Below are 57,671 nucleotides of genomic sequence, written 5' to 3'. Positions count from 1 at the left end.
GACCTGACGCGCACCCTTACGATGCAGTACCTCTGCGGCGCGACGTGCGCTGGCAAAATCAGTAACGGTTACCCCGCTAAGCTGGCTCGCTTCCGTGCTGTTAGGCGTCAGCAAATCAACCTTTGCCAGCAGCGCATCGCTGATTTTTTGCCACGGCGCCGGGTTGAGAATCACAAAGGTGCCGCTGGCACGCGCGTTATCAACCATGCGTTGAATGGCACTCAGGTTGTTTTCCAGCTGTACCAGCAGAATATCGGCAGCGGCTACAGTAGGCTGGCAGCGCGTGACCTCTGCAGCGGTCACGGTGGTATTGGCGCCCGGATAGACAGAAATCATATTTTCAGCGTCGTCGCCTGCGACGTAAATCAGCGCGTTACCGGTGGGTTTCTCTTTACAGGTAAACAGCGTAATGGCGTCAAAGCCGGTTTTCTCCAGATGACGTCGCGCGAAAAGGCCAAAATCGTCATTTCCCACTTTACCGATGTAGTGCACCCGAGCACCAGCGCGCAGCGCCGCCGTAGCCTGATTGGCGCCTTTACCGCCCGCGCCCATCATGCTGTTGTGCGCTGTCAGCGACTCCCCTGGTAGCGGAAAGCGACGCATCACGGCAACAACATCGAGGTTAAAGGAACCGAAAACACATACTTTTCCTTTCATCCTGCGCTCCTGAACAGGCGTTCGGCGGCGAGACAGGCACCGCGACAGCCCGTGTAGTCGGTTGAGTGGCTGAAAATGATCTTCAGGTTTTCGCGCGTGACCGGTGGCCGAAGATGCTGCTGAATCTGGTTGCGCAGCAACGCCAGCGGAAAATCAGCCATCGCCAGCACACCGCCGCCGAGGATCAGATATTCCGGGTCGAGTATATTCATCTCAGTTGCAATCAGCTGCGCCAGCCGTCGCACAAACGCCTGAAGTTCAGGCTGGTCGCCGTGATGGGTAAACAGCGCAGAAATAGGCGTGTCGGCGGCGTTCAGCGCGGCCCAGTGACTCAGCCAGTGGCCTGAGGTCAGGGTCTCCGCGCAGCCGCGATTACCGCACGGGCAGGGAAGATCATTGCCTGCCACCGGCACATGCCCCAGTTCGCCAGCACCGCCATGCTCGCCATGATAAAACTGCCCATTGAGCCACAGACTGTTGCCCATTCCGGTGCCGGGATAGAGGCCGACGGCGTTATCCGGCAGTTGCTCCAGCTGCAGCAGATCCCACAGCATCAGATGGTTCACATCTTTGTCCATCGCCACGGGCACACCGAGCTCCGCTGCCAGGCGTGCCGCCACAGGCTGGTGGTCCAGCGCCTGGATAAAAGGCAGCGAAATCACCTGCATTCTGTCGCGGCTGAGGATACCCGGCAGGCCCAGCATAATGCCGCTGACCGGCTGCTGTTCCAGCGTATCATCAATAAGCTGAGCCAGTGCCTGCAGCGCGTCCGGCTGCCGGGCCCAGCTGGCGGTGGGCACCTTGCGAAAGCTGCTCCAGACGCCTCCCGCTTCCATGAGCTGCAGCCGGGTACCGGTGCCGCCAATGTCGATACCGAGCCAGCGCGGTTTCATGCAGACACCTGCGCCAGCCCCTGGGCTTCATCAATGCTGTCGCGCATCATCTTCCAGGCGGTGGCTAAATCGTCATGAATGTTAAATAAGCCCGAGGTACCGACAATCAGGACTTCTGCGCCCGCGCCAATAAGCTGGTGATAAGTGCGGGTGTTACAGGAGCCGTCGATTTCGATCAGATAGTGATATCCGTGCTGCTGCTTCAGTGCTTTCAGCTCACGCACCTTTTCAACCATTTCCGGGATAAAAGGCTGGCCGGCGTAGCCCGGATCCACCGTCATCACGGTGATCTTGTCGAGCAAATGGATATAGTGCTGAATATATGAGATTGGGGTAGCTGGATTGAGCACCACGCCCACTTTTTTACCATAACTGCGGATCAGATTAATGACGCGAAACGCGTCGCGGTTGATCGTCTCCGCGTGCGGACAGATATAGTCAGCCCCCGCTTTTGCAACCGCCTCGATAAAATTAGTCGGCTCTTCCACCATCAGATGCACGTCGATCGCCACGCGGGTGAAAGGACGGATCTGCTCAATGAAGAAAGGAGAGAGCGTTATATTTTTAACGTAATGACCATCCATGATATCCACATGAAGAAAGTCAGCGCGCGAGTCGAGAACCTGTAGCTGGTGCTTGATCTCCATCAGGTTCATACACATCAGTGACGGGGAGATTTGAGTACGCATCATACTTCCTTCTTTTCAGACAGAGGATTAAGCACCGCGGCCAGCCTGCTGAGCTTTACTGCACGGTGTTCGTTGAATCGGGTTTTAAATTGTTTAAAGGCGAGGACCACAATCAATACCGCGCCCCACATTGCCAGGCTGACGTGCTGACTGATGTTCATCAGATTGAAACCGGTTGAAAGTACCTGCAGCGCAATCAGTGCCAGCACCACACCGGTGACGCGACCGAATCCGCCGTTGGGATCGGTGCCGCCAAGAATAATCGCCAGTACTGTCAGTAACAGATAAGCATCGCCATAACCCATGCGCGCGGAGTTAAAGCGCGCCATCATAATCAGGCCTGCCAGTACGCAGAGCAGGCTGGAGATCACATAGACCAGCATCACCATGCGATGGGTATTGATGCCGCTGAACCAGGTGGCGTTGATATTGCTGCCGCCCATGTAAATGCATTTTCCCGCGCGGGTTTTACCGAGAAACAGTGCCAGTAGCGCGGCGGCGATCAGGAATACCCAGAGCGGCAGCGGCATACCCAGCAGCGTATCAGCACCCAGCGCCTGTACCACCGGCGGCATGCCGCTGACGGCAGCCCCTTTGGTCAGCCAGATACCGATACCGTTCAGCGTCATCATCGTTGCGAGTGTGACCAGAATCGGGTGCGCGCCGATTCGCGTTACCATCAGACCCGTTACCACGCCGATTACGACGGCGATCAGCATGGCGCCAATGATGGCGATGAACAGCCAGAGCAGTTGCAGCGCCATGCCGGCTCCGGCGGGCAGGGCGCTCATCAGCGTCCAGGCGATAAACAGCGCCGTCAGGTTAGCGGTCGCGATAATGGCAAGGTTCAGGCCGCCGCTGAGGATGGCGATAAACATCGCCAGTGTGAGTAAGCCCAGCTCCGGCAGCTGAAATGCCATACTCATAAAGGTTGAGTCGGTCAGGAAGCGACCCGGCAGCATCACCGTAAAGATGGCCAGCGCCAGCGCGATAAGCAGCATCAGGCCGATGTTGGTGCCGTCCGGGCGCAGTGCAGTCAGTGATTTCATCATCAGTGCCCTCTGTCACACGAAACTGACGTCAGTTTCTTTGCGTTTTTTGTAATGGGTCACGGCGATCGCAATCATGATGACGCCGCCAACCACGATATTCATGAAGTAGTTCGATACTCCCACCAGATTGAGGCCGTTCTTCAGAATGGCGATCAGGAAAACCCCCATCAGTGTGCCGCTGACTGTGCCTTTGCCGCCCATCAGGCTGGCGCCGCCCAGCACGGTCGCCGCCAGGACATCAAGCTCACCGCCAACCAGCGCATTCGGCACCACTTCGCCCATGCGATAGACCTGTACCAGCCCGCCAATCGCCGCCATCGCGCCCAGCCAGCCATAGGCGAAAACGTGGATCAGTCCAACGCGAATACCAATACGACGGGCTGACTCCGCATCCCCTCCGACGGCGTAAAGCTGACGGCCCAGATTGGTTTTGTTCAGCAGCAGGGCCGTTACTGCAGCAATCAGCAGCATCGTGACCAGGGGCAGGCCCACCTGAAAGCTCTCTCCCTGCCAGCTGAACGGCAGCACGTTGCGCAGCGTGATCCACCACTCCGGCAGCGAATAGAGGCTGCGGCCACCGGTTACCCACATCAGCAGTCCGAACAGCAGCGATTGCATGCTGATGGTGATGATGATGGAGACCACCCGCAGCGTGGTAATCAGGAGCGCATTGATTACGCCGAACAGCGTGCCGCACATCACCGCCAGCACAATGCTGAGCAGCGCATTATCGAACTGGAACTGCACAAAGAGTGACGCAAGCAGGTACTGCACCACGGAGGCGACAGCCGCAAAGGAGATATCGATACCGCCGGTGACCAGCACCACAAACAGACCCAGTGCAAAGATGCCGGTGACGGCATAGCTCTCTGCCAGATCCAGCAGATTCTGCATGGTGAGAAACTGATCGCTGGCAACCGAGAAAAACAGAATGAATGCCAGCAGTACCCAGGCGAGCCAGCCCTGACTGGAGTGCGGACGAAAACGGGAAAAGTCAGGCATTGATCACCTCCGCCAGCTGCTGCTGCTCGACGCTATCAGGTTGGTATTCGGCATGGATCGTGCCATCGCGGAAATGCAGGATGCGGTCGCAGTTGTACCAGACCTCTGGCACTTCATCGGAGATCAGAATGATCGACAGGCCCTCTTTCGCCAGCTCATGGATCAACTGGTAAATACTGGCCTTGGCACCCACATCTACCCCAACGGTAGGCGAGTCGAGGATCAGAATTCGCGGCTGGGTCAGCACCCATTTCGCCAGCACAATTTTCTGCTGATTGCCGCCGGAGAGGGTAGAAATGGCGAGGTTCGGATCGGCCACGCGCACGCCAAGCTGCTGGATCCACTGCAGGATCAGCTTGTTCTTGCGGTATTCATCAATCAGGTGAAACCGGTTCTGGAGTTTGTCGAGGATCGGCAGCACCATGTTGTCTGCCACAGACTGCTGCTGCACCAGGCCCAGCGTCAGGCGATCTTCCGACACATAGCCGATACCCGCTTTGATTGCATCTTCATGGCCGCGAAAGCGTACCGGCTTACTGTCGAGCCAGATCTTGCCGCTGTCGGGACGCGTCATCCCGAACAGCGACAGCGCCAGCTCAGTGCGTCCGGAACCCAGCAGGCCGCATAGTCCAAGCACCTCGCCTTCATACAATTTAAAATTGACGTTGTGATACTGGCCGGCGCGGGTTAAATCTTCTATCTCCAGAATGGCGCGGTCATCGTTGCGTGTCGGCGCTTTAAGCTGGTAGTCGAGTTTCAGACCGGTCATCAGCTCCGTCAGGTGATGGGGCGTCATCTCCCGCGCGGGCCAGCAGCCCATTTTGCGCCCGTCACGGATTACCGTAACGCGGTCAGAAATCTCCAGCACTTCATCAAGCCGGTGGCTGACAAACACCACGCAGATATTTTTGTCTTTCAGATAGCGTACGGTTCGCAGCAGCTGATTTACTTCGGTGCGGGTCAGGGAGGCGGTGGGTTCATCCATGATCACCAGCCGCGCATCGGCGACCAGGGCACGGCAGATCGCCACCTGTTGACGCTGCGCGATGGAGAGCGCTGCGACCTTTTCATCCAGATTCAGGTCGAACTTCAACTCATTAATAATGCTGCGCGCGCTTTCCTGCAGCCGCGCGCGGTGGTGCCAGCGCAGCAGGCCGTTGAGGTTATGCTCAAAGGCGATGTTCTCTGCCACGCTCAGGTTGGGAAACAGCGACAGATCCTGATAAATCACCTGGATACCGAAGTCGCGCGCCTGCCGGGTAGTAAGGCGCGGCAGTGGCGCGCCGTCGCCCAGGGTGATGCGGCTGCCGCTGTCCGGGGCGTGCACCCCGGAAATCACTTTGATCAGAGTGCTCTTGCCACAGCCGTTGGTGCCAGCGAGACAGTGCACTTCGCCTGCCAGTAAGGTCAGGGAGATATCGCTCAGCGCGCGGTTACCACCAAATGTTTTCGACAGGTTATCGAGCGCAATCAGTGTCTGTGGAGTGACCTCTTGCATATCAAAGCCCCATTTTTACCAGTTTTGGCAGGTTTTCTTTATCCAGACTCTCTGTGTTGTTACCGAGAATGGTGTGGCTCTTTTCATCCACTTTTACCTTGCCCAGCCCCTCAATCGTCATGCCGTCAGTAATCGGCTCTTTCTTCTGCATCATGTCGGCAATACGCACAAAGACTTCGCCCGCGGTCTCAGGATTCCAGATGTAGCCGCCTTTGATGGCGTTACGCTGAACCAGGGAGGCACCCTGTCCCGGACTGAAAGAGCCAAGGACACAAACCTGATCGATTTTTTTACGGTTCATGACCGCACGTCCGGCACCGATTGGCCCCTGCGAACCAAACGCCAGGATGCCTTTCAGATCGGGATATTTTGACATCAGCTCATTCGTGGTACGGATGGAGTCATCCAGTGATTCACCAACGCCAAATTTGTCGGTGACCAGCTGCATTTTGGGGTAGTGCTCTTTCTGATAAGCGAGTGCGGCGTCAGTCCACTGCTGATGCAGCGGCACCGTCAGGCTGCCCACATACATGGCGTATTTGCCTTCATCGTGCATGCACTTCGCCAGTGCTTTCATATGATTGATGCCATGGGTTGTCGCATCGACCAGTTCAAAATCCCAGTTGGCGCCCTGCTGACCGGGAGACTCATGGGTAATGACTTCGATACCGGCATCGCGTGCCCGTTTCAGCACCGGCTCCAGCACTTTTGGATCGTTGGGGACTACGCCGATGATATCGACTTTCTGCGCAATCAAATCTTCAATGGCACGCACCTGAAGTGCCGGGTCAGCGGCAGTAGGGCCGACCATCCACGCATCAATACCGCGTTTCGCTGCTTCACTTTTAATGCCGGTTTCCATGGCATTGAACCAGGGAATACCGCCAATTTTGACCACAATACCCATACGCAATTTATCAGCAGCTTGCGCGCCCGTGGCGGCAAACAGAGCAAGTAAAGAGCAGGCGATAAGATGTTTTTTCATACAGACTCCGGGTTAATTTTTAATTAGCTGCATGGATTGATAACGCTGTGAACAGACGATGACATTAACGCCATTCCACGCCAGTTCCTGTTCAAGCTCTTTATCTTTTAATTGGTCAGTAATAAGAAAATCGACATCGCGGTAATGACATATCCGGGCGAACGAGGGCCGCAGAAATTTACTGCCATCCATTAAAAGATGTTTTTTTTCGGCGGCCAGCAGCATCTGTTGTTTCAGGTGTGCATTATTCTCATTGCCTTCGCGTAAATATCCGTCGTTACCCAGACTGCTACAGGAAAAAAATATTTTATTAATCTGAAATTCCCGTAGTGGTTGCTCAGCCACCACCCCATGGAAAGCCTCATCACGATCGGAATATTCACCGCCCAGACAGATAGTGCGAATACTGCCGCGAGCGGCAAGCGTCTGTACGATGCGCAGCGAATTGGTTAATACCGTTAATTCAATGTCTGGCAACTGTCGCGCCAGATACCAGCAGGTGGTACTGCTATCCAGTAAAATACAGTCGCCGGGGCTGATAAAGTCGAGCGCGCGTTTGGCAATAATCATTTTTTCATCAACGTGCTCGTTAATTCGCTGCCGAAAAGTTAATTCACTTTGGTTAGCGATTCTGCTATTTCCTTGTGTGCCAGTGTTCTGTTTTTTTATCAGAACGGCGCCGCCATGGCTGCGTTGTAATAAACCGCGCTTTTCAAGCTGGCTTAAATCACGCCGAATTGTTTCCTGTGAAACCTGACACAGAGTGACCAGTTCTGAGACAATTACCCGGCCATTTATATTAATCTCATTAATAATTCTTTGCTGTCTTTCAATCGGCAACATACTTATCCTCCGATGGATATAAAGTACTGGAAGCAGACACGGGAAAATGTGGACTGGGCAGGAGTCCACGTGGGTAAATTGCGCTGGCGTTTATAAGGTGATGAAGTCGAAATATTTCATGAAAAATATTGCGGCTCATTACATTATTTAGTGATTTTGCTCACATAATTAGCCTTATACGGCAGGTAGCAATCACCAAAAGGGTTAATAAACTATATAGACATTGTTGCTATGGCGTGACTGTTTATGACCGTTTGTGTGGGTTTGACCGTTTAAATCCACACCTGACTTTCTCAGCGTTCCTGTTAAGTCACCTGAGGGTGATGGAAAGAGAAAAAATAACAGACTCAGTCCTGGTGATTCAGACGAAAATCAAGCTGTTCCGGCAATGGTTCTTCCGCTGAGCGGTTTCTGCTTTTATGATCACGAGACTGCCGTAATGGAATGCGCAGCCTCGTTCACGCTTTTCATCTTTCAGTTTTGTGACTCTCTGACCGTTGTTTATGGGCACTTTAGTGCGCTCAATCACCGGGCTGCGTACAAATGTAAATGTAGATGTAATTGATAATAGTTATCGTTTGCATTATTATTTGCTCCTCTTCAGGGAAACGCAAAGGAATCGGAAGAAGATGAATTATCCTCAGAAACTAGTAAAAGTGCTTTCTGGCAAGCAGATAGCTGCCGGATTCGCAGGCCTCACGTTCGGTTTGCTCAGTGTAACGGCACAGGCGGTCACCGTCACAGACGTTGCGGGACGCACGGTTACCGTGCCGGATGATGTTCAGCGTGTGGTACTCGGAGAAGGCCGCTTGTTCTTCGCGCTTTCGCTGCTTGAGGGACAGAAACCGTTTGACCGAATCGTCGGCTGGCAGGGCGATTTCCGTAAACTTGACCCGCAAACCTACGCCACCTATCGGGCGAAGTTCCCGCAAATCGACAACATCCCGTTGATCGGCACGACCAGTGCCGACACCATCAGCCCGGAAAAAGTGCTGACGCTGAATCCGCAGCTGGCGATTTTCGGTCTGTCGGGACATGGTCCCGGCAAAGGAAGTGAGCTGGTGAAACAGCTGCAAAACGCCGGTGTGCCCGTGGTGTTTGTGGACTTCCGCACCTCTCCGCTCAAAAACACTCTGCCGAGTATGGAACTGCTGGGGAAAGTACTGAACCGCGAGAAACAGGCGCAGGAGTACATCCGCTTCTATCAGGAGAATATTAAACGCGTCACCGATGTCACCCGCGATATCCCGATGCAGGATAAACCGAAAGTCTTTATCGAACTGCGGGCCTCCACAGCAGATGAATGTTGCCGCTCAGCCGGTAACGGCAACATGGGTGATTTTATCGATCTGGCGGGTGGCGTGAATATCGCCAAACCTCTGCTGCCGGGCGCGCTCGGTCAGGTGAATCTGGAAAAAGTCATTGCCGCGCAGCCGGATGTCTATCTGGTCAGTGGAGGTGCCAGACCACCGAAAGCGGGTGATCCGCAGCCGGTCAGTTTAGTGCTGGGCGCGCAGACCACACCAGAACAGGCAAGCGGCAGCCTGAAGCCGCTGCTGGCGCGTAAAGGCATCAGCACGCTGAAAGCCGTGCAAGAGGGGCGCAGTTTTGGCATCTGGCACAACTATTACAACTCTCCCTATAACGTGCTGGCCGTTCAGTACTTTGCCAAAGCATTTTATCCGCAAAAGTTTGCCGGGCTCGATCCGCAGAAAACACAAAAACAACTTTATAAACAGTTCCTCGCTGTCGAACCGACCGGCACTTACTGGACAAAGTAAAAGGAACTTTGCCCCGGCTGCCGGGGCGTTTTACCTCTCGGAGAGAAGAAATGGTTAAGACTAAATTTACACCTGCCGTTAAAGCGGGGCTGTTTGCACAACTGATTACTGCCACGATGCCGGTGATGGCGGAAGAGGCCAGCGAGGTGAAAGAAAATGAAGATCAGATGGTGGTTACAGCCTCCTCTGTCGAACAAAATCTCAAAGATGCCCCCGCCAGTATCAGCGTAATCACTCGCGAAGATCTGCAGAGAAAACCGGTACAAAACCTCAAAGAGGTGCTGAAAGACGTTCCCGGCGTACAGCTCACCAATGAAAGCGATAACCGACAGGGTGTCAGCATTCGCGGACTGGGCAGCAGCTACACGCTGATCCTGGTCGACGGCAAACGCGTGAATTCCCGCAACGCCGTCTTCCGCCATAACGATTTTGATCTGAGCTGGATCCCGGCAGAATCGATCGAACGTATTGAAGTGGTGCGCGGGCCGATGTCCTCTTTATATGGGTCCGATGCGCTGGGTGGTGTGGTCAACATTATCACCCGTAAAGTCGGCACCCAGTGGCACGGCACGCTGAGCGCAGACACCACCGTTCAGGAACACCGCGATCGCGGTGACAGCGGCAACGGAAATTTCTTTGCCAGCGGCCCGCTGGTTGACGATTTACTGGGCGTGAAAGTTTATGGTGCGCTGGGTAAACGCAATAAAGATCAGGCCAGTTCCGCCAGTGGCAGCACTGGTCAGCCGCGCATTGAAGGTTACACATCGCGCAATGCTAATGTGGAATTCTCACTGACGCCGGATAAAGATCAGGACATCACGTTCGGTTACGGGATGGATCGTCAGGATCGGGATTCCGACACCCTGGATAAAAACCGTATCGAGCGCGAAAACTACTCGCTCGGCCACGCTGGCCGCTGGGGAGTGGCGAATACCGAACTGCGTTTTTACGGTGAAAAAATCGAAAATAAAAACGCCAAAACCATTACCTCGAAAAACAATTCTCTCGACGGCAAAGTCGTGATCCCGCTGGGTGATTACACTCAATTCCTGACGTTCGGCGGTGAATACCGCAACGATAAGCTGGAAGATGCGGTAAACATGAAAAATGGCGGCAGCGTGCAGGCTAATCAGTATGCGCTGTTCCTGGAAGATGAATGGCACATCTTCGAAAACCTGACGCTGACTGGCGGCGTACGCATGGATGACCACGAGAACTACGGCGTCAACTGGAGCCCGCGTGCCTATCTGGTCTACAACGCCACCGATACGGTCACGTTGAAAGGCGGCTGGGCATCCGCTTTCAAAGCGCCTTCTCTGCTTCAGCTGAGCCCGGACTGGCTCAGTGGTTCATGCCGCGGGAGCTGCAATGTGGTGGGCAATAAGGATCTGAAAGCAGAAACCAGCGAAAGCATGGAGTTCGGACTCTATTACGCCGGTCAGAGAGGGTGGCTTGAAGATGTTACCGCCAGCGCGACGGTGTTTCAGAACGACATTGACGACATGATTACGGTTATCCGCACCGCCAACCGCAGTCTGGCGCCATCCTATCCAAACTTTGCCGGATTTGATGCCAGCGGCAATCCGATCTTCCGCTATTACAACGTGAATAAGGCACGGATCCGCGGGCTGGAAACGGAACTCGGTCTGCCGGTCGCCGACAAGCTGAATCTCCGGCTGAATTACACCTACAATGACGCCCGCGATCTGAGTAACGGCGGCAATAAACCGCTCTCCGAACTGCCGTTCCACACGACGAATGCGACGCTTGACTGGAAACCGCTGGAGGACTGGAGCTTCTATCTTTCCGCGAATTACAAAGGCAAGAGCCGCACCGTGACCGATGGCAATGCAACACCAGGCGGATATACCACCTGGAATACCGGCGGGTCATATCAGGTGAACAAAGCGGTGAAAATCCGTGCTGGCGTTCTGAACCTGACCGATAAAGATCTCAACCGCGACGACTACAGCTATAACGAAGATGGCCGCAGATATTTCGCGGCTGTTGATTACAGTTTCTGATCGTCAGCGCCGGCCGGGACATCAGCAGTCCCGGCTGTTTTTGCGCTTTAAGTGGTTACTACGGGTTCCATCAGAGCCTGACATCAGAATCAGTCCGTCCTGACGATGCATTGTAAGAACGCAGAAGATGCCTGTTCAGTTCTGATCTCATTCAGCGATGTCACTCACCGACAATTAATGTGCACGATTATTTTGCGCGTGCATAAAGCGTGCACACCAGGGCTTGAGCACCCACAACGCCAGACCGGCCGTGATAAAGTCGAAGGTAATCGCGCAGCCAAAGACCAGGTGCCAGTTATGGGTGTGCTGATACATCAGCGCCGCCAGCGGGCCACCAAAGATCGAGCCAATCCCCTGAGACATATAGAGCCAGCCATAGTTTGTGGAGGCATTTTCACTGCCAAAAGTATCGGTGAGTGTGGAGGGGAACAGCGAGAAGATTTCACCCCACCCGAAGAACACGACGCCTGAAAGCAGTACGAACAGCACGGGATCTTCACGGCAGGCGAGCCACAACGTCATCGCGACACCTTCCAGTGCGAAGGCAATAAACATGGTATTTTCGCGGCCGTAGCGGTCGGAAATAAAACCAAACAGGGGACGCGTTAAACCGTTTGTGAAACGGTCAATGGTCAGCGCCAGGGGCAGGGCGGCCATACCGAAAACGACTGCTTTGCTGATGCCAAAGTCTTCAGCAAAAATTGCCATCTGCGAAGTGACCATCAGTCCTGAGGTCGACATCATGGTCATCATCATGAACATCAGCCAGAACAGCGGCTGGCGCAGCATTTCTCTGGATTTAAACTGGCGCTGGCCTCGTACGGGTGACGATGTGTTGCTGACCGGCATCATCGCGCTGCTTTCAGGCAGCCTCAGGTTCTGGCTGGCGAGAAGTCCCACAGCGGCGAAGATGAGACCAAATGTCGTCATCGTCTGTTCCAGCCCGTAGCTATTAAGAGAAATGGAAATCGGGAAGGTGGTAAAAATTGCGCCCATGCCATAGCCCGCCGCAACGGTTCCGGCGGCAAAACCGCGTTGCTGTGGAAACCACTTCATCACCAGTCCCACTACGCCGATATACACAATCCCCGTCCCCAGTCCGCCCAGGCAGCCATAGACCAGATAGAGAGCAGTCAGGCTATCGACCCGGGCCGCGATTACCCAGCTGAAGCCCGCCATCAGCGTACCGATGGAGATCAGCAAACGTGGACCAAAGCGCTCAACCAGCCGGCCCTGGAAGGGTGAAAAAAAAGTCTGCAGAATAATCAGCAGCGAGAACGTGACCTGCAGTTCCGCCAGCCCGACGCCGAGTTTGGCAATCATCGGTTTGGTTAACAGCGTCCAGACGTACTGCGGGCTGGAAATAGCTGCCATGCAAATCAGTCCAAGCAGAAGCTGCACCCATTTGCTGTGTTTCGCTATTACCACCGGTTCGCTTATCGAGGTCATTATTATGTCTCCACTTTACGCTCTGCTACACAGCTGAAATCAGTCTGCTCTGTTTACACACTGTTCTGGCATTGCGCAGATCCAAACCGTTGCCTGCTGCTAATGCCAGATTACTGAGACCGATATGTCGGTACATAGGTGTATAAAGAGAATTAAGCAGAAAATGTGCCAATAAAAATAACGATTAATATCAAAAGGTAATGAGATGGCTTAGAGAGTTAGTGTGATGAAGTGCAAAGATTTAGTGCGCTGAGATGGTGCGTGGGAAAGCGCTGGTGGTCAGAAAGGTAGCCGGGGGTTTTGGTTTTTAGGATGATGCGCTGAGAGGGGCTGTCGTAAAGAGCTTTAACCGGTGGCTGAAAGATTGGGTATGGAATGGGTAGATTCTGACTCTAGGAAAAAACTGGAAACACAAATAACCCGAAGGGTTTTCAACTTCGGGACTTTAGGGAGTTTGATGATGGATGGGGTAATCATCAACCAGAAAAATCTACTCCTGAAAGCCTTATTTCTCTGAAGAGATCTGACGAACAGTCATCAGGAATTCATGAGCCGTGGTTTCCCAAAGTTCAGGGGCAAAATCAAACCCATATCGTTTCCTGAATTCCTTTTCGACATTGCCATCATAGGCTGAGATAAAATCGTCAACTTCTTCGACAAGATCGTTGAGCATCCAGTCTGGTGCTGACTTTTTGAACAGCCGCACTATGCCTTCGATTGTATCCTCGCCATCATTGATGATGTCTGCGTCCTGATTGAAATAACCGAAAATCAGTTGGTCAAGAAAGTGGAATTTTTGCATTTTGTACCTATAAATCCGGGAATGCTGTGAGAATGTATTAGGGTTGCCGTTATATTGCTGAAACTCGATAACAAATCTCACATTTTTCATGACTATTAGCTGGCTACCTCCGCGCCGGAAACCATAGCCGATCGCTTTGCCAGATGCATTGCGAATAGTCAGCCTGGCTCCGCCCAACACCGATTTTATTACGTCACGGTTAGCGAAAAGCGCTTTCGATATAGCTTCTTCTGCTGACCGTACCTGTGATCCAGTCACTGCGTCCGGGCGTGGAGGTGAACGGCCAGCGCGTCACAAAGGTGCAGCTGAACAGCGGCACCACGACAATCACCTGGACGCCGCGAAACCGCACAACAAGCCATCCGGTGCTGAGTTTCTGCCAAAGTTCGACAATTGAAAAGAGTGAAAAGAATTTCAGGAATTTTTAGTAATAGGATCTCCAAAAGGAGCTAAAGAAAAACATAACTTATTTTTATAGCTTAAAATAATTCTGTTTATGTATATTTAAATGGATCGTCTTTTAGATAACATGTTTATAATTATAATCGTTAAATAACCATATAAATCAATTTTTAACATGGGGTCTAATTAGTGGTGGCGCTGGAATATAGTTCCAATGGAAATCCTGCGTCAGATTAGATATTCTCAACCCTGGACATAATTTGCTTATAAGGAAGAGTATGGACGCAAAGCAAATTGCTTATGGAATTGTGGATGGTATGTCATCGATTCCTTCGGGCATATATCAGGGGGTTATAAGAACGTAGCAGGGTTGCGGCCTTGCCGGGAGCGATCTTAAGAACCGGAATCGAAGGGAAACAGAACGATTTATGCGGTTGGTTAAGGCCACTAAAGACAGGCATGAACCAATCCGACAACTGGTTACTATTTTGATTTTCGATTTTTATGCAAAGCTCGATAATTAGAGTAAGCAAGCTATTGATGGTAAGCTGGGTTATGGTGCTGGCAGGCTAGGGGGAAGGGTAGGTTCACAATTTATTCTGGCCCAGTTTATAGCTAAAAAAATTTTAACTCGTATTGTTATTGCTGAGACCTTTAAGCGGTTTGTGAGAGTTGGTTCGTCGCTATCGTTGAACCTTCTCATGATTCAAGGGTTAATCGAAGAGGCTTCACTCGCATCAAGACGGATGCAAAGCAGATTCCTAAAGACTTATTCTAAGGTTTCCCGACTGAATTTGGATATGGTCTATTTTCTTGTTGAGAAGCCACTTGAACCCTATCTGATGTACATCAACAGCCATACATTAATGTGTAAAGGTATACAGAATGAACTCTGCAAAATCATTTCTACTAAAATTCGGTAAGTTCATAGGTATACAAACTACTAATGTGGTTGAAGCTTTTTCCACGGGGATCTGCTCCTTCGCAGCATTTTTCTCGTTGTTTATATTTGAAGGCTGGCCATTAAAGATTGTTGGTTTTTTTGGTTTTTTCATACTGGCCTGGTTTATCGCTTATCTAATGGATAAGCTAAAAGGTGAAGCATGATTATTATGTCACATAATCTGTAAGTTATGATATTAAACGCTAAAGCCATGATACTAATCATGGCCTTTTTTATTGCGTACTTTCTCTTATCAAAACCAGCATATCTCAAGGATGTGCTCTATGGAGTAATTGCTGGTGATCCTTTAACCACTATGTGATCTGGCTGTGTGGTGAATACTGGAACGTAACCCTTTAATTTATTTGGCTGGCGAAGTCTGAATGGATTTTTTATCTTTGTGAATTTAAATGAAAATTATTGATTATAAAATTGTTGGTACACCTAAATGTATAACAATTGCTTTTGCTAAATGGTTTTTTATGCAGGGGAGGGCGATGGCTTTGCATCTATCTTCAGATACGCTTTCAGACCTGAAGAGCGTTTTACGCCACGCGGATCCGAAAAGAAAGGGATACGGAGCTTTGGTGAGTCGTTCACTTTAATTGTCCAGACAGACCTGCCAATGAAATTGAACTCAATGATTTCGTGATTGACAGACAGCGCCTCGAAAGAACCTGACGAATATGCATTGCCAACCTGCAAACTTTCAACAATACCCTGACTCAGGCTGATGAGAGTAACAGTAAGAAACTCTTCAAAGATCACATCATCCGTTGTGAAAAGAATATACCTATCATTGTCGACTTTAACGGAGGCTTCGAGTACCTGTCCTTTTATAGTGATACCCGTCGGTTTGTTATCGATTAATACTTCAGAAACGGCCTGCTGAAAATCAGTCGCTTTACTTTTCTCAATAAGCTTTACCGAGAGAGTTTGTTCCATGACTATCTCCATACTGGAAAAATTAAATAATATGAAGTTGGATAAAAATCACAATAAGTCCAGGTAGCAAACAGCATGAAAAACCAAATGCAAAAGTATAGTAAAGCGGTTTGAGAGTATTTATCTTTTTTATATTTTGACTTTCATGTGCAAAATTATAAGCATTATCGCTCCTGTTTAAAAATAAGATTTTTTTGTTTTGTTTTAATCGCATGAAAAAATAGGCCATTAGAGGTGAACCTATATATCCCATATTGCAGTGCAACAAGTAAGGGGGGGGAAGTGTATGCTTTTGTTGGAAGTCTGAGATCAATTCCTTGTAGCGAGACCTGTTAATCAGATACAAAATAACACTTACTACTAAGCAAACTAAAGGAAGCATAATCAAGACCATCAGGACCGATTTCATTTCTCAAATTCCCATGTATTCATAGATAGTATCCATTACAGAATCACTCGCTTTAGCACCTGCATATCATAGCCCGCAGCTATTGAGCCAACAGAAGCGCAGACTACCGCGCCGGTTCCTGCTGTGGCGATCCCTATTGCTGCGCATACACCTACACCTGCGAAAGAACCGGCTGCGCCAGCTCCCACACCCGTTAAGGTCGAAGCACCAAACTTACCATACTCTTTGAATGCGGTTCTTTTACATTCGCTCTCACGTCCTTTAATGCAGGCATTGAGTACGTCATTCGTGGTCCAGCAAAGGCAAACCCCATTCCTATGTAACCACCTGATTTCAAGAACTTTGCCGCTTTTGCTGCATTGCCTGCATAACTTGAATATCATGCCAGCCCCACTGTAGACCATTCATGTACCAGGGAGCGACTGGGTAGGTTTTGATCTACTCCCAGTATCAGATACAACCTTCAGTTAGTAATATAGAATTATCGTGATTGCCTTTTGTTTGCTTTCTCAAATTTAATATCAACTATCATTATATTTTTTTCGGATTTTAACGTTTTTATTATTGAGGGTTAGGTTGGATTGTTAATTTAAATGACTATTTTAGTTCTGTCATTTTTAATGAATTTTTTAAAAGCTAAATGATAAGTGGATATCTTTTCTTCGATCAGGTCAAACAAAGATGATAAGCAAAACTACTGGATAATGCAGTATTCAAGAGTTATTCTGCAGGCAGCTTAACATATAACTGAGGATAGAGAATGGAAGTTATCCCTGGCGATATACAGTCAAGGCTACAGCTAGCCATTTCTAAAGCGGCAGTGCTCTTACCCTCTGACGTAGGTCAACAGCTTCTTGCTATGGTCACCCCATCAGCATTAGCAACTATGGCGGGGGTCATCGTGGTTTGGGCTGGTGCGCACTTTTTTGGGATTGGTGAAATCGCTGATTTAGTGCTTCTCATTGTAGGCTGGGGAGCAGTAGGGGGCGTAGCGCTTGAAGCGGCTAAGAAGTTGTTTGATTTTGCCACGAAGACTAACGCAGCTCGTAGCGAAGGAGATCTTGACGTTGCTGCTAAGGATTTAGCAGACGCGATCACTCTGATAGGCGTTAATACTGTCCTAGCACTTCTTTTGAAGAAGAAGCCTGGTGATACATTTAAGACTCCTTTCAGGGGAGTAAAAATGCCCAGATACAGCAGCGATATTGGAAGGAAAATGAACCTCCCTCGCAATGGAGGCTGGCGTTATACTCCTAAGATAAAAATCACAAAGCATAGTGACGTCGTTCAGGGACGCACAAAACCCTGGGGGACGTAGAAGTAGGACGCAACTACTATCCTGGCGCAATGTCGAAAGATGACGCATATTTGCAGATGCTTTCAACTCTTTATCATGAACAGGTACACATGGCAATTGCGCCTAAGTTCTATTTATTTAGAGAACTTAGGGTTTTCATGAGACAAAGCGCATATAATAAATCATATATATTACGATACCTGGAAGAGTCACTTGCTGAAACTATTGGCTTATTAAGAGCCAGAGGATGAGTAGGGAATATATCATTGAAGGCTTCAAGTTCCCTCTTGGAAATACTTACGAAATTACCTATACATTATTGCGGCATGAAACCGCAGGTATTCTTTTGGGTCCAGTAGTGGTTGGAGGGTTGATGTATAATGTTTGGTATGGAGTTCAGCAATGATATCGCAAAATAAAGCTGTTGAAATTGCCAAAGAATATGCAAGGGAAACAGGTCATGGTTGGGACGAACGTTTTCATGAGGCTGTGAGAGCGTCTTTTGATGGCAAATCTGTTTGGGTTATTTCAACCTCAGATTTAAAATTTTCTGAAGATCTTCCATGGATGATGGAAAGTATGCCTAATCCAGTTAAATATTATATAGATGTCTCTAGTGGTGAATGTATTGCAGTAGGGGGAAAAGGCAGTGCGATTCTTCGATTAAATAAATGAAAATGTTCATTATCGACTTTATAAAATATGAGAGTGTTTTCGCAAAAATTTAAATGCTTTGTATGCGGGCTTCAACGGGATAAAAATATACAGAATTGTGAAGCCTGCTAACAGTGTTATCGAATAAGATACAAGGTTTTCTTGTGTACCGCTGCGAATGGTATAAATGAGTCCTGCGAGAAGGATAGCTATTAATATCATTGCAGCTATGAATCTTTTCTTTAACTGTGAAAGGAGCCAGGGATAAGGATAACCGTTTTTATCAGCATGCTGGCGTATCACAGAGACTTCTTTTTGTGTAAACCCCTCTTTTAAAAGCATTTCTTCGATTTTCTTTTTATTCATAATGAATGTTATTTATTTGTCTTACGATAGTCAGATTGTAACTCATTACCCAAGCTCTATACAAACCGGACCGGTATTGGTAAGGCTTCTGGTTTTTTAATTTTTAGCAATAGTTCTTTAATGCTAACATTTCCGCATTAAATATGTGCTTTTAAAATTACATGTAGCCAAAAAGCCTGGTAATTCTGAAGGAGGTAATGCTGGCATATTTTTCTTTTTAGATTTTTGAAGGCGCTCTGCAAAGATATCAACGGGATTGAACTCAATCAGTTCCTTGGTAGCTATTCAACGAAAAATTTCATTTAGCCGGGAGATAATGCGCCTCAGGGTTTCAAGACCCCCCGCGCTGTTCGATTGGATCAAGCTGATGCTTCAAGAGTTTGGGCCGAATCTCTTTAATCGGAACATTGTTCAATCCAGGGAAGACGTTACGTTCAAGGCTACGCCAGATATCAGCTACATGATCTTCTAAAATCACTGACGTTCTTTTCTTCTCTTCCAGCCACTTTCTTGCCACCACCTACAAGGTGTGTTCAGTGGACGCTTTTAATGCATTCGCTTTGTCGGTCTTATGCGTTTGCAGATCAATCTGCTGGGCGAGTAGGGCAAGGTACTGATCTCTGAGAGAGCTATCTTGCGCGAATATAAGGTAAGGGTAAGTACCCAAACTCATTTTCGTTCGTTTCTTAGTCACAGGAGTCGCATACCTGAAGTACCAGTTTTCATGCCACCTTTCATGATCGGCGATATGCGCAAAAACAAGCTGTCATCATCAAAGAGGTTCACTTCCTTCTCGGCAGGCTTAGTGTTTTTGATTTGATTATTATTGAGTTTAGTGACGATTTTCGGCATGTTCGGCCCCTCAGATTTTGGACCCATGGGGCTGGGGCGAAAACAGGGTGTCATTTGGCGTGGATTCTAGCCACTCTCAGTGGACTGCTATGGACACAAAAAAACCCGCAAAGCTTTCACCTTGCGGGCTTTCAGGACTTCGATGATGGTTCTGGTAACCATCATCCAAGAATTTTGGTGGAGCTGGCGGGAGTTGAACCCGCGTCCGAAATTACTACACCGTCGGCACTACATGCTTAGTCAGTTTTTACATTCGCCGGTTAGCTGCGAACAGACACGCCACTAACAGACTATCCTGATTGGATTTAACGCTTCAACCCCAGGCAAGGCATCCACGCGATCTCTTTTGGGTTTGACTTCTCTTGATCCCCGTCTTAAGAGCGGAAGCTAGGGAGAGAAGGCTAAAAGCAGGTTATTAAGCTGCTAAAGCGTAGTTTTCGTCGTTTGCGACTATTTTTTTGCGGCTTTTTACGAGGCAAACCGCCCCTCGGCATGCTCCTAAGGCTTCACAATCCCGTCGAGTCCAGAATCAGCCCCAGAACTTCAAATACTAGCAACAAAACAAATCAAAATCCAGTGCTTAACGCTTTGAATTCTTCATGATACGTGCTTTATCCAGTTTCCATTCACGGTCTTTGATATCGTCGCGCTTGTCGTGCTCTTTCTTACCGCGTGCAACACCAATCTTCAGTTTGCACCAGGCGTTTTTCCAGTACAGCGACAGCGCCACGATGGTGTAGCCTTCGCGGTTAACGCGGCCATACAGTGAATCAAGTTCACGTTGCTTCAGCAGCAGTTTACGGCTGCGCGTCGGGTCACAGACCACATGGCTGGAGGCAACGGCTAAGGGTTGAAAGGTTGAACCGAACAGAAAGGCTTCGCCATCGCGCAGCAGAATATAGCTGTCGCTGATGTTGGCTTTACCGGCACGAAGTGACTTAACTTCCCATCCTTGTAACGACAATCCCGCTTCATACTCCTCTTCAATGAAGTACTCGTGGCGGGCGCGTTTGTTCATGGCAACAGTGGCAGAACCGGGTTTGTGTGCTTTTTTCTTTGTCATAGTGCGGCGTATTTTACATCACTTAGTCGGTTATCGCATCCCCAGTCCAGCGGGGCGGCAGGAAACGGGATATTCTAGCACACCCTCACTCGGGGACATTTTTGTTTAATCGCTGAAAATGCTATTATTCAGCGGTTTTGTGATGAACAGGAACCATTATGGCTCAGATTAGTCGTTCGGCGCTGGTCCCGTTTAGTGCCGGGCAGATGTACCAACTTGTAAATGATGTGGATGCCTATCCGCAATTCCTGCCGGGTTGCACCGGAAGCCGCGTGCTGGATGCGTCTGAGAATCAGATGACGGCGTCCGTGGATGTGTCGAAAGCGGGCATCAGCAAAACGTTTACCACCCGCAATACCCTGACGGATAACCAGAGCATCCATATGCAACTGGTTGACGGGCCGTTCCGCAAGCTGACTGGCGGCTGGACGTTCGTCTCGCTGGGCGATGACGCTTGCAAGGTTGAGTTAAGCCTGGAGTTCGAGTTCACTAACATGCTGGTAGAGATGGCCTTTGGGCGGATCTTCAAAGAGCTGGCCAACAGCATGGTGCAGGCTTTCACACAGCGCGCCAAAGAGGTTTACCGTGCCTGATATCTCTGTCGAGGTGGTCTATGCCTTGCCTGAAAAGCAGTATCAGCTCTATGTGAAAGTGGAGCAGGGCAGCACGGTTGAACAGGCCATCCTCAAATCAGGACTGCTTGAACTGCGTCGGGAGATTGACCTCGCCAGTAACAAGGTCGGCATCTATAGTCGTCCGGTGAAGCTGGATGATGTGGTGAATGAGGGCGATCGTATCGAAGTCTACCGTCCGCTGATTGCCGATCCTAAAGAGTTACGCCGGCAGCGCGCAGAACGAGCGGCAGAAAGCAAAAAATAAGCCCTTATCCCATCAGATACAGCGGATACCCGGCATAAAAAAAGGCGCTCAGTGCGCCTTTTTGCTGTCTGTTGTTTCTGACAATCTTACGGGCAATCAGTCGTTGTTCTGTGACAGATTCTGCTTGTTGTCGATATTAGTCAGAACGCCGTTACCATCAAAGGTCAGCGTCAGCGTCTGCTGTTTTACGCCCTCATGACCTGGCTCCTGACGGAAAACGTAATACCAGACGTTGCTGCCAAACGGATCTTTCATCATCGGCGTACCGAGCGTGTAAGCCACCTGCTGCTGTGTCATACCGGTATGAATCTTGGCCACATCGTTGGCAACCAGATAGTTCCCCTGGTTGATATCAGGACGATAGACCACGCGCTCTAAGGTGGAACATCCGGCGGTCATCATCAACATTACTACTGCCGCGGCAGTCAGCGTTTTACAGCGCATCTATACATTCCTTTTCCGGGGCCAAACGCCTTTTAAAGGCGGCTTTCTTGCCATCAAAATCTGAACTCTGCCTGCGGCAGGCTTTATTACTCTGGCGACATAAGTGCCGATGATAATAAACCTTTTCGCTGTTGGAAACCTCTACAGAGCAAGCATATGACCACGGAGGGTTAAAAAAGTGCGCTGCTATGCGGCTAAAAGTTCTTTTGCGTTGGCCAGGGTATTGCGTGTGACCTCGCTGCCGCCCAGCAGTCGCGCCAGTTCCTGCAGACGCGCCCGCTTGTCCAGTGGCTGCATATGGGTTTCAGTCATTGCGCCATCGGTCTCTTTGCTGACGTAGAAGTGCTGATGACCACAACCGGCCACCTGCGGCAGGTGAGTCACACACATCACCTGGGTCGATTCACCCAACTGACGCAGCAGTTTACCGACCACGGCAGCGGTCGGGCCGCTGATGCCGACATCCACTTCATCGAAAATCATCGCCGGTGTTTCCATTTTCTTCGCGGTAATCACCTGAATTGCCAGCGCGATACGCGACAGTTCACCACCCGAAGCCACTTTGCCCAGAGGCTGCAGTGGCTGGCCTGGGTTAGTGGTGACCTGGAAATCGACGCGGCTCGCGCCGTCTGCCGTGAGCTGATCCGGATTAAAGGTCAGCGCAATTTTAAACTGGCCGTGCGGCATGGAGAGCAGATGCATACTCTGGGTGATCAGCTGCTGCAGTTCGTCAGCAAAGTGGCTGCGCTGCTGATGCAGTTGCTCTGCGCTTTTCAGCGCGGCCTGATAATGTTCACCCACCAGTGACTGCAGGCTCTCCTGATCGCTTTCATGCTGTGAGAGCAGCTCCGCTTCTGCCAGCAATTGCTGATGCAGTTCGGGCAGACCTTCCGGCGTGACGTGATGCTTACGGGCCAGCGCGATCTGACGTGAGATACGCTTTTCCAGCTCATACAGGCGGTTGGGATCCATATCCAGACTGTCACAGTAGTGACGCAGCTCATCGCTGGCTTCGGTCAGCTGAATGGCGGCTTCTTCCAGCAGGTTGTGCACGCCGTTCAGCTTCTCATCCAGCGAAGTCAGTTCAGAAATCATCTCACGCGCCGTGTAGAGAAGGCTATTGAGATTCGTGTCATCGCTGTCTGCTAACAACTGCAGTGCCTGCTGGCTGGTCGACAGCAGTTGTCCGCTGTTAGCCAGGCGCTTGTACTCTTCATCGATCTGCTCATATTCACCCGGCTGCGGTGCGAAGTCGTTCAGCTCTTTCAACTGATACTGCAACAGCTCGCGACGTGATTCGCGTTCCTGCGCCTGCTGCTGATGCAGCGCCAGGGTGCGGCAGCTCTGATTCCAGGTCTGATAGCTGGCGCGCATTTGCTGCAGCAGATCGTCGTGACCGGCATAGGCATCCAGCAGATGTTTCTGATGATCAGGTTTTAGCAGAAGCTGATGGGCATGCTGACCATGGATCTGAATCAGCAACTGGCCGAGGTCGCGCAGCTGAGAGAGCGGCACGGCTGTGCCATTGATAAAGCCACGGGAGCGCCCGTCAGCGCTTATCACCCGGCGCAGCAGGCACTCGTTGCCCTCATCCAGATGATTATCGACCAGCCAGCGCTGGGCAGAAGGGGAGGACTTAAGCTGGAAGCGGGCACAGAGGTCAGCCCGGCTGGCACCCTGACGCACCATGTCGGCATCAGCACGACCGCCCAGACACAATCCCAGCGCATCAATGGCGATAGACTTGCCGGCACCGGTCTCACCCGTGATAGCTGTCATGCCGCGTTGGAAATCAATGTCGAGCTCACGAACGATAGCGAAATTACTGATGGTCAGTTGGGCCAGCATAGGTTCACCTGTATGAATAAACACATATGGTTTTTCATACAGTATAAACTGGTTTTTTATCCAGTAAAGAGGCGAGGCCGGTTTTCAGAACAATTTTTTTGACCAGCCCAGTTTCGAACTCAGCGTATTGAAATAGCTGTAGTTTTTAGGATGGATCAAATCAAGATGACCGGCACTGCGGCGAATCAGTACATCCTCGCCCTCCTGGATGGGCAACGCAATCTGGCTGTCACAGCTGATCTCCAGGTCACTGCGACGTGAAGAAAAGCGTAAACGGATGGTACTGCTGCTGTTGATCACCAGTGGCCGTGCGGAAAGCGTATGCGGGAACATCGGCACCAGCACAATCGCTTCCAGCGACGGCGTCAGAATGGGGCCGCCCGCCGAGAGTGAGTAGGCTGTAGAGCCGGTGGGCGTGGAGATAATCAGCCCGTCTGAGCGTTGGGAAAAGGCGAACACTTCATCGATGTAAACTTCAAATTCGATCATGTGTGCCACCTTGCCAGGGTGCAGCACCACTTCATTGATGGCAGAGCCGATACGTGGCGAGCAGTCCGATTTGCACACCTGCGCTTCCAGCAGAAAGCGGCTCTCGACGAAGTAGTTGCCCTGCAGCACCTCATCCAGCTGTTGCTGTGCGTTATCCGGATCGAGGTCAGTGAGAAAACCGAGATTACCGCGGTTAATGCCGATCACTTTGATGTCATAACGCGCCAGCACCCGCGCTGCGCCCAGCATATTGCCGTCACCACCCACCACGACCGCTAAATCAGCCTGCTGACCAATCTCCGCCAGCGTGCCTGTCTGTACGTCGTGAAGCGACAGCTCCTGGGCAATCTGCTTCTCAACGATCACCTGATAACCTTTGGCCGTCAGCCAGCGCCAGAGCATCTCATGCGTGGTTAACGCAGTGGGATGGCGCGGATGACCCACAATCCCAATGCAGTTAAAGTGTTTGTTCATCTGGTCGGTGTTCCTTATAAGCCAAAACGGCAAGGCAATGTGATAGGTTCCCTTGAATCCGTCATACCAATCCCCATAATAAGCCAACCAGCGAAATGAATGTGCAAAACGCGGAGAAATTCATGAGTAGTAAAGAACAGAACACCCCAAACGAGCAAGTCTCAGACGAAATTCAGCAGGATCAGCAGCAACCTCAGGAAGCGGAGACAGCAGCAGAGGTGGATCCGCGTGATGAGCGTATTGCTCAGCTCGAAGCTGAATTAGCGCAGTCGCAAACCGGTGTGCGCGATGCCCAGCTGCGTGCGCAGGCTGAAGTTGAGAACATTCGTCGTCGTGCCGAAATGGACGTTGAGAAGGCGCATAAATTTGCGCTGGAGAAGTTTGCCAACGAACTGCTGCCAGTCATCGACAGCCTGGAACGTGCGCTGGAAGTGGCAAACAAAGAAGACCCGCAGCTGGCATCCATGATCGAAGGGATTGAGCTGACCCTGAAAGGCCTGCTGGGTGCCGTGCGTAAATTCGGTGTTGAAGTGGTAGGCGAAACGGGCGTGCCATTTAACCCGGAAGTGCATCAGGCAATGTCGATGATGGAGTCTGAAGAGTTTGAGCCTAATCATGTCATGCTGGTGATGCAGCGTGGCTATACGCTGAACGGTCGCCTGCTGCGTCCGGCGATGGTGGCGGTTTCTAAAGCTAAAAGCTGATTCAACGCCTGAATCCTGTCACACGGCCGCGCACTGACGCGGCCGTGTGCTTTCTGGCGTTAATCCGGTAAGACCGGCGTCCAGTCCACCGGTTTTTTACCGGCTGCGCTCAGCAGTTCATTGGTGGTCGAAAAGTGTTTGCTGCCGAAAAAGCCACGATGCGCGGAAAGCGGCGAGGGATGCGGTGCCTGCAACACATGATGGCGCTTGCGATCAATAATGCTGCCTTTCTTCTGGGCATGCGAACCCCACAGTAAAAAAATCACCCCTTCACAGTGCTGGTTAATCGCCGCAATCACATTATCCGTAAAGGTCTCCCAGCCGAATCGTGCATGAGAATGGGCTTTACCCGCTTCAACCGTTAACACCGTGTTGAGTAACATCACGCCCTGTTTAGCCCAGCTCTCAAGAAAGCCGTGGTTGGGCTTTTCAAAGCCGGGAATATCCTGTACCAGCTCTTTATAGATATTCTGCAGTGAGGGCGGCACCTGAACGCCGGGCAGCACCGAAAAAGCCAGTCCATGCGCCTGATTCGGCCCGTGATAGGGATCCTGACCCAGGATCACAACGTTGACGTCGCCCAGTTCTGTCAGGCGAAAGGCGTTAAACACATCTTTCTGCGGCGGATAGACGGTTACACCCTCGGCGCGCCGATCGGCGACCTGCTTCAGCGTCTCAATAAAATAGGGTTTCTCTTTCTCTTCAGCCAGCACGTCGTGCCAGGTCAGCTTTTCAGCCATGTTCAACTCCCTTAACGTTAGTGCCGTAAGCTTAGCTGTTCCTGCTGTCGACCTGAAGGCAAAAATAATTTGAATAATACAAATTATTTTTTAATGGCAGCGGGTTTGAGATCAACGGGTTAGCGTTAAAGCCGCCTGAATGCCTGATTCGTATTGATACAGGTCAAAGAGGCCTGGAATAAAGAGTGCTATACCGGGGCCTCAAATTTGATGTATTCACGTTTTATTCGGGAGACGCAATGATGATCACGGGTATCCAGATCACGCAATCAAACAACTCACAGTTACTGAACTCATTCTGGCTGCTGGACGAAGAGAAAGCCCAGGCGCGTTGCCTGTGTGCAAAAGCGGGCTATGAAGAAGACCAGGTTGTCGCGCTCAGCGAACTGGGCGAATTTGCCTGGCGTGAAGTGCCGGTTGAAATTAAACCTCAGGTGCGGGTTGAAGGTGGGCAGCATCTGAACGTCAACGTTCTGCGTCGTGAAACACTGGAAGATGCGGTTAAACATCCTGAGAACTATCCGCAGCTGACCATTCGTGTTTCCGGCTATGCCGTGCGTTTTAACTCACTGACACCAGAGCAGCAGCGCGACGTCATCACCCGTACCTTTACTGAAAGTCTTTAAGCAGTCTGATTAATCAGGTGATGAAAATAAGCGCAAAGCGCACACAGCAATCTTTAGCTTAATAATTAACGAGATAAGAAGTTTACTGCCCGGCATTGTTATGCTCGCGCCTTAAAGAAAACGCTCTGGCATGAAAAACAGTGTGAAAGGGCTGTTACTGATTATCAGATAAAAAAAATCGCCTCAATTGAGGCGTTTTTTTTATGACGGCGATGATTTATTCCGCATTCTCGTTAGCTGGCGTACTGCCGCTAGCCTTGCGGCGTTTGCCGACATTTTTGGCATCACGATGACGGTTTTTCACCCGCGGTTTTTCAGTTTCGCTGGCTTTCTTCTCTGCACGTTTGGCCAGTACCTTTTTCGACGGTTTTCCCGTGGTTTTGGCACTTGGCGCACGCGTTTCAGGGCGCAGCTCGTCAATCACACGCGCTTTGATAGGCTCGTTCACATAGCGGGTGATTTTGCCCAGCAGGACGAAATCGTGCGCTTCAACCAGTGAGATGGCGATGCCTTTACGGCCCGCACGACCGGTACGCCCAATGCGGTGCAGGTAAGTATCTGCGGTGCGCGGCATGTCATAGTTAAAGACGTGACTGACATCCTCAACATCAATGCCACGTGCCGCGATATCGGTAGCAACCAGCACGTTAACGCGTCCTTCGCTCAGGCGCTTAATCGCTTCGTTACGTTTCGCCTGCACCATTTCGCCTTCAAGATAGCTGCTGCGAATCCCCGCTTCGTGCAGCCAGCTCACCAGCTCATGCAGACGCTCACGCTTACGCACGAACACGATGCAGCGCGTCACATCCGGCTGTTTCAGCAGGTGAATCAGTAATTTTGTCTTGTGCTGCAGATCATCAGCGCGGTAGTACCACTGCTGAATTTTTTTGCGCTCACGACGGCTCGGGTCCGCTTCCAGCTCTACCGGATCGTTCAGCAGACGCTCGGCGAAGTCGCGAATGTTGTCGCCTTCCAGCGTGGCGGAAAAGAGCATGGTCTGCTTACGCCAGCGCGTTTCAGCCGCGATGGTTTCGATATCCTGGGCAAAGCCCATATCAAGCATGCGGTCCGCTTCATCCAGTACCAGGGTTTCTACGGCGCGACAGTCAAAGTTCTCTTCTTTGATGTACTGCAGCAGTCGGCCGGTGGTGGCGACGACAATATCCTGGTTTTCGCTGAACACTTCGGCATGGTTCATGTAAGCCACGCCGCCCGTGATCGTGGCGATATCCAGATGGGTATGTTTCGCCAGTTCACGCGCATGATCGGCAACCTGCATCGCCAGTTCGCGTGTTGGGGTCACAATCAGGATGCGGGGTGGTCCGGATTTCTTGCGCGGAAAATCAAGCAGGTGCTGCAACGCCGGTAACAGATACGCGGCGGTTTTCCCGGTCCCTGTAGGTGCCGAACCCAGAACGTCACGACCCTCCAGTGCGGGCGGAATTGCAGCAGCCTGGATCACTGTTGGGCGCGTAAAGCCTTTTTCCTGCAACGCTTGTAGCAGGCTTTCGTCGAGTTCGAGTTCGGAAAATGTGGTTACTGTCATGGTCTACCTCAGTTTGGGGCGCTGATTATAGACAGATCAGACTGAATCTTCATCTGTTAATCCGTTTCGGCTGCGCCTGGGGGTGTCTGTCGCGTGAATTCCCTCTGTCGTCACGTTACACTCATGCGCTGCCGTACGGCAGGAAAAAACGATGGTAGTGACGAATGATGCAGGATAAGCCGCGTGAACGGCCACAGTTAAACAAGAACGGTTTTACCTTTAAACAATTTTTTGTCGCACACGATCGCTGTGCGATGAAAGTGGGCACCGATGCCATTCTGCTCGGGGCCTGGGCGCCCGTTGCCGGTGTCAGGCGCATTCTGGATATTGGCAGCGGCAGCGGGCTTATCGCGCTGATGCTGGCACAGCGCACGCCGTCGCCGGTTGAAATCGATGCGGTTGAGTTAGAACCGGAAGCCGCAGGGCAGGCGCAGGAGAATGTGCAGCAGTCGCCGTGGCCCGAACGTATTCGGGTGCATCAGCAGGATATCGCCGGCTGGGCTGAGCAGTGTGATAAACGTTACTCGCTTATCGTCAGCAATCCCCCGTATTTCGCGCCGGGCGTGGCCTGCTCTACCGCGGCGCGGGACAGCGCACGCTCAACGGCTTCGCTCGACCATCAGACGCTCTTACGCAGTGCCGCGTTACTGATTGAAGAGGAGGGGATGTTCTGTGTCGTGCTGCCCTCGGCTTCCGGCCAGGCGTTTATCGATCTGGCTAGGGCGGATGGCTGGCATCTGCGTTTCCGGCTGGACGTGGCGGAATATGCCCATCGTCCACCACATCGCGTTGTGCTGGCTTTTTCACCGCAGGCCGGTGAAACGTTACTGGAGCGTCTGGCCATCCGCGCGCCGGACACCCGCTATTCCGATGAGTGGTGCAGCCTGACGCGGGAGTTTTACCTCTTCATGTAGCCCGGTGGTGTCAGAATGGTCGGCAGCGCCTCTGGCAGTAAATCCGGGTAGTCGCGGATAAAGTGCAGGCCACGGCTCTCTTTCCGCTCCAGCGCGCAGCGTACCATCAGGTCAGCGACCTGCACCAGGTTGCGCAGCTCCAGCAGATTATTGGAGAGGCGGAAATGGCGATAATATTCATCGATCTCCTGCTGAAGCAGGTTAATGCGGCGCAACGCCCGTTCCAGACGCCGGGTCGTGCGGACAATACCGACATAATCCCACATAAATAGCCTCAGCTCGTGCCAGTTATGCTGGATTACCACGCGCTCATCAGCGTCATCGACCTGGCTTTCATCCCATGCAGGCAATGCAGTAACGGCTTCAATGGCGGGCAGCGTTTTGATCAGCGCTTCTGCCGCGGACCAGCCATAAACCAGACACTCCAGCAGTGAATTCGAAGCCATGCGATTAGCGCCGTGCAGGCCGGTGTAACTCACCTCACCGATGGCATAGAGCCCATTGACGTCAGTCTGACCATGCTGATCGACCATGACACCGCCACAGGTGTAATGTGCGGCAGGCACAATCGGGATGGGCTCTTTGGTCAGGTCAAAGCCAAACGTCAGCAACTTCTCATAGATCATCGGGAAGTGCGCGCGAACAAATTCTTCAGGCTGGTGGCTGATATCCAGATACATACAGTCGACACCCAGCCGCTTCATTTCATGATCGATGGCCCGTGCGACGATATCGCGCGGAGCCAGTTCGGCACGCTCATCAAAATCGGGCATGAAACGACTGCCATCGGGACGCAGCAGCCAGGCACCTTCACCGCGTAATGCTTCGGTTAACAGGAAATTCTGCGCCTGCGGATGAAACAGGCAGGTTGGGTGGAACTGGTTAAATTCCAGATTGGCGACACGACAGCCCGCGCGCCACGCCATGGCGATGCCATCACCGGAGGCGATATCGGGGTTGGTGGTGTATTGATAGACTTTGGCGGCACCGCCAGTGGCGACTACAACGGCTCGTGCCCGACAGGTTTCGACCCGCTCGCGATTGCGGTTCCAGATCCACGCACCGACCACCCGGCGTGTGCCCGGCAGGCCGATTTTATCTGAGAGAATCAGGTCGACCGCATTGGTACGTTCGAGAATCCGGATGTTGGGGTGGCTGAGCGCCTGACTCACCAGCGTGGTTTCAACCGCGTGACCGGTGGCGTCAGCGCTGTGCAGGATGCGACGATGACTGTGGCCGCCTTCGCGCGTCAGGTGATAGCGCATATCGCCCGCTGCCTGCGGGTCGAGATCAAACGCGACGCCGTTGTCGATCAGCCACTGTACGCAATGCCGCGCATTACTGGCAATAAACGAGACCGCATCACGGTCGCATAAACCTGCGCCAGCAATCAGCGTATCTTCGATGTGCGACTCAATGCTATCCGTCTCATCAAACACCGCAGCAATACCGCCCTGGGCATAGAGCGTTGAACCCTCATTCACCTGCGCTTTACTGAGTACGGTCACCTGACAATGCTTCGCCAGCCGTAACGCCAGCGACAGACCGGCGGCACCGCTGCCAACAATTAATACATCGCACTCATAATCCGGGGTCACATTCATCATAATGTTTAATTTACTAAACAAGAATACGTCTGAGCATAAGCGCAATAGGGGTTTCTGTGAAGTATTTTAAACATCAGCTCACGCTATTCGGCAGTGAATTTCTCAAAGTTACCTATAATCAGTAAGTTAAAATCGGGCTGCTAACGAGGTGGTTTTTTATAGCAAACTTATTAAACCTAAAGGATTTAATGATGAAAAAGCTCTTGTCATAGGTTACTCTGCCTGCGATTTACGCGCCTGACACTGAACGAAAACGAACAACCTGTGTAATGGCTATTGGCGTGTTAAATATCAGGGCGAGAAGTGAACTTCGCACCACATCACAACTCTAAGCGCATGCTTGCTCAGAACATGAGATGTGCTGGCAGTTACTTTTGCATATGAAAAATTTGGGGAGACATTACCTCGGATGAGCGAGCAGTTAACGGATCAGGTCCTTGTCGAGCGGGTACAGAAGGGAGATCAAAAATCGTTCAACTTACTGGTAATTCGTTACCAGCATAAAGTGGCGAGTCTGGTTTCACGCTATGTTCCCTCGGGCGACGTCCCTGATGTAGTACAGGAATCGTTTATTAAAGCGTATCGCGCACTGGACTCATTCCGGGGCGATAGCGCGTTTTATACCTGGCTGTACCGCATTGCGGTTAACACAGCGAAAAATTACCTGGTTGCTCAGGGGCGACGTCCGCCATCCAGCGATGTGGATGCGATTGACGCAGAAAATTTCGAAAGTGCGGGTGCATTAAAAGAAATTTCGAACCCTGAGAACTTAATGTTGTCTGACGAATTGAAACAAATTGTCTTTCGTACCATCGAGGCGCTACCTGAGGACTTGCGTATGGCAATCACCCTCAGGGAACTGGACGGTCTGAGTTATGAAGAGATCGCCGTCATTATGGATTGCCCGGTAGGCACTGTTCGATCACGTATCTTTCGTGCGCGAGAGGCCATTGATAACAAAGTTCAACCGCTTATCCAACGTTAGTGATAACGGCTACTGGAAGGGTACATAGGCATGCAGAAAGAAAAACTTTCCGCTTTAATGGATGGTGAGACCTTAGATAACGAGCTGTTTTCCGCCTTGTCTAAGGACGCAGAATTACAGAAAAGCTGGGCGAGCTATCATCTCATCCGCGATACAATGCGTGGTGATACAGGCGATGTCCTGCATTTCGATATCTCTGCGCGCGTCGCTGCTGCCATCGAAAAAGAACCTAAACGTTCGGTCACTACGCTGATCCCTGAAGCTCAGCCAGAGCCTTCCCGCTGGGAAAAAATGCCGTTCTGGATAAAAGCGCGTCCATGGGCTGCGCAACTGACTCAGGTGGGTGTGGCTGCCTGCGTTTCGCTGGCAGTGATCGTGGGTGTTCAGCACTACAATCAGCCGGCAGGCAGTGCCACGCAAACCTCTGACTCTCCGGTATTCAATACCATGCCGATGATGGGGAAAGCGTCGCCGGTGAGCCTGGGTGTGCCGTCAGATGCGTTTGATACAAACAGCTCAAACCAGCAGGTTCAGGACCAGCGGCGTCGCGTAAATGCGATGCTGCAGGACTATGAACTGCAACGTCGTCTGCATGCTGACCAGCTGCAGATTGAAACCAATGCGCCAAAACAGGCGCAGGTTGATGTTCCCGGAAACCAATCATTAGGACAGCAGCAGCAGTAATGAAGCCGCTTTGGTATGCTGTTAGCCTGCTGACAGGCAGTCTGTTATGGTCATCTGCCGCCCCGGCGCAAACTACCGCGTCCGGGGCGTTATTGCAGCAGATGGAGCAGGCAAGTCAGAACCTCAACTACGAATTCGCCTATATCAACGTCTCGCGCATCGGCATTGAATCGCTGCGTTATCGTCACGCTGTGATCGATAACCGGATATTCGCGCAGTTGTTACAGATGGACGGGCCTCGCCGGGAAGTTATCCAGCGTGGCAACGATATCAGCTACTTCGAACCCGGCCTCGATCCCTTTTCGCTTCCCGGTAATCATATTATCGATGCCTTGCCCTCGGTAATTTTTGCTGACTTCACCAAACTTGCCTCAGCCTACGATTTTATTACCGTAGGGCGCTCCCGCATTGCCGATCAAATGTGTGATGTGCTGCGTATCGTTTCCCGTGATGGCACCCGTTACAGCTATGTGGTCTGGCTGGATGTGGACACCAAACTGCCGTTGCGAATCGACCTGCTTGATCGTGATGGCGAAACGCTGGAGCAGTTCCGCGTGATCAGCTTTGCGGTGGATGAAGGGGTGCGTAATCTGATGCAGGGACTCGAGAAAGCGAATCTGCCTCCGTCGCTATCCGTGCCGAAAGGGGATGCGGTTACGCTTACCTGGCAACCTGGCTGGATACCTGCCGGCATGTCCCTGGTGTCGCAGAATCGCCGTACACTGCCGGGGCTGAACAAAAATATGGAGTCGAAGCTCTACAGCGATGGGCTGTTTAGTTTCGCCATCAACGTGACGCCAGCCGATAAAACCAGTCTGACGCAGACATTGCGCACTGGACGTCGTACGGTCCAGACCGTTGTGCGCAATAATAACGAAATTGCAGTGATTGGCGAATTGCCGCCCTCCACCGCAAAACGTATTGCGGACAGCATTGACCTGGGGTCACAAAAATGATGAGAGAATGGGCCACCGTAGTGGCATGGCAGGATGGCATCGCCACACTGCATACCGAAGCAAAAACGTCCTGCAACAGTTGCCAGGCGCGTAAAGGCTGTGGCAGTCATATGCTGAATAAACTCGGTCCAAAAAACGCCCATGTGATGCAAATCGCCAGCAGTAAGCCGCTGCAACCTGGACAACGCATCGAGCTCGGCATCAAAGAGAGCAGCCTGCTTGGTTCAGCACTGCTGGTCTATATGACGCCGCTGTCTGGTCTTTTCCTGGTGGCCGGGCTGTTTCAGGCGCTGTTTAACAGCGATCTGGCAGCGGCCTGCGGTGCGCTGCTGGGCGGCATCGGCGGTTTTATTGTTGCTAAAGGTGTTTCAATGAAATTTGGCGACCGTGAAGCTTTTCAGCCGGTCATCCTGAGCATTGCCTTGCCTCCTGATGCGCTGCGTGTTGAAAGCGAAGCGTAACGTACGTCCAGGCCGCGCATCTCGCGGCCTTTGTCCATTCTGCTTTGCGCAGATATCTGTTTCGCTTCCACCACGTTCCATTCTTTTATGCGCGGCGTTAACAGTGTAATATGCGTCGTCATTAATGAGGCTGACAGGATTGTGGGTAAAGAGCGATCTTCCTGAATGTGTCTGTGCTCAGGTTTTCAACTGAATTTTAAGCGAAGATATCCCAATAAATGAAGCACATAAGAAATTTCTCCATCATCGCTCATATCGACCATGGTAAATCTACGCTCTCTGACCGTCTGATTCAGATCTGTGGCGGACTCACCGCTCGTGAAATGGCTGCGCAGGTTCTCGACTCTATGGATCTGGAGCGTGAGCGTGGGATCACCATCAAAGCCCAGAGCGTGACACTCGATTACCACGCGAAGGACGGCCAAACTTACCAGCTCAATTTCATCGATACCCCAGGCCACGTAGACTTCTCTTATGAAGTTTCCCGCTCACTGGCCGCCTGTGAAGGCGCGCTGCTGGTGGTGGATGCCGGTCAGGGTGTTGAAGCGCAGACACTGGCGAACTGCTATACCGCGATGGAGATGGATCTGGAAGTGGTGCCGGTTCTGAACAAGATTGACCTGCCAGCTGCCGATCCCGATCGTGCCGCGCAGGAAATTGAAGATATCGTCGGCATCGATGCAACGGATGCCGTGCGCTGCTCAGCCAAGACCGGCGTCGGCGTACCCGAAGTGCTGGAGCGCTTAGTGCGTGATATTCCGCCGCCGGAAGGCGATCCGGAAGGTCCGCTGCAGGCACTGATTATCGACTCCTGGTTTGATAACTATCTGGGCGTTGTTTCTCTGGTGCGTGTGAAAAATGGCACCATGCGTAAAGGCGACAAGATTAAAGTCCTGAGCACCGGCCAGGTTTATAACGCTGACCGTCTGGGTATTTTCACTCCGAAGCGTGTGGATCGTAATGAACTGAACTGCGGTGAAGTCGGCTGGCTGGTCTGCGCTATCAAAGATATCCTTGGCGCGCCGGTAGGCGATACCCTGACTACCGCGCGTAACCCGGCAGACAAAGCGCTGCCAGGCTTCAAAAAAGTGAAGCCGCAGGTTTATGCCGGTCTGTTCCCAATCAGCTCTGACGACTATGAAGCGTTCCGTGATGCGCTCGGCAAGCTGAGCCTGAACGATGCCTCGCTGTTCTATGAGCCAGAAAGCTCAACCGCCCTGGGCTTTGGTTTCCGCTGCGGCTTCCTTGGCCTGCTGCACATGGAGATCATTCAGGAGCGCCTGGAGCGCGAATACGATCTCGATCTGATCACCACCGCGCCGACGGTGGTGTATGAAGTCGTGACTACCAGTGGCGAGATCGTTCATGTTGACAGCCCATCTAAGCTGCCTGCGCTGAACAATATCGAAGAGCTGCGTGAACCGATTGCGGAATGTCACATGCTGCTGCCACAGGAGTATCTGGGCAACGTCATCACGCTGTGTATTGAGAAGCGTGGCGTGCAGACCAACATGGTTTACCACGGCAATCAGGTGGCACTGACGTACGAAATTCCGATGGCAGAGGTGGTACTCGACTTCTTTGACCGTCTGAAATCAACCTCGCGCGGTTATGCCTCGCTGGATTACAACTTTAAACGTTTCCAGCCTTCAGACATGGTGCGCGTTGACGTACTGATTAACTCTGAACGTGTGGATGCGCTGGCGCTGATCACTCACCGCGACAACGCACCTTATCGCGGACGCGATCTGGTTGAGAAAATGAAAGATCTCATCCCGCGTCAGCAGTTTGATATTGCGATTCAGGCTGCCATCGGCAACCACATTATCGCGCGTTCAACGGTTAAACAGCTGCGTAAAAACGTACTCGCCAAGTGTTATGGCGGTGACGTGAGCCGTAAGAAGAAACTGCTGCAGAAACAGAAAGACGGTAAGAAGCGTATGAAGCAGGTTGGTAACGTTGAGCTGCCACAGGAAGCGTTCCTCGCCATTCTGCATGTCGGTAAGGACAGCAAATAAGGATTTCCAATGGCTAATATGTTCGCCCTGATTCTGGCGATAGCGACGCTGATTACTGGCATCGTATGGGTAATAGATCGTTTTAAATGGGCACCTGCGCGTCGCGCTAAACAGGCTGAGGTTCAGGCCCAGACCGGCAACGCGCTCGATAGCAAAACGCTGGCGAAGGTTGCTGCCAAGCCAGGCTGGGTTGAGACCACCGCGTCTGTGTTCCCGGTGCTGGCGGTGGTGTTCATCGTGCGTTCGTTTATCTACGAACCGTTCCAGATTCCCTCTGGCTCGATGATGCCAACGCTGCTGATTGGTGACTTTATCCTGGTGGAGAAATTCGCTTACGGTATCAAAGATCCGATTACCCAGACGACGCTGATCCCAACCGGTCAGCCGAAGCGCGGCGATATCGCGGTATTTAAATACCCGAAAGATCCGAGCCTGGATTATATTAAGCGCGTTATCGGCCTGCCGGGCGACAAAGTCATCTATGATCCTTACAGCAAAACCCTGACGGTAAAACCGACCTGCAACGACGATAAAGCCTGTGACACAGCGCTGGCGGTAACGTACACCGATATTGAGCCAAGCAACTTTATTCAGACCTTTAGCGGTTTTGATGGCAACGAAACCGGCAACGGTTTTTATCAGGTGCCGCAGGGCGATACTATGCGCGGAGGTCTGCGCCTGGCCACCCGCAAAGAGACGATTGGTAACGTGACGCATGACATTCTGCTGGTAAACGAAGCGCAGAGTCAGGCAGGCATGTATTATCAGCAGCCGGGTCAGCCGCAGTCGAGCTGGGTCGTGCCGAAAGGACAATACTTCATGATGGGCGACAACCGTGATAACAGCGCCGACAGCCGTTACTGGGGCTTTGTCCCGGAGCGTAATCTGGTCGGTAAAGCGGTCGCTATCTGGATGAGCTTTGAGAAACAAGAAGGCCAGTGGCCTACCGGCGTGCGATTCAGTCGCATCGGCGGTATCCACTAACAACATTGTCTGATTAACAGGCAATTCGGGTGGCCTCCTCAGGGAGGCCACTGCACACCAAACGGAACGTGTTGGATTGCCAGCCCCGTTTGGTATGCAGAGTCACAGACGCAACAAAGAACTGGAATCGCATGAACCCCATCCTGATTAACAAGCTTCAGCGCAAACTGGGCTACACTTTTACTCATTCGGAACTGTTACAGCAGGCCCTGACTCACCGCAGCGCCAGCAGTAAGCATAACGAACGCCTGGAATTTCTTGGCGATTCAATTCTTAGCTATGTGATCGCTAATGCCCTTTATCACCGCTTCCCGCGGGTTGATGAAGGTGACATGAGCCGCATGCGCGCCACACTGGTGCGTGGCAACACGCTGGCTGAAATGGCCCGCGAATTTGATCTTGGCGAGTGCCTGCGTCTGGGACCGGGTGAGCTGAAAAGCGGCGGCTTCCGTCGTGAATCTATTCTTGCCGATACGGTCGAGGCGCTGATTGGCGGCATTTTCCTCGACAGCGGTATTGAGCGGGTAGAACAGCTGATCCTTGACTGGTATCAGAGCCGTCTGGACGAAATCAGTCCTGGCGACAAACAAAAAGATCCGAAAACGCGTCTGCAGGAGTATCTGCAGGGACGTCATCTGCCACTGCCAAGTTATCTGGTCGTGCAGGTGCGTGGCGAAGCCCATGATCAGGAATTCACCATTCACTGTCAGGTGAGTGGCATGGCCGAGCCGGTCGTCGGCGTCGGCTCCAGCCGTCGTAAAGCTGAGCAGGCAGCAGCTGAACAGGCGCTGATAAAATTAGGTCTCGAATAGGTCTGTCGGGGTGACCGTGCCGGAGCGGCACATGACCGTGCCGGAGCGGCACACAGTGAATCACCCTTTGGCAGTTCTGTCCCGGCGTCAGAAGACGCTGAATGACACACGATTCAAATAGCACTTTTTCAGCGCCGTATCAGGCGCTGAACAACTCAGGATTCGAATGAGCGAAAACGTTACTTATTGCGGCTTTGTCGCGATTGTTGGCCGACCAAACGTCGGTAAATCCACCTTACTGAACCAGTTACTGGGGCAGAAGGTGTCGATCACCTCGCGTAAGCCGCAAACCACGCGCCACCGCATCATGGGCATTCACACCGAGGGCGAATATCAGGCGATCTACGTCGATACTCCGGGTCTGCACATGGAAGAGAAGCGTGCCATTAACCGTCTGATGAACCGCGCAGCCAGCAGTTCGATTGGTGACGTAGAGCTGGTGATCTTCGTGGTTGAAGGCACCCGCTGGACGCCAGATGACGAGATGGTCTTAAACAAACTGCGCGACAACAAAGTGCCGGTCGTGCTGGCGATCAACAAGGTCGATAATATCCAGGATAAAAGCATTCTGCTGCCGCATCTGCAGTTCCTGAGCCAGCAGATGAACTTCCTCGATATCGTGCCTATCTCTGCTGAGAGTGGCAAAAACGTCGATACCATTGCGGCGATTACCCGCAAGCATCTGCCACAGGCCGATCATCACTTCCCGGAAGATTACATCACTGACCGTTCACAGCGCTTCATGGCGTCAGAGATGATCCGTGAAAAACTGATGCGCTTCCTGGGCGCTGAACTGCCTTACTCTGTCACGGTTGAGATTGAGCGCTTCGTTACCAACGAACGCGGCGGTTACGATATCCATGGTCTGATCCTGGTTGAGCGTGAAGGGCAGAAGAAGATGGTGATTGGCAACAAAGGCGCCAAAATCAAAGTCATCGGAACCGAAGCGCGCAGGGACATGGAAGAGATGTTCGAAGCGAAAGTGCATCTCGAACTGTGGGTGAAAGTGAAATCCGGCTGGGCAGATGACGAACGTGCACTGCGCAGCCTGGGTTATACAGACGATCTCTGATTCAATGGAAGGCTGGCAACGCGCCTTTGTGCTGCATAGTCGTCCCTTCAGCGAAACCAGCCTGCTGCTCGACCTGTTCAGCGAAAGTGAAGGACGGGTTCGGGTACTGGCCAAGGGCGCGCGTTCCCGGCGTTCCAACCTGAAAGGCGCGTTACAGCCTTTTACCCCGCTGCTGGTTCGCTGGAGCGGGCGCGGGGAAGTTAAAACCCTGCGCAATGCCGAAGCGGTGTCGCTGGCTTTACCGCTCAGCGGCATCACGCTTTACTGCGGTCTCTACGTCAATGAGCTGGTCTCACGCGTATTGCAGCAGGAATCTCCCTTCCCGGAACTCTTCTTCGACTATCTCAACTGTCTTCAGGCGTTAGCCTCAACACACGGTAAGCCCGAACCGGCACTGCGACGATTTGAACTGGCGCTGCTCGGTCACCTGGGTTACGGCGTCGACTTCCTGCACTGCGCCGGCAGCGGCGAGCCGGTCAGCGACGATATGACCTACAGCTATCGCGAAGAGCGGGGTTTTATCGCCAGCCTGGTGGTGAACAATCGCAGCTTTACCGGACGGGAGCTGCACGCCCTGTGTGAGCGAGAGTTTCCGGATGCCGACACCCTGCGTGCCGCGAAGCGCTTTACGCGCATCGCCCTGAAGCCTTATCTTGGTGGCAAGCCGCTGAAAAGTCAGGAGCTGTTCCGCCAGTTTATCCCGAAGAAAAAGCCCGAACAGGCAGAAGAATAGCGCTGGTCGTACCGCCTGTTTATATTTGCGCGGTACACTCAACATCACGATGGAAAAGAAGTGAGGATGGTCATGGCTGAGTTGCTGTTAGGCGTCAATATCGATCACATTGCCACGGTGCGTAACGCGCGTGGGACAAACTATCCCGATCCGGTACAGGCGGCGTTTATCGCCGAGCAGGCAGGCGCAGACGGCATTACCGTGCACCTGCGTGAAGATCGCCGTCACATCACCGATCGCGACGTGCGAATTCTGCGTGACACGATTCAGACGCGCATGAATCTGGAGATGGCGGTCACCGATGAGATGATCGGCATTGCCTGTGACATTCAGCCCCATTTCTGCTGCCTGGTGCCGGAAAAGCGTCAGGAAGTGACAACGGAAGGCGGACTGGATGTGGCGGGACAGCAGGAGAAGATGAACGCAGCCGTGCGACTGCTGAAGGATGCTGGCATTCTGGTTTCGCTGTTTATTGATGCCGATCACCGCCAGATCGAAGCCGCCGTTGCCACGGGTGCGCCTTACATCGAAATCCATACTGGCGCTTACGCCGAGGCACCCGAGGGACTGGCGCGTGACGCTGAGCTGGCGCGCATTCGCCATGCCGCGACTTTTGCTGCCAGCCTGGGGCTCAAAGTTAACGCCGGTCATGGTCTGACCTACCACAATGTGCTGCCGATTGCCGCGCTGCCGGAAATGCATGAGCTGAACATCGGCCATGCGATTATCGGGCGTGCAGTAATGAGTGGCCTGCCGGACGCAGTTAAAGAGATGAAGCAACTGCTGCGTGAAGCCCGTCGCTAATGGCTATTCTCGGATTAGGGACGGACATCGTTGAGATTGAACGCATCGCCGGGGTGATAGCGCGCTCCGGCGATCGGCTGGCGCGTCGGGTGCTGAGTGAAGCCGAATGGCAGCAGTATCAGGCGCACAATCAGCCGGTGCGCTTTCTCTCCAAACGTTTTGCGGTTAAAGAGGCGGCAGCAAAAGCCTTTGGCACCGGTATTCGCGGTGGTCTGGCGTTTAATCAGTTTGAAGTTTACAACGATGCGCTGGGAAAACCGGGGTTACGCTTCTTTCAGCATGCGGCTGACGTGGCGGAGAGGCTGGGCGTTAAGCACGTTCACGTGACGCTGGCCGATGAGCGTCACTACGCCTGCGCCACGGTAATCATTGAAAGCTAGCCGTGCAGCAGCACGAACTTCTCCCACAGCGCATCGCGAGATTCGGTGTGCTGTGGGTCTATGATAATCGTGTTGTCGATGGGGCAGACCTGCTGACAGGTTGGCCGCTCATAGTGCCCGACACATTCCGTGCAGCGGCTGACATCAATCTCATAGATCGCATCGCCCAGTGAAATCGCCTGATTCGGGCACTCCGGTTCACACATATCGCAGTTAATGCATCTGGACGTAATCAACAGCGCCATTTTACCCACCTGATACCAACAGAAAAAGCGCGGGTATTATACGTGCTGACGCTGATCAGACCAGCTTTTTCACCAGCGCTTCACTGTGACGAATATGGCTGGACGCGCGCTCCGGATCGTTTTGCACCAGCGCCATAAAGAGCAGATCGGTCAGAGCAAGCTGTGCCGTGGTTGAGGAGATCGCCGCGCTGCGGGTACTCTGCTCTTCCGCCACCGTATAAAGACAGTAACCGGCACTCTGCTGCAGGGTATTCGGCGTAAAACCCGTGAACGCCACCACATCTGCGCCCACCTGAACCGCTTCCTGCGCGGCCAGATTGATCTCTCGCCGTTCACCGGTGTAAGAGATGGCGAGCAGCACATCGCCTGGCCCCATCGCCTGCACGCTGGCCAGCAGGGCGTGCATATCCTGTTCCGCCACCGCATTAATGCCGATCTTCATCAGCTTCCAGGAGAAATCTTTCGCCACCAGGCCCGAGGCGCCGATGCCCACCAGTAAAATACGGCGGGCATTTTTCAGCAGCTGTAACACGTCGTTGAGCTTCTCTTCGCTATTAATATCCAGGGTGGCGCGGATCGCTGAAAGCTTTTCTGTCAGCAGCTTTTCACCCACCATTTTAAGCGGGTCGTCGCTCAGAATATGGTTATGCACGGTAATGGCATCCTTGTCCGCCAGTGACTCACTCAGGGCCAGCTTAAGCGCCGGAAAACCTTTATAGCCCAGCTTCTGAGCAAACTTCACTACGCTCGACTGACTGACGCCGGACTCTTCCGCCAGTTTTTGTGAACTCAGGTGACGCGCCCGATCGGGTTGCGACAGTAAAAAATCCGCGAGCCGACGTTCGTTCAACGCCAGTCGTGGATAAAGCTGGCGAATGCGCAGCAAAGAACTCATGCCCAATCCTCGTCATTCAGGGATAATCAATGAAGAATAAACTATTCATCGGGCATTGTAGTCATCGGAATTAAAAATGACAGTCATCGCCGTACCGCCTGATGATGGCTACACTACTCTTTATCATTCCAGAACCAGCCATAAAGGAGAGTTGTTTGACCAGGGGAACACAACGTCGCATCGTATTTTTTGACCTGGATGGCACTTTGCACCAGCAGGACATGTTCGGCACGTTTATGCGCTATCTGCTGCGTCGCCGCCCGCTTAATCTGCTGCTGGTGGTGCCGGTATTGCCGGTGGTCGGTATCGGCCTGCTGTTTAAAGGCCGCGCGGCTCGCTGGCCCATGAGCCTGCTGCTCTGGTCAATTACTTTTGGACGCTCTGAGCAGACATTATTGCGCCTCGAAGCGGAGTTTGCGCAGTGGTTCCGGCTGCGCGTGAAAGCGTTCCCGGTGGTGCAGCAGCGTCTGACGGAGTATCTCAGCAGTGATGATGCTGACGTCTGGCTGATCACCGGATCGCCACAGTCGCTGGTGGAGCAGGTCTATTACGACTCCGCGTTTCTGCCACGTGTGAAGATGATTGCGAGCCAGATGCAGCGCGGCTGGGGTGGGCGGGTGCTGGCGATGCGCTGTCTTGGCCATGAGAAAGTGGCGCAGCTGGAAGAGAAAATCGGTACGCCGCTGCAGCTTTACAGCGGCTACAGCGACAGCAAACAGGACAACCCGCTGCTGTTTTTCTGTCAGCATCGCTGGCGCGTGACCCCGGCGGGTGAACTGCAACAGCTGGAATAAGTTTTTAAAGGACCGATGAGACCGCTATAATGCGCCGCTTTTTAGTCGCCCGGAGTGGTCAGCGTGAAACAACAAGATGAGTACTGGATGCGCCATGCGCTTGGTCTGGCGCGACGGGCGTGGGAGCAGGGCGAAGTGCCGGTGGGCGCGGTGCTGGTTCAGAACGACCAGGTGATTGGCGAAGGCTGGAACCGGCCCATTGGTCAGCACGACCCGACGGCGCACGCCGAAATCATGGCTCTGCGCCAGGGCGGTAAAGTGCTGGAAAATTATCGTCTGCTGGATACCACGCTTTACGTGACGCTGGAGCCGTGCGTCATGTGTGCCGGTGCTATGGTTCACAGCCGCATAACGCGTCTGGTTTATGGTGCGCACGATGTTAAAAGTGGCGCGGCGGGATCGCTGCTGGATGTGCTGGGCCACCCTGGCATGAATCATCAGATTGAATTGCACAGTGGCGTGCTGGCTGAAGAGTGCGCCGCCATGCTGAGCGATTTTTTCCGTATGCGTCGCGAGCAGAAAAAAGCGCTGCGTCAGGCGCAGCGCCAGGGTTAGTTCATCGCGATCTTTGGTTCAACCGCCGGATAGCCCTTCGCCAGTTCGGCCTGGGCTTCCGCCTGCTGCTTCAGACGCTTCTCCTGCTCCTGCAGATAACCCACCAGACTTAGCTGATACTTGCGGATATTCTCCACGTAGTTATAAGCTTCATGCCCTCGGGCGTAGCCATACGTCGTCTGGGTGTAGTAACGCTTCTGACTCAGCATCGACAGACGCAGCTTTACATCCGCCCAGCTGTCCGGATCGCCACCCTGGCGTGCCGTCAGCTTGCGGACGTCGAGCATATGGGCATAGCCCATGTTGTAAGCCGCCAGCGCAAACCAGATACGTTCATCTTCCGGGATGCTCTGTGGCACCTTCGCCATCATATCCTGCAGATACTGACTGCCGCCGCGAATGCTCTGTTCGGGATCGGTACGATCACCCACATCCAGACTCTCTGCGGTGTTACGCGTCAGCATCATCATGCCGCGTACGCCGGTAGGGGAGGTGGCCTGCGGATTCCAGTGCGACTCCTGATAGGAGATCGCTGCCAGCAGTCGCCAGTCAATGCTGGTGGCGTACTTCTCAAACAGCGGCTTGATGTCGGGCAGCGTATTGTCGATGGCCCGCAGGAAAGTGCGGGTATCGACATAATCAAAGGTGCCAACGTGGCCGAGATATTTCTCCTCCAGCCGCGCCATCGCGCCTTCTTCTCCCATCCCGTTAAAGAAGTCGAGCATCGCCGCATTCAGGCTGTCATCATCACTGTGCCGCACATACCAGGTCACCGGCTCTTCATCGGTGACGTCGAACGCGACCGCCAGCTGCGGATAAATGCGCTGTAACAGGGCGATGGTGACGGAGTCGCCAATGGTGTAGTCGAGCTTGCCATCAGCTACCGCTTCCAGCAGGGCTTTAGGGCTCTGATCGGTGGAGATCGCCCAGTCCAGATCGGGAAACTGATTAGAACGCGCGCTCTTCAGCGTTGACAGGTAAGCCGATCCCGCCGCAACCGTTAGCCGCCCCTTTAAGTCACCGAGGTTTTTAGGGCGCGGCTTATCCACGCGATAGACCAGCTGCTGCGAAACATTGTAGTAACCTGGCCCGGTCTGATAACGCGTCAGGCGTTCATTGTTATAGTTCAGCCCGGCGGCCAGCACATCGGCTTTGCCATCGTCAAGGTCATCAAACAGATCGCTCAGGTTAGGACGAACCGTCACCTTAAGTTTGACGCCCAGATAATCGGCGAAACGTTTTGCCAGCTCATAGTCCATACCGGCCGGTAATTGGTTAACTGTGTAGTAAGTCAATGGGGAGTTGATGGTACTGACACGCAGCACTCCCCGCGATTTAATCTGTGAAATCTGGTCCTGCCCACCCCCATACCAGGGAATGGATGGCCATAGCGCTAACGCTAACAGCACGGCAACCAGACCGATAAACAGATAATTAAATTTTAGGCGTTTCAAATAGTTATCTCTCGCTGGCTCTAAGGCCTCTGTCTTTTAAAGGCAGTATTTATCTTCTTTGAACTCCCAGAGCGAGGGGCATTTTGCGCAACAAAATCACGCTGAGCAACTTTTATAGCAGCTTTTGCGCAAATTTCAGGCAAATCCGGGTCGCCAAAAATTGTGCGCAAACGGTTTCGTCGCGAGGTCGCTTTCTCTATAATACGCCCCGTTTTCCCTGTTGCGCCCAATTTGCGTCGCCCGGCGCCCTGACGAGAGACTTATTAATGGAAATTCTGCGTGGTTCGCCCGCCCTGTCGGCATTTCGTGTAAACAAACTGCTGACCCGCTTTCAGGACGCTCATCTGCCGGTGAGTGATATTTACGCTGAGTACATCCATTTTGCTGATGTCAGTACGCCCTTAAGCGCTGACGAACAGAGCCGTCTGCAACGTCTGCTGAAATATGGTCCCTCTCTTGCTGAACATGCTCCACAGGGTCGTCTGCTGCTGGTGACACCGCGTCCTGGTACCATTTCGCCCTGGTCATCCAAAGCAACCGATATCGCCCACAACTGCGGCCTGCCACAGGTCCGTCGTCTGGAACGTGGTCTGGCTTTCTATGTACAGGCTCCCCAGATGACCGAAGCGCAGTGGCAAACGCTGGGCACACTGCTGCACGATCGGATGATGGAAACGGTCTTCAGTGACCTGGCGCAGGCTGAGCAGTTGTTCGCGCACCACACGCCGCAGCCGGTGAAAAGTGTCGATCTGCTGGGTGAGGGCCGTCAGGCGCTGGTGCAGGCCAATATCTCCCTGGGTCTGGCGCTGGCAGACGATGAAATTGACTACCTGGTGGCGGCGTTTACCTCACTGGGTCGTAACCCCAACGACATTGAACTCTATATGTTTGCGCAGGCGAACTCTGAGCACTGTCGTCACAAGATTTTCAACGCTGACTGGATTATCGACGGCGAGAAACAGCCAAAGTCGCTGTTTAAAATGATCAAAAATACGATGGAGAAGACGCCGGACTTCGTGCTCTCTGCCTATAAAGATAACGCCGCCGTGATGGAAGGATCAGAGGTTGGCCGCTTCTTTGCAGACGCCGGAGAGAGCGAGTACCGCTGGCATCAGGAAGCCGCGCACATTCTGATGAAGGTGGAAACGCACAACCACCCAACGGCGATTTCGCCGTGGCCAGGCGCGGCCACCGGTTCTGGTGGTGAAATCCGTGATGAAGGCGCAACCGGTCGTGGCTCCAAGCCAAAAGCGGGCCTGGTCGGATTCTCGGTCTCTAACCTGCGTATTCCTGGCTTTGAACAGCCGTGGGAAGAGGACTTCGGTAAACCAGCCCGCATTGTCAGCGCGCTGGAGATCATGACCGACGGACCTCTGGGCGGCGCTGCCTTCAACAATGAATTTGGTCGTCCGGCTCTGAATGGCTACTTCCGTACTTATGAAGAGCAGGTCACCAGCCACAACGGCACTGAGCTGCGCGGCTATCATAAGCCGATTATGCTGGCGGGCGGCATCGGTAACATCCGTGCCGATCACGTGCAGAAAGGCGAAATCACCGTAGGCGCGAAGCTGGTGGTGCTGGGCGGTCCGGCCATGAACATCGGCCTGGGCGGCGGCGCGGCCTCATCCATGGCCTCGGGTCAGTCTGATGCCGATCTCGACTTCGCCTCTGTACAGCGTGATAACCCGGAGATGGAGCGCCGTTGTCAGGAGGTGATCGACCGCTGCTGGCAGCTGGGCGATGAGAACCCGATTCTGTTTATCCACGACGTGGGCGCGGGCGGCCTTTCCAATGCTATGCCGGAGCTGGTCAGCGATGGTGGTCGTGGTGGCCGGTTTAACCTGCGTGACATCCTGAGTGATGAGCCAGGCATGAGCCCGCTGGAAGTCTGGTGTAACGAATCACAGGAACGTTATGTGATGGCCGTGGCACCCGATCAGCTGGCGCAGTTTGAGGCGATTTGCCAGCGCGAACGCGCACCTTTTGCCGTAATTGGTGAAGCCACCGAAGAGTTGCACCTGAGTCTGGAAGATAGCCATTTCGATAATAAGCCTATCGATATGCCGCTGGATGTCCTGCTGGGCAAAACGCCGAAGATGACGCGGGATGTGGTGACGCAGCAGGCGCAGGGCACCGAGCTGCAGCGTGACGGCATTACGCTGGTTGATGCGGTGAATCGCGTACTGCATCTGCCTGCTGTGGCGGAAAAAACCTTCCTGATCACCATCGGTGACCGCAGCGTGACCGGCATGGTGGCACGCGACCAGATGGTCGGGCCGTGGCAGATCCCGGTGGCCAACTGTGCGGTGACCACTGCCAGCCTCGACAGCTATCACGGCGAAGCCTTTGCCCTGGGCGAACGTTCACCGGTTGCGCTGCTGGACTTCGCAGCGTCGGGTCGTCTGGCGGTGGGTGAAGCCCTGACCAACCTGGCGGCAACGCAGATTGGTTCGCTGAAGCGCGTGAAACTCTCCGCTAACTGGATGTCCGCTGCGGGTCATCCGGGTGAAGATGCGGGTTTATACGCGGCGGTGAAAGCCGTCGGCGAAGAGCTTTGCCCGGCGCTGGGGATCACCATCCCGGTCGGTAAAGATTCGATGTCGATGAAAACCCGCTGGCAGGAAGGCACTGAACAGCGCGAGATGACTTCGCCGCTGTCGCTGGTGATTACTGCGTTTGCACGCGTCGAAGATGTCCGTCGCACCATCACGCCACAGCTGCAGGCCGATCAGGACAACCTGCTGCTGCTGATCGATCTGGGCAACGGCGCGAATACGCTGGGCGCAACCGCGCTGTCGCAGGTCTATCGCCAGCTCGGTGACAAACCTGCCGATGTGCGTGATGCCACCCAGCTGGCGGGCTTCTTCAATGCGATTCAGGCGCTGGTGGCTGAGCAGAAACTGCTGGCCTACCACGACCGCTCTGACGGTGGTCTGCTGGTGACGCTGGCCGAGATGGCCTTTGCCGGTCACTGCGGCATTGACGTTGATATCGCCTCGCTGGGCAGCGATACGCTGGCGGCCTTGTTCACCGAAGAGCTGGGTGCGGTGATTCAGATCAACGCCGCCGATCGCGATGCCGTTGAGCGGATCCTGGCCGATCACGGTCTTGCCGCTTCCACGCATCTGCTGGGCAGCGCGCAGCCAGGCGATCGCTTTGTGATCCGTTCCGGTGACAGTGCGGTTTACAGTGAAAGCCGCAATACGCTGCGTACCTGGTGGGCAGAAACCACCTGGCAGATGCAGCGCCTGCGCGACAACCCGGCGTGTGCCGATCAGGAGCATGAAGCGAAGAAAAACGACAGCGATCCTGGTCTCAACGTCAATCTGACCTTTAATCCGCAGGAAGATGTGGCGGCACCGATGATCGCGACGGGCGCGCGTCCACGCGTCGCCGTGCTGCGTGAGCAGGGCGTGAACTCCCATGTGGAGATGGCCGCTGCCTTTGATCGTGCTGGCTTTACCGCCATTGACGTTCACATGAGCGATCTGCTGGCCGGGCGTCGCGGTCTGGAAGCGTTCCAGGCGCTGGTTGCCTGTGGCGGCTTCTCTTACGGTGATGTGCTGGGTGCCGGTGAGGGCTGGGCGAAGTCGATTCTGTTCAACCCGCGTGTTCGCGATGAGTTCGAAACCTTCTTCCACCGTCCGCAGACCCTGGCGCTGGGCGTCTGTAACGGCTGTCAGATGATGTCCAATCTGCGTGAACTGATTCCGGGCAGCGATCTCTGGCCGCGCTTTGTGCGTAACCAGTCTGAACGCTTTGAAGCGCGCTTCAGCCTGGTCGAAGTGGCCGCCAGTCCGTCACTGCTGCTGGACGGCATGGCCGGTTCGCATATGCCTATCGCGGTTTCGCACGGAGAAGGTTTTGTTGAGGTGCGTGATGCAACGCATCTGGCGGCGCTGGAGTCGAAAGGGCTGGTGGCACTGCGCTTTGTCGATAACTTCGGCAAGGTGACAGAAACCTATCCGGCTAACCCGAATGGCTCACCTAACGGCATCACCGCCGTGACCAATGAAAGTGGTCGCGTCACCATTATGATGCCGCATCCGGAGCGTGTTTTCCGTACCGTCAGCAACTCCTGGCATCCGGCAGAGTGGGGCGAAGACAGCCCGTGGATGCGCATTTTCCGCAATGCACGCAGACAGCTGGGTTAATGTAATCCGCTGAAATGAACAGGAGGCCGGTGTGCCTCCTGTTCTTTTTTACGCCGCTGTTGGCAAATGGCGACAAGGGGGATATTGCACTGTCTCTTTATGGCGACATCTATCTCATTGATTTTAAATGAGCGGGTATCCGGGGTGATTTAATGTCGCCTTGTGGAGACACATTGACGCTGTCTGCATCGGACTTTTCGCAGGTGTCATTGGAGCAGCTCGTTCAATCTGCTGAAAAATATAATGATTTATTTTCTGGCATGAAACTTGCTATACTTATGCAGCTGCTCATTCACCTGTTTATGATTGCCCCGCGAAGCGGATAAGAGCTCATAAAGCCCGAATGACGCACCAAACGGAGCCTGCCGTCCACCTGACCGATAATCGCTTGCGTTATCAAACACCGGACGTAACGTTGAGTAAGGCTCCACCCATTCTTACGCGATGCACCACGCGTCGTGACAGCGGCAGGCCATTGAGCCTGCCGTTTTCTTTTGTTTCCCTTTCTGCCCACCACACCTTTCTTCTGCTGTCAGAGTCCGCTAGCATCCAGACAGTAAATCTTAAGGAAGCGTCTGCGTGAAAAAATGGCGTTTATTTCCCCGTTCTCTGCGTCAGCTGGTGTTGATGGCGTTTGTTCTGGTGCTGCTACCGTTGCTGGTACTGGCCTGGCAGGCGTGGGAAAGTCTCTCTGCGTTAAGTGAACAGGCCGCTGATACTAACCGCAACACCTTCACCGATGTGCGCAGAAGTGAGGCAATGGCACGAACGGCAGTAGAGCTTGAACGCAGTTACCGTCAATATTGCGTGCTGGATGATGCCTCGCTGTCTCGTCTTTATCAGACGCAATACACCCGCTACAGTCAGATGCTGAGCTCGCATAGCGCCAGTCTGCCCGAACTGCCTGCTTTTCAGACCTTGCAGGCCACTCTGCCGCTGCTGACGCCGCTGAAATGTGATAATGGCAATCCCATTACACCCGCCGCAGAGGCACTGGATCGCTTTTCTGCTACTAACGCGCAGATGGTGCAGGACACGCGCGAAGTGGTCTTTTCGCGCGGCTTACAACTGCAGCGTGAAATCGCCGATCGCGGCCAGTTTTTTGGCTGGCAGGCGCTGATTCTGTTTATCATCAGTCTCGCGCTGATGACGCTGTTTACCGGCATGATTATCGGGCCGGTCAAGCGCATTGAGCGGATGATCAACCGGCTTGGCGAAGGGCGTGAGCTGGGTAACAGCGTGATTTTTCGCGGCCCGCGCGAGTTACGCTCGCTGGGACAGCGCATCGTCTGGCTCAGCGAACGGCTTGCATGGCTGGAATCTCAGCGTCATGAGTTTCTGCGCCATCTTTCACACGAACTGAAAACGCCGCTGGCCAGCCTGCGTGAAGGCACTGAGTTGCTGGCGGATGAAGTCGCCGGATCGCTGAACGCCGACCAGAAAGAGGTGGTCACTATTCTCGACAGCAGCAGCCGCCATCTGCAGCGGCTGATTGAACAACTGCTCGATTACAATCGAAAACTGGCGGATGGCCCGATCCAGCTGGAACCGGTCAGCGTGGCAGCGATCGTGGAGGGCGTCGTCAATGCACATGCGCTCTCGGCGCGCGCCAAACTCATGCAGACGGTCGTTAATCTTGAGGTCAGCCACTGTCTTGCTGAACCGATGTTACTGATGCGGGTCATTGATAACCTCTACTCGAACGCCGTGAACTACGGCAGCGAATCCGGTACCATCTGGCTGCGCAGTCAGCAGCAGGGCGATCGGATCTGGATTGAGGTCGCGAATAGCGGCACGCCGATTCCGCCGGAAGAGCAGGCAATGATTTTCGAACCGTTCTTCCAGGGCAGCCAGCAGCGCAAAGGGCCGGTAAAAGGCAGCGGGCTGGGATTGAGTATTGCCAAAGATTGCCTGCGCCGGATGCACGGCGACCTGACGCTGGTCCCCTGTGAGCAGGCTGACGTCTGTTTTCGAATTGAACTGAACACCACTGCCGGGAAAGTCTGACTGATGAAATATTTACCCGCGTTGCTGTTAAGCACGCTGACGACGCTGCTCCTCAGCGGATGTACGACCTCCCCGGCCACCTCATCCCTGTCGTCAGGCCATCAGGTAGCGGAACCCGAGGTCAGCATTGCTGATTATCTGGCGACCCGCTGCAATGATCTCTGGCCGATAGAGAAGAGTGCCGCACTGGATAATCCCCTTTACTGGATGCGGGCGATCGATTGTGCTGAGCGCCTTTCTCCTGCAGAAGCCAGAGCCGAAGCCCATCGCTGGCCGGCAGAGAACTGGTCGCGCGCCTTTAAACAGGGCGTGCTGATGTCTAATGGCAACGTCACGCCAGTTGAGCGTCGTCGCTATGTGGAAACCCTGGATCGTTACAGCGCTGATTTCCCACAGTCTGTGCGCCCGCTGATTCAGTTGTGGCGCAGCAACCAGACCGCGCAGCTTGACCTCAGTGAGGCGCGCACCCGTTATGTCCATCTGCAACAGAGCAGCGATAGTCAGCTTGAGGCGATACGCCAGCAGATGGTTAAGCAACAGCAGCAGCTCAGTGACACGCAGCATAAGCTGGAGCGGCTGACTGACATTGAGCGGCAGCTCTCATCGCGTAAAGCCCCGGATGTTTCTGACAGCAGTCATGGTACAGCGCTGCCGCAGGATGAGGAGCAATGATGGTCAGACAAGCGGCAAAATTGCTGCTGGTGGATGACGATCCCAGTCTGCTGAAGCTGCTGGGCATGCGTCTTCGCAGCGAAGGGTATCAGGTCACCACTGCGGGCAGCGGACCCGAAGCGTTGCGTCTGTTGCAGAAAGAGAAGATTGAGCTGGTGATAAGCGATCTGCGAATGGATGAGATGGATGGGCTGGCGCTCTTTGGCGAGATCCAGAAGCGCCACACCGGTCTGCCGGTGATTATCCTGACGGCGCATGGTTCCATCCCGGACGCCGTTTCCGCCACGCAGCAGGGCGTATTCAGCTTCCTGACGAAACCGGTTGATCGGGACGCGCTCTACAAAGCGATTGATGAGGCGCTGGCACAGCAGGCACCGGTCAGTGATGACCGCTGGCGCGAGGCGATCGTCACCCGCAGCCCGCTGATGCTAAAGCTGCTGGAGCAGGCGCATATGGTGGCGCAGTCGGATGTCAGCGTTCTGATTAATGGTCAGAGTGGCACCGGCAAAGAGATGCTGGCGCAGGCGATTCACGCCGCCAGCCCGCGTAACGGCAAGCCTTTTGTCGCCATTAACTGTGGCGCTTTGCCGGAGCAGCTGCTGGAATCAGATCTGTTTGGTCACGCCAAAGGTGCTTTTACCGGTGCGGTCAGTGCGCGTGAGGGGTTATTTAAAGCGGCAGGCGGCGGTACGCTGTTCCTGGATGAGATTGGCGATATGCCGCAGCCGCTGCAGGTTAAGTTACTGCGGGTGTTGCAGGAGCGTAAGGTCAGACCGCTGGGCAGCGACCACGATAGTGAAATCGACGTGCGAATCATTTCAGCCACGCATCGCGATCTTCCGAAGGCAATGGAGAAGAAAGAGTTTCGTGAGGATCTCTTCTATCGTCTGAATGTGGTGAATCTGAAAATACCCGCGCTGCATCAGCGCACAGAAGATATCCCGCTGCTGGCCAATCATCTGCTGCGCCAGGCTGCGGAACGGCATAAACCGCAGATTCGCAGTTTTTCCGTTGATGCGATGAAGCGTCTGATGGCCGCGAGCTGGCCAGGCAACGTGCGCCAGCTGGTAAACGTCATTGAGCAGTGCGTGGCGCTGAGTTCATCACCGGTGATCAGTGATGCGCTGGTGGAGCAGGCGTTGAGCGGCGAGAACAGCGCCTTGCCGACCTTTGCGGAGGCGCGTAATCAGTTTGAGCTGAACTATCTGCGTAAGCTGTTGCAGATGACCAAAGGCAATGTGACCAACGCCGCACGTCTGGCTGGACGCAACCGCACGGAGTTCTATAAGCTGCTGTCTCGCCATGAACTGGATGCCAGTGATTTCAAAGAGTAGCGGAGGCTGCGACGTAATACCGGCAGGTTGCCTGCTCAGGCCCGAATCAGAATGGGTGCGGTCAGCATAATCTGACAGCGCTTGCGGCAACCTGAAGAATCCCGGATATTACCGCCCGACAGCGCCAGCAACATTTATACTTGATAAACCCTCTGACCATGGAGGGAGTGAAAAAGGGTCTGACATGAAAAAGATTGATGCGATTATCAAACCATTCAAGCTCGATGATGTTCGTGAAGCCTTAGCGGAAGTCGGCATCACCGGGATGACCGTGAGTGAAGTAAAGGGCTTTGGTCGCCAGAAAGGGCATACCGAGCTGTATCGCGGCGCAGAGTATATGGTCGATTTCTTACCTAAAGTGAAAATCGAGATGGTGGTGGGCGACGATATCGTTGATACCTGCGTCGAGACCATTATGCGCACCGCGCAGACCGGCAAAATCGGTGACGGTAAAATCTTTGTCTTCGACGTGGCGCGCGTGGTGCGTATCCGTACGGGTGAAGAGGATGAAGAGGCGATCTGATCGTCTTTTTATCAGCGATTAATCAGTATAAAAAGGCCCGCGTTGCGGGCTTTTTTATACCTGGAAATCGGATGAGGTCTACTGTGAGATCAAGCCAGCTCAGAGAACCCGGTCAGATCGGAAAGACGCAAAACCCGCCATCCATGGCACGCTCGGCCCGGACGATTACGCACCTCATCCGTGAGGTGCGCCCGTAAACGGGCCAACGCGTTGCGTTGTTCAAAACCGCTCCCGGCGTTTTTAGTACGCACCTCATCCCTGAGGTGCGCCCGTAAACGGGCCAACGCGTTGCATTGTTCAAAAACGCTCCCGGCGTTTTTAGTACGCACCTCGTCCCTGAGGTGCGCCCGTTGCCGGGCCAACGCTTTGCGTTGTTCAAAAACGCTCCCGGCGTTTTTGTCCATGTCGCGGGACGCTTTCCTCTTCTGCCCGAGTTCCCTTCGCTTTGAAGCTGTCTGTTGCTGCCTGAACTTAGTAGCAGATTTACATCCCTTTGTGCGGGCCAAAAAGTTCGTAATGAATGCGTGCATCTGCCACGCGGGCATCGCGCAGTTGCGCCACCACATGCTGCATAAAGGGTAGCGGTCCACAGAGATAGAAGTGGGTATCGGATGACGCTAACCGTGCAGCCATTTTGCTGATATCCATCAGCCCCTGCGTGTCATAGCGACCTGCATCTTCAGCAGCGGGATCGCGATACCAGACCTCACTGATGAAATCGGCGAGCTGCGCGCCAGTGGCACCGACTTCCTCGCCAAACGCATGCTGTTTGCCGTTCTCTGCAGCGTGCAGCCAGCTGACCGGCGCGCGATGTTCACTGGCTGCCAGTGAATGCAGCATCGCCAGCATCGGCGTCTGGCCCACGCCCGCAGAGATGAGCGCGACTGGCGTGCCAGAATCGACCTCCAGGAAGAAGTCGCCGTGCGGTGCGGCGAGCATCAGCTCATCGCCCACTTTGCCATGCTGATGCAGCCAGCCGGAGACCGTGCCCTGCGCTTCGCGTTTCACCGCAATACGATACGCTTTACCGTTGCTGAGATGCGTCAGTGAATACTGACGAATCTGGTGATGCTCGAAGCTGGCAGGCTGCAGGTGTACTGTCAGATACTGACCCGGCTTAAAAGCGGCTACCGGGCCGCCATCCACCGGCGTGAAGGTAAAGCTTTTAATGACCTCGCTCTGCTGCTCAACTGCGCTGATGCGAAACGCGCGGGTGCCACGCCAGCCGCCGGTTTGCTGCGCTGTGGCCTGATAGATCTCTTCTTCCCGATTGATGAACACATCCGCCAGGATGCCATAGGCCTGGCCCCACGCAGCCAGCGCCTCGTCACCGGGATTCAGCAATTCTTTGATGGTCGCCAGCAGATTTTCACCGACGATGGCGTATTGGGCAGGCTGAATATTCAGGCTGGTGTGTTTCTGCGCGATTTTTTCTACCGCAGGCAGCAGCACGGCCAGATTCTCCAGATTCGCGCCATAGGCGCAGATAGCGTTGAACAACGCTTCGCGCTGATCGCCATTGCGCTGGTTATTCATATTGAAGACGTTTTTGAGTTCAGGGTGGTGCGACAGCATACGGTCATAGAAGTGTGCGGTAAGCTTTGGACCGCAGGCGGCTATGGCAGGCAGCGTCGATTTAACGGTGGCGATGGTGTGTGCATCAAGCATATCAATGGCCTCTTATTAAACATGTATTTAAAATGCATGTTATAGCCGCCTTGCCTGTGGTGTAAATAACCCGGGAAACTTTCTGGCTCCCCATGCGGCAACTTTTTGGTGCATCAACAGACGCCGCCGTCACATCGTTGAGAAAAAATGTGACGGGTGAACAGGCTAAAAAGGTGTAAAAAAGCGCTGCCAGTCGCCAGCCAATCGTTTGCGTAAAAAGAGGCGGTTCACCCTACCTTCACCTGTTAAAACGGTTTACACTGTTGGCCTTCGCCCCTGAAGGGGGGTAAATACCGTCAGAAAGTTAGCTGAGTCAGGAGATCCGGATGTTAAAGCGTGATATGAACATTGCCGATTACGATGCCGAGTTGTGGCAGGCAATGGAGCAGGAGACAGTGCGTCAGGAAGAGCACATTGAACTGATTGCTTCTGAAAACTACACCAGCCCGCGTGTTATGCAGGCACAGGGTTCTCAGCTCACCAATAAATACGCTGAAGGCTATCCGGGCAAACGTTACTACGGCGGCTGTGAGTACGTTGATATCGTTGAGCAGCTGGCGATTGACCGCGCAAAAGCGCTGTTTGGTGCTGATTACGCTAACGTGCAGCCACACTCAGGTTCACAGGCTAACTTCGCTGTTTATACGGCGCTGCTTCAGCCGGGCGATACTATCCTCGGGATGAACCTGGCGCACGGTGGACACCTGACTCACGGCTCACCGGTTAACCTGTCTGGCAAACTCTATAACGTGGTTGCTTACGGTATCGATGAGACCGGAAAAATCAATTACGACGAGCTGGCTGAACTGGCGAAAACCCACAAGCCAAAAATGATCGTTGGCGGCTTCTCAGCTTACTCTGGCGTCTGCGACTGGGCGAAAATGCGTGAAATCGCGGATAGCGTGGGTGCCTGGCTGTTTGTCGATATGGCCCACGTTGCCGGCCTGATTGCCGCAGACGTTTATCCAAGCCCGATTCCCCATGCGCACGTCGTGACCTCCACCACCCACAAAACGCTGGCGGGTCCGCGCGGTGGTATCATTCTGGCTAAAAACGGCGACGAAGATTTCTACAAGAAACTGAACTCTGCTGTCTTCCCGGGCGGCCAGGGCGGTCCTCTGATGCACGTTATCGCGGGTAAAGCAGTTGCCTTCAAAGAGGCGATGGAGCCGGAGTTTAAAACCTACCAGCAGCAGGTGGCAAAAAATGCCAAAGCGATGGTTGAAGTGCTGATTGAGCGTGGCTATGACATCGTTTCCGGTGGCACCTATAACCATCTGTTCCTGATCGATCTGGTGAGCAAAAACCTGACCGGTAAAGAAGCGGATGCCGCGCTGGGCCGTGCCAACATCACGGTTAACAAGAACAGCGTACCGAACGACCCGAAAAGCCCGTTTGTGACGTCGGGTATCCGTATCGGTACACCTGCCGTTACGCGTCGTGGCTTCAACGAAGCAGACGTGCGTGAGCTGGCTGGCTGGATCGCTGATGTACTGGATAACGTCAATGACGAAGCCACCATTGAGCGCACCAAAAAGAAAGTGCTGGATATCTGCAGCCGTCTGCCGGTCTACGCTTAATCGCTAACCTGTTGTAAGACAGCACAACAAGGATGGCAATTGCCATCCTTTTTTATTGCCTGCTCCGCAGTGCTCTGCCAGAGTAACGCCTGTTTATGCTGCCTGGCAGCAAACTTACTGGAGGGAATATGGCAATCGGCTCCGCCAGATGGCTCGGATTGGGCTACTTCACTTACTTCTTCTGTTACGGCATCTATCTGCCATTCTGGGGCGTGTGGCTGAAAGGCACCGGCCTGGATGCTGAAAAGATTGGCCTGCTGCTCGGATGTGGCATGGTCGCGCGCTTTGTCGGCAGTCTGCTTATCGCTTCTCAGGTCAAAAATCCATCACGGTTGATTACGGCGCTGCGCCTGCTGGCGCTGATGACCTGTCTGTTCGCCGCCGGTTTCTGGGTGGGCGAGCAGTGGATGTGGCTGCTTACCGTGATGATTGGCTTTAACCTCTTTTTCTCACCGCTGGTTCCCCTCAGCGATGCGCTGGCCGCCACCTGGACACAGCAGATTGGGCTGGCATACGGGCCGGTCAGGCTGTGGGGCTCGCTGGCCTTTGTCATCAGCTCGGCGTTAACCGGCGTGCTGGTCAGCGCCTGGTCCTCAAACGCAATTCTGATGCTGTTATCCATTGGCGTCATTTCTATGCTGGCGGGCATGATGCTGACACCCGTCACACAACCGCAGGGCCATGAGCGACAGGGCCCTGCGGGCGGTGGATGGCAGGAGTGGCGGGCGTTACTGCGCGAGAATGCGGTATGGCGATTCATGCTCTGCGTGACACTGCTGCAGGGCGCACACGCCGCCTATTATGGCTTCAGTGCTATCTGGTGGCAGGAGAGCGGCTATTCCGCCTCGACGGTGGGCTATCTCTGGTCGCTGGGCGTGGTGGCAGAGATTGTCGTCTTTGCCATGAGCAACCGGCTGTTCCGCCGCTGGAGCGCGCGCGATCTGCTGCTGCTTTCGGGCATCTGCGCGCTAATTCGCTGGGGGCTGATGGGGGCGACAACGGCGCTGCCGCTGCTGATTGTGGC

At 53.4% G+C, this 57,671-nt stretch carries 53 protein-coding genes, 1 other RNA gene and 2 pseudogenes (2 of these 56 cut by a window edge); 30 read left to right on the top strand and 26 right to left on the bottom strand.

Annotated features, from left to right (window positions below):
- The 8 genes in view from Q7C21_RS12890 to Q7C21_RS12855 are tightly spaced (at most 15 nt apart) and all read right to left on the bottom strand, a layout consistent with a single transcriptional unit that may run on beyond the window.
- Positions 1-657, bottom strand: the 5' portion of a protein-coding gene (locus Q7C21_RS12890) for a ribokinase (protein WP_003850334.1). It extends 306 nt beyond the left edge of the window; only the first 657 of its 963 coding nucleotides appear in the window; its start codon is at positions 655-657; its stop codon lies beyond the left edge, outside the window.
- Positions 654-1,550 (bottom strand): allose kinase, encoded by an 897-nt coding sequence (gene alsK / locus Q7C21_RS12885; protein WP_375150767.1) that lies wholly within the window; start codon positions 1,548-1,550, stop codon positions 654-656. The genes Q7C21_RS12890 and alsK overlap by 4 nt, the downstream gene beginning before the upstream one ends.
- A complete protein-coding gene (gene alsE / locus Q7C21_RS12880) occupies positions 1,547-2,239 on the bottom strand; it encodes a D-allulose 6-phosphate 3-epimerase (protein ID WP_003850331.1) in 693 nt (230 codons plus the stop codon). Before alsE ends, alsK begins: the two co-directional genes overlap by 4 nt.
- Positions 2,239-3,288 carry an ABC transporter permease gene (locus tag Q7C21_RS12875; protein ID WP_375150776.1) on the bottom strand — a complete coding sequence of 350 codons (1,050 nt, stop codon included), beginning with the start codon at positions 3,286-3,288 and terminating at the stop codon, positions 2,239-2,241. Before Q7C21_RS12875 ends, alsE begins: the two co-directional genes overlap by 1 nt.
- Positions 3,289-3,303: 15 nt before the next feature.
- The gene (locus tag Q7C21_RS12870; RefSeq protein WP_008926751.1) at positions 3,304-4,293 is read right to left on the bottom strand and encodes an ABC transporter permease; all 990 of its coding nucleotides are present in this window, start codon (positions 4,291-4,293) and stop codon (positions 3,304-3,306) included.
- Positions 4,286-5,791, bottom strand: a complete 1,506-nt coding sequence (locus Q7C21_RS12865; RefSeq protein ID WP_110411066.1) for a sugar ABC transporter ATP-binding protein — start codon at positions 5,789-5,791, stop codon at positions 4,286-4,288. Before Q7C21_RS12865 ends, Q7C21_RS12870 begins: the two co-directional genes overlap by 8 nt.
- A 1-nt stretch (position 5,792) precedes the next feature.
- Entirely contained in the window at positions 5,793-6,776 is a 984-nt protein-coding gene (locus Q7C21_RS12860; protein WP_003850327.1) for a substrate-binding domain-containing protein, read from the bottom strand.
- Between the two features lie 12 nt (positions 6,777-6,788).
- Complete coding sequence (locus Q7C21_RS12855) at positions 6,789-7,619, bottom strand: DeoR/GlpR family DNA-binding transcription regulator (RefSeq protein ID WP_008926749.1); 831 nt, start codon at positions 7,617-7,619, stop codon at positions 6,789-6,791.
- Between the two features lie 629 nt (positions 7,620-8,248).
- On the opposite strand from Q7C21_RS12855, the gene Q7C21_RS12850 reads away from it, so the two are divergent.
- Together Q7C21_RS12850 and cirA are read left to right on the top strand one after the other, a co-directional pair.
- Positions 8,249-9,400 carry an ABC transporter substrate-binding protein gene (locus Q7C21_RS12850; RefSeq protein WP_375150766.1) on the top strand — a complete coding sequence of 384 codons (1,152 nt, stop codon included), beginning with the start codon at positions 8,249-8,251 and terminating at the stop codon, positions 9,398-9,400.
- 50 nt (positions 9,401-9,450) lie between these two features.
- Positions 9,451-11,424: a catecholate siderophore receptor CirA gene (cirA, locus tag Q7C21_RS12845; protein WP_187512828.1), complete on the top strand. Its 1,974-nt coding sequence runs from the start codon at positions 9,451-9,453 to the stop codon at positions 11,422-11,424.
- 174 nt (positions 11,425-11,598) lie between these two features.
- On the opposite strand, the gene oxlT is transcribed toward cirA, so the two are convergent.
- Together oxlT and Q7C21_RS12835 are read right to left on the bottom strand one after the other, a co-directional pair.
- The gene (oxlT, locus tag Q7C21_RS12840; protein WP_375150765.1) at positions 11,599-12,873 is read right to left on the bottom strand and encodes an oxalate/formate MFS antiporter; all 1,275 of its coding nucleotides are present in this window, start codon (positions 12,871-12,873) and stop codon (positions 11,599-11,601) included.
- 505 nt (positions 12,874-13,378) lie between these two features.
- Positions 13,379-13,933 (bottom strand): contact-dependent growth inhibition system immunity protein, encoded by a 555-nt coding sequence (locus tag Q7C21_RS12835; RefSeq protein WP_187961174.1) that lies wholly within the window; start codon positions 13,931-13,933, stop codon positions 13,379-13,381.
- Positions 13,934-14,962: 1,029 nt separating this feature from the next.
- Between Q7C21_RS12835 and Q7C21_RS12830 the strand changes: the two genes are divergently transcribed.
- Positions 14,963-15,184, top strand: coding sequence for a hypothetical protein (locus tag Q7C21_RS12830; protein WP_187512831.1), 222 nt, complete (start codon positions 14,963-14,965; stop codon positions 15,182-15,184).
- Between the two features lie 316 nt (positions 15,185-15,500).
- Here Q7C21_RS12830 and Q7C21_RS12825 read toward each other — a convergent pair whose 3' ends face one another.
- Positions 15,501-15,965, bottom strand: coding sequence for a hypothetical protein (locus Q7C21_RS12825; RefSeq protein WP_375150764.1), 465 nt, complete (start codon positions 15,963-15,965; stop codon positions 15,501-15,503).
- Between the two features lie 412 nt (positions 15,966-16,377).
- Positions 16,378-16,807, bottom strand: a pseudogene (locus Q7C21_RS12820) (hypothetical protein); the annotation flags it as partial.
- A gap of 327 nt (positions 16,808-17,134) precedes the next feature.
- Between Q7C21_RS12820 and Q7C21_RS12815 the strand changes: the two are divergent.
- Entirely contained in the window at positions 17,135-17,692 is a 558-nt protein-coding gene (locus tag Q7C21_RS12815) for a hypothetical protein (RefSeq protein WP_375150763.1), read from the top strand.
- Between the two features lie 381 nt (positions 17,693-18,073).
- Positions 18,074-18,346, top strand: coding sequence for a hypothetical protein (locus Q7C21_RS12810; protein WP_140915747.1), 273 nt, complete (start codon positions 18,074-18,076; stop codon positions 18,344-18,346).
- An 18-nt stretch (positions 18,347-18,364) separates the two neighbouring features.
- Here the strand turns inward: Q7C21_RS12810 and Q7C21_RS12805 are convergent, their stop codons facing one another.
- The 4 genes and pseudogenes from Q7C21_RS12805 to smpB all read right to left on the bottom strand — a co-directional run bounded on the left by Q7C21_RS12805 (position 18,365) and on the right by smpB (position 20,606).
- Complete coding sequence (locus tag Q7C21_RS12805; RefSeq protein ID WP_187512834.1) at positions 18,365-18,691, bottom strand: hypothetical protein; 327 nt, start codon at positions 18,689-18,691, stop codon at positions 18,365-18,367.
- Between the two features lie 168 nt (positions 18,692-18,859).
- Positions 18,860-19,543 (bottom strand): annotated as a pseudogene (locus Q7C21_RS12800) (integrase arm-type DNA-binding domain-containing protein); the annotation flags it as partial.
- 175 nt (positions 19,544-19,718) lie between these two features.
- Positions 19,719-20,080: a transfer-messenger RNA gene (gene ssrA, locus Q7C21_RS12795) on the bottom strand.
- Positions 20,081-20,123: 43 nt separating this feature from the next.
- Positions 20,124-20,606, bottom strand: a complete 483-nt coding sequence (gene smpB, locus Q7C21_RS12790) for an SsrA-binding protein SmpB (protein WP_003848573.1) — start codon at positions 20,604-20,606, stop codon at positions 20,124-20,126.
- Positions 20,607-20,764: 158 nt separating this feature from the next.
- On the opposite strand from smpB, the gene Q7C21_RS12785 reads away from it, so the two are divergent.
- Both Q7C21_RS12785 and Q7C21_RS12780 read left to right on the top strand, forming a co-directional pair.
- Positions 20,765-21,199, top strand: coding sequence for a type II toxin-antitoxin system RatA family toxin (locus tag Q7C21_RS12785; RefSeq protein ID WP_033761455.1), 435 nt, complete (start codon positions 20,765-20,767; stop codon positions 21,197-21,199).
- Positions 21,192-21,485, top strand: coding sequence for an RnfH family protein (locus tag Q7C21_RS12780; protein ID WP_003848574.1), 294 nt, complete (start codon positions 21,192-21,194; stop codon positions 21,483-21,485). Before Q7C21_RS12785 ends, Q7C21_RS12780 begins: the two co-directional genes overlap by 8 nt.
- Positions 21,486-21,581: 96 nt before the next feature.
- Here Q7C21_RS12780 and bamE read toward each other — a convergent pair whose 3' ends face one another.
- The 3 genes from bamE to nadK form a co-directional block, all read right to left on the bottom strand.
- Complete coding sequence (gene bamE, locus Q7C21_RS12775; protein WP_003848578.1) at positions 21,582-21,929, bottom strand: outer membrane protein assembly factor BamE; 348 nt, start codon at positions 21,927-21,929, stop codon at positions 21,582-21,584.
- Positions 21,930-22,115: 186 nt separating this feature from the next.
- Positions 22,116-23,777 carry a DNA repair protein RecN gene (gene recN, locus Q7C21_RS12770; RefSeq protein ID WP_003848580.1) on the bottom strand — a complete coding sequence of 554 codons (1,662 nt, stop codon included), beginning with the start codon at positions 23,775-23,777 and terminating at the stop codon, positions 22,116-22,118.
- A gap of 84 nt (positions 23,778-23,861) precedes the next feature.
- Positions 23,862-24,740: an NAD(+) kinase gene (gene nadK, locus Q7C21_RS12765; RefSeq protein ID WP_003848582.1), complete on the bottom strand. Its 879-nt coding sequence runs from the start codon at positions 24,738-24,740 to the stop codon at positions 23,862-23,864.
- Positions 24,741-24,862: 122 nt separating this feature from the next.
- On the opposite strand from nadK, the gene grpE reads away from it, so the two are divergent.
- Complete coding sequence (grpE, locus tag Q7C21_RS12760) at positions 24,863-25,444, top strand: nucleotide exchange factor GrpE (protein ID WP_003848585.1); 582 nt, start codon at positions 24,863-24,865, stop codon at positions 25,442-25,444.
- Positions 25,445-25,503: 59 nt separating this feature from the next.
- On the opposite strand, the gene ung is transcribed toward grpE, so the two are convergent.
- Positions 25,504-26,184, bottom strand: a complete 681-nt coding sequence (gene ung / locus Q7C21_RS12755; RefSeq protein ID WP_105098901.1) for a uracil-DNA glycosylase — start codon at positions 26,182-26,184, stop codon at positions 25,504-25,506.
- Between the two features lie 242 nt (positions 26,185-26,426).
- Between ung and grcA the strand changes: the two genes are divergently transcribed.
- The gene (gene grcA, locus Q7C21_RS12750; protein ID WP_008926720.1) at positions 26,427-26,810 is read left to right on the top strand and encodes an autonomous glycyl radical cofactor GrcA; all 384 of its coding nucleotides are present in this window, start codon (positions 26,427-26,429) and stop codon (positions 26,808-26,810) included.
- Positions 26,811-27,027: 217 nt separating this feature from the next.
- Here grcA and srmB read toward each other — a convergent pair whose 3' ends face one another.
- Positions 27,028-28,356: an ATP-dependent RNA helicase SrmB gene (gene srmB / locus Q7C21_RS12745; protein WP_003848590.1), complete on the bottom strand. Its 1,329-nt coding sequence runs from the start codon at positions 28,354-28,356 to the stop codon at positions 27,028-27,030.
- Between the two features lie 164 nt (positions 28,357-28,520).
- Between srmB and Q7C21_RS12740 the strand changes: the two genes are divergently transcribed.
- On the top strand, positions 28,521-29,270 hold the full coding sequence (locus Q7C21_RS12740) for a tRNA1(Val) (adenine(37)-N6)-methyltransferase (protein WP_192377785.1): 750 nt from the start codon (positions 28,521-28,523) through the stop codon (positions 29,268-29,270).
- Here the strand turns inward: Q7C21_RS12740 and nadB are convergent.
- Positions 29,255-30,874 (bottom strand): L-aspartate oxidase, encoded by a 1,620-nt coding sequence (gene nadB / locus Q7C21_RS12735; RefSeq protein ID WP_033743477.1) that lies wholly within the window; start codon positions 30,872-30,874, stop codon positions 29,255-29,257. The two genes, Q7C21_RS12740 and nadB, sit on opposite strands and share 16 nt — an antisense overlap.
- Positions 30,875-31,286: 412 nt before the next feature.
- Between nadB and rpoE the strand changes: the two genes are divergently transcribed.
- The 11 genes from rpoE (at position 31,287) to acpS (ending at position 40,766) form a co-directional block, all read left to right on the top strand.
- Positions 31,287-31,862, top strand: a complete 576-nt coding sequence (gene rpoE / locus Q7C21_RS12730; RefSeq protein WP_003848595.1) for an RNA polymerase sigma factor RpoE — start codon at positions 31,287-31,289, stop codon at positions 31,860-31,862.
- 30 nt (positions 31,863-31,892) lie between these two features.
- A complete protein-coding gene (gene rseA, locus Q7C21_RS12725) occupies positions 31,893-32,546 on the top strand; it encodes an anti-sigma-E factor RseA (protein WP_375150762.1) in 654 nt (217 codons plus the stop codon).
- The gene (gene rseB, locus Q7C21_RS12720; RefSeq protein WP_003848599.1) at positions 32,546-33,502 is read left to right on the top strand and encodes a sigma-E factor regulatory protein RseB; all 957 of its coding nucleotides are present in this window, start codon (positions 32,546-32,548) and stop codon (positions 33,500-33,502) included. The genes rseA and rseB overlap by 1 nt, the downstream gene beginning before the upstream one ends.
- Positions 33,499-33,963: a SoxR-reducing system protein RseC gene (rseC, locus tag Q7C21_RS12715; protein WP_008926717.1), complete on the top strand. Its 465-nt coding sequence runs from the start codon at positions 33,499-33,501 to the stop codon at positions 33,961-33,963. Before rseB ends, rseC begins: the two co-directional genes overlap by 4 nt.
- A gap of 218 nt (positions 33,964-34,181) precedes the next feature.
- Positions 34,182-35,981 carry a translation elongation factor 4 gene (lepA, locus tag Q7C21_RS12710; RefSeq protein ID WP_003848603.1) on the top strand — a complete coding sequence of 600 codons (1,800 nt, stop codon included), beginning with the start codon at positions 34,182-34,184 and terminating at the stop codon, positions 35,979-35,981.
- Positions 35,982-35,990: 9 nt separating this feature from the next.
- On the top strand, positions 35,991-36,965 hold the full coding sequence (lepB, locus tag Q7C21_RS12705) for a signal peptidase I (protein ID WP_182629673.1): 975 nt from the start codon (positions 35,991-35,993) through the stop codon (positions 36,963-36,965).
- A gap of 131 nt (positions 36,966-37,096) precedes the next feature.
- On the top strand, positions 37,097-37,777 hold the full coding sequence (gene rnc, locus Q7C21_RS12700; protein ID WP_003848606.1) for a ribonuclease III: 681 nt from the start codon (positions 37,097-37,099) through the stop codon (positions 37,775-37,777).
- A 166-nt stretch (positions 37,778-37,943) separates the two neighbouring features.
- Complete coding sequence (gene era, locus Q7C21_RS12695) at positions 37,944-38,849, top strand: GTPase Era (RefSeq protein WP_003848607.1); 906 nt, start codon at positions 37,944-37,946, stop codon at positions 38,847-38,849.
- A gap of 4 nt (positions 38,850-38,853) precedes the next feature.
- Positions 38,854-39,582 carry a DNA repair protein RecO gene (recO, locus tag Q7C21_RS12690; RefSeq protein ID WP_003848609.1) on the top strand — a complete coding sequence of 243 codons (729 nt, stop codon included), beginning with the start codon at positions 38,854-38,856 and terminating at the stop codon, positions 39,580-39,582.
- Between the two features lie 72 nt (positions 39,583-39,654).
- Positions 39,655-40,386: a pyridoxine 5'-phosphate synthase gene (gene pdxJ / locus Q7C21_RS12685; RefSeq protein WP_003848612.1), complete on the top strand. Its 732-nt coding sequence runs from the start codon at positions 39,655-39,657 to the stop codon at positions 40,384-40,386.
- A complete protein-coding gene (gene acpS, locus Q7C21_RS12680; protein ID WP_375150761.1) occupies positions 40,386-40,766 on the top strand; it encodes a holo-ACP synthase in 381 nt (126 codons plus the stop codon). The genes pdxJ and acpS overlap by 1 nt, the downstream gene beginning before the upstream one ends.
- Here acpS and Q7C21_RS12675 read toward each other — a convergent pair.
- Positions 40,763-41,011, bottom strand: a complete 249-nt coding sequence (locus Q7C21_RS12675; RefSeq protein ID WP_003848615.1) for a YfhL family 4Fe-4S dicluster ferredoxin — start codon at positions 41,009-41,011, stop codon at positions 40,763-40,765. The two genes, acpS and Q7C21_RS12675, sit on opposite strands and share 4 nt — an antisense overlap.
- A gap of 55 nt (positions 41,012-41,066) precedes the next feature.
- Positions 41,067-41,906 (bottom strand): MurR/RpiR family transcriptional regulator, encoded by an 840-nt coding sequence (locus Q7C21_RS12670; protein WP_003848617.1) that lies wholly within the window; start codon positions 41,904-41,906, stop codon positions 41,067-41,069.
- Positions 41,907-42,061: 155 nt separating this feature from the next.
- On the opposite strand from Q7C21_RS12670, the gene yfhb reads away from it, so the two are divergent.
- Positions 42,062-42,700, top strand: a complete 639-nt coding sequence (gene yfhb / locus Q7C21_RS12665) for a phosphatidylglycerophosphatase C (protein ID WP_110411085.1) — start codon at positions 42,062-42,064, stop codon at positions 42,698-42,700.
- A gap of 63 nt (positions 42,701-42,763) precedes the next feature.
- On the top strand, positions 42,764-43,255 hold the full coding sequence (tadA, locus tag Q7C21_RS12660) for a tRNA adenosine(34) deaminase TadA (RefSeq protein ID WP_110411086.1): 492 nt from the start codon (positions 42,764-42,766) through the stop codon (positions 43,253-43,255).
- Here the strand turns inward: tadA and mltF are convergent.
- Complete coding sequence (gene mltF / locus Q7C21_RS12655) at positions 43,252-44,709, bottom strand: membrane-bound lytic murein transglycosylase MltF (protein ID WP_375150760.1); 1,458 nt, start codon at positions 44,707-44,709, stop codon at positions 43,252-43,254. The genes tadA and mltF overlap by 4 nt on opposite strands.
- Before the next feature lie 266 nt (positions 44,710-44,975).
- Between mltF and purL the strand changes: the two genes are divergently transcribed.
- From purL to glnB, 5 genes are all read left to right on the top strand, one after another.
- A complete protein-coding gene (gene purL, locus Q7C21_RS12650) occupies positions 44,976-48,863 on the top strand; it encodes a phosphoribosylformylglycinamidine synthase (protein ID WP_375150759.1) in 3,888 nt (1,295 codons plus the stop codon).
- Positions 48,864-49,442: 579 nt separating this feature from the next.
- Complete coding sequence (locus Q7C21_RS12645; protein ID WP_375150758.1) at positions 49,443-50,870, top strand: sensor histidine kinase; 1,428 nt, start codon at positions 49,443-49,445, stop codon at positions 50,868-50,870.
- A gap of 3 nt (positions 50,871-50,873) precedes the next feature.
- Positions 50,874-51,542, top strand: a complete 669-nt coding sequence (gene qseG / locus Q7C21_RS12640; protein WP_039659521.1) for a two-component system QseEF-associated lipoprotein QseG — start codon at positions 50,874-50,876, stop codon at positions 51,540-51,542.
- On the top strand, positions 51,542-52,876 hold the full coding sequence (glrR, locus tag Q7C21_RS12635) for a two-component system response regulator GlrR (RefSeq protein ID WP_375150775.1): 1,335 nt from the start codon (positions 51,542-51,544) through the stop codon (positions 52,874-52,876). The genes qseG and glrR overlap by 1 nt, the downstream gene beginning before the upstream one ends.
- A 184-nt stretch (positions 52,877-53,060) precedes the next feature.
- On the top strand, positions 53,061-53,399 hold the full coding sequence (gene glnB, locus Q7C21_RS12630) for a nitrogen regulatory protein P-II (protein WP_003848647.1): 339 nt from the start codon (positions 53,061-53,063) through the stop codon (positions 53,397-53,399).
- Positions 53,400-53,882: 483 nt separating this feature from the next.
- On the opposite strand, the gene hmpA is transcribed toward glnB, so the two are convergent.
- Positions 53,883-55,067, bottom strand: coding sequence for an NO-inducible flavohemoprotein (gene hmpA, locus Q7C21_RS12625; protein ID WP_105098908.1), 1,185 nt, complete (start codon positions 55,065-55,067; stop codon positions 53,883-53,885).
- A 326-nt stretch (positions 55,068-55,393) separates the two neighbouring features.
- On the opposite strand from hmpA, the gene glyA reads away from it, so the two are divergent.
- Together glyA and Q7C21_RS12615 are read left to right on the top strand one after the other, a co-directional pair.
- Positions 55,394-56,647: a serine hydroxymethyltransferase gene (glyA, locus tag Q7C21_RS12620; RefSeq protein ID WP_003848651.1), complete on the top strand. Its 1,254-nt coding sequence runs from the start codon at positions 55,394-55,396 to the stop codon at positions 56,645-56,647.
- 128 nt (positions 56,648-56,775) lie between these two features.
- On the top strand, positions 56,776-57,671 hold the 5' portion of the coding sequence (locus Q7C21_RS12615; protein WP_003848653.1) for a 3-phenylpropionate MFS transporter. Its footprint extends 253 nt past the window's final position; the window shows 896 of its 1,149 coding nt (coding positions 1-896); it begins with the start codon at positions 56,776-56,778; its stop codon lies off the right edge, out of view.

The organism is Pantoea sp. ANP04, assembly GCF_041982285.1.
GTDB lineage: Bacteria > Pseudomonadota > Gammaproteobacteria > Enterobacterales > Enterobacteriaceae > Pantoea > Pantoea eucalypti.
This window is presented reverse-complemented; position numbering and strand designations above follow the sequence as displayed.

Coding starts and splice junctions, on each gene's coding strand:
- alsK (WP_375150767.1), bottom strand. CDS start 1,550: ATGAAACCGCGCTGGCTCGGTATCGACATTGGCGGCACCGGTACCCGG.
- alsE (WP_003850331.1), bottom strand. CDS start 2,239: ATGCGTACTCAAATCTCCCCGTCACTGATGTGTATGAACCTGATGGAG.
- Q7C21_RS12875 (WP_375150776.1), bottom strand. CDS start 3,288: ATGAAATCACTGACTGCACTGCGCCCGGACGGCACCAACATCGGCCTG.
- Q7C21_RS12870 (WP_008926751.1), bottom strand. CDS start 4,293: ATGCCTGACTTTTCCCGTTTTCGTCCGCACTCCAGTCAGGGCTGGCTC.
- Q7C21_RS12865 (WP_110411066.1), bottom strand. CDS start 5,791: ATGCAAGAGGTCACTCCACAGACACTGATTGCGCTCGATAACCTGTCG.
- Q7C21_RS12860 (WP_003850327.1), bottom strand. CDS start 6,776: ATGAAAAAACATCTTATCGCCTGCTCTTTACTTGCTCTGTTTGCCGCC.
- Q7C21_RS12855 (WP_008926749.1), bottom strand. CDS start 7,619: ATGTTGCCGATTGAAAGACAGCAAAGAATTATTAATGAGATTAATATA.
- Q7C21_RS12850 (WP_375150766.1), top strand. CDS start 8,249: ATGAATTATCCTCAGAAACTAGTAAAAGTGCTTTCTGGCAAGCAGATA.
- cirA (WP_187512828.1), top strand. CDS start 9,451: ATGGTTAAGACTAAATTTACACCTGCCGTTAAAGCGGGGCTGTTTGCA.
- oxlT (WP_375150765.1), bottom strand. CDS start 12,873: ATGACCTCGATAAGCGAACCGGTGGTAATAGCGAAACACAGCAAATGG.
- Q7C21_RS12830 (WP_187512831.1), top strand. CDS start 14,963: ATGAACTCTGCAAAATCATTTCTACTAAAATTCGGTAAGTTCATAGGT.
- Q7C21_RS12825 (WP_375150764.1), bottom strand. CDS start 15,965: ATGGAACAAACTCTCTCGGTAAAGCTTATTGAGAAAAGTAAAGCGACT.
- Q7C21_RS12815 (WP_375150763.1), top strand. CDS start 17,135: ATGGAAGTTATCCCTGGCGATATACAGTCAAGGCTACAGCTAGCCATT.
- Q7C21_RS12810 (WP_140915747.1), top strand. CDS start 18,074: ATGATATCGCAAAATAAAGCTGTTGAAATTGCCAAAGAATATGCAAGG.
- Q7C21_RS12805 (WP_187512834.1), bottom strand. CDS start 18,691: ATGAATAAAAAGAAAATCGAAGAAATGCTTTTAAAAGAGGGGTTTACA.
- smpB (WP_003848573.1), bottom strand. CDS start 20,606: ATGACAAAGAAAAAAGCACACAAACCCGGTTCTGCCACTGTTGCCATG.
- Q7C21_RS12785 (WP_033761455.1), top strand. CDS start 20,765: ATGGCTCAGATTAGTCGTTCGGCGCTGGTCCCGTTTAGTGCCGGGCAG.
- bamE (WP_003848578.1), bottom strand. CDS start 21,929: ATGCGCTGTAAAACGCTGACTGCCGCGGCAGTAGTAATGTTGATGATG.
- recN (WP_003848580.1), bottom strand. CDS start 23,777: ATGCTGGCCCAACTGACCATCAGTAATTTCGCTATCGTTCGTGAGCTC.
- nadK (WP_003848582.1), bottom strand. CDS start 24,740: ATGAACAAACACTTTAACTGCATTGGGATTGTGGGTCATCCGCGCCAT.
- grpE (WP_003848585.1), top strand. CDS start 24,863: ATGAGTAGTAAAGAACAGAACACCCCAAACGAGCAAGTCTCAGACGAA.
- ung (WP_105098901.1), bottom strand. CDS start 26,184: ATGGCTGAAAAGCTGACCTGGCACGACGTGCTGGCTGAAGAGAAAGAG.
- grcA (WP_008926720.1), top strand. CDS start 26,427: ATGATCACGGGTATCCAGATCACGCAATCAAACAACTCACAGTTACTG.
- srmB (WP_003848590.1), bottom strand. CDS start 28,356: ATGACAGTAACCACATTTTCCGAACTCGAACTCGACGAAAGCCTGCTA.
- Q7C21_RS12740 (WP_192377785.1), top strand. CDS start 28,521: ATGATGCAGGATAAGCCGCGTGAACGGCCACAGTTAAACAAGAACGGT.
- nadB (WP_033743477.1), bottom strand. CDS start 30,874: ATGAATGTGACCCCGGATTATGAGTGCGATGTATTAATTGTTGGCAGC.
- rpoE (WP_003848595.1), top strand. CDS start 31,287: ATGAGCGAGCAGTTAACGGATCAGGTCCTTGTCGAGCGGGTACAGAAG.
- rseA (WP_375150762.1), top strand. CDS start 31,893: ATGCAGAAAGAAAAACTTTCCGCTTTAATGGATGGTGAGACCTTAGAT.
- rseB (WP_003848599.1), top strand. CDS start 32,546: ATGAAGCCGCTTTGGTATGCTGTTAGCCTGCTGACAGGCAGTCTGTTA.
- rseC (WP_008926717.1), top strand. CDS start 33,499: ATGATGAGAGAATGGGCCACCGTAGTGGCATGGCAGGATGGCATCGCC.
- lepA (WP_003848603.1), top strand. CDS start 34,182: ATGAAGCACATAAGAAATTTCTCCATCATCGCTCATATCGACCATGGT.
- lepB (WP_182629673.1), top strand. CDS start 35,991: ATGGCTAATATGTTCGCCCTGATTCTGGCGATAGCGACGCTGATTACT.
- rnc (WP_003848606.1), top strand. CDS start 37,097: ATGAACCCCATCCTGATTAACAAGCTTCAGCGCAAACTGGGCTACACT.
- era (WP_003848607.1), top strand. CDS start 37,944: ATGAGCGAAAACGTTACTTATTGCGGCTTTGTCGCGATTGTTGGCCGA.
- recO (WP_003848609.1), top strand. CDS start 38,854: ATGGAAGGCTGGCAACGCGCCTTTGTGCTGCATAGTCGTCCCTTCAGC.
- pdxJ (WP_003848612.1), top strand. CDS start 39,655: ATGGCTGAGTTGCTGTTAGGCGTCAATATCGATCACATTGCCACGGTG.
- acpS (WP_375150761.1), top strand. CDS start 40,386: ATGGCTATTCTCGGATTAGGGACGGACATCGTTGAGATTGAACGCATC.
- Q7C21_RS12675 (WP_003848615.1), bottom strand. CDS start 41,011: ATGGCGCTGTTGATTACGTCCAGATGCATTAACTGCGATATGTGTGAA.
- Q7C21_RS12670 (WP_003848617.1), bottom strand. CDS start 41,906: ATGAGTTCTTTGCTGCGCATTCGCCAGCTTTATCCACGACTGGCGTTG.
- purL (WP_375150759.1), top strand. CDS start 44,976: ATGGAAATTCTGCGTGGTTCGCCCGCCCTGTCGGCATTTCGTGTAAAC.
- qseG (WP_039659521.1), top strand. CDS start 50,874: ATGAAATATTTACCCGCGTTGCTGTTAAGCACGCTGACGACGCTGCTC.
- glrR (WP_375150775.1), top strand. CDS start 51,542: ATGGTCAGACAAGCGGCAAAATTGCTGCTGGTGGATGACGATCCCAGT.
- glnB (WP_003848647.1), top strand. CDS start 53,061: ATGAAAAAGATTGATGCGATTATCAAACCATTCAAGCTCGATGATGTT.
- hmpA (WP_105098908.1), bottom strand. CDS start 55,067: ATGCTTGATGCACACACCATCGCCACCGTTAAATCGACGCTGCCTGCC.
- glyA (WP_003848651.1), top strand. CDS start 55,394: ATGTTAAAGCGTGATATGAACATTGCCGATTACGATGCCGAGTTGTGG.